We start from the raw sequence: 57671 nt of genomic DNA on the forward strand, positions 1-57671 counted from the left end.
GGCACGGGCATCGCGTACACCGACGCGCAGTCCGTCCTCAACCTCAGCTCCACCGACGGCGACCAGATCGAGCTCTTCGCGATCTGGGACGAGATTAACAACTTCATCGTTCACTACATCGACTCCGCCGATATGGTTACCACAGTGTCCGTGGATAAGACCGACGCTACCTGGTCGACAACCGATCTCTATCCGGCCACTGATCCCACCAAGACCGGCTATGTCTTCGACAAGTGGATGTACGTGGATGCCACTGGCGCTCTCATTGCCGTGACGCCTGGCACTACCGCCTACTCCACGCTTTCTGACGCCGTCGACCCCAACGTTGTTCAGGCCGAGGTCACCCTGTATGCCGCCTGGCTCAAGCTGGTCGACTACAAGGTCACCTACTGGACTACTGACGACAACGGGGCGACGCTAGTCTACGGCGGCTTTACTGGCCACGGCACCGATGTAGAAGGAACCGTCATCACACCCTCCACGATGGCGGACGCCACGCACAACTGGAGTAACGTCAGCCATATCCCCGGTTACGTCTTCGACGTACCCGCCACCACGAACTATGGCATCGACTCCATCACGCTCGATCCCACGCTCACCGACCAGGAGCTCAAGCTTGTGTTCGTTCGCAGGTCCGACTACATCCTCATCTACGATCCCAACTACGTTGACAATGGCGTTCCTGCCACGACAGACATCCAGAATGCTTTCTGGGCTCAGGACGGCCTCGACGCTCACAGCGCCAGCCGCCGCGGATACACCCTGATTGGCTGGAACACGGCCGCCGATGGCTCCGGCAAGAACGTCGTCGCCACAGACAAGTATGGTCAGCTCGTCCTGCTGGTCGATCCGACGGCTTCTGACACTGATGTCACGACCCTTACGCTCTATGGCCTCTGGCAGGAGAAGAGCGACTTCAAGGTCGTCTACGACAACAACTACATCTCCGTTGGCGCGAAATACCGTCCTGCGAGTACGGTGACAGCCGCTGACAGGGAGCACGTTGCCTGGACTGCCGGCGATCTCGAGCCCGTCGACGCCTCCGTAATCGTTGCTCCTAAGGGTTATCATCTCGGCGGCTGGACCTACATCGCGGACGGCAACGTCTTCGATATCGACTCCACGGATCAGTACAACACGATCTCTGACACCCTGAGCCCCGCTGCAGCCCTCGACCAGATCACGCTGTACGCCAAGTGGATCGAGAACGAGATTGAGCTCAAGTACGTCACTGGTGAGATTGACACGACTACCGGCGCATTCAGTGCGAATGCCTCGGCCGGCACAGTCTCCCGCAGCTCCGAGACCATCACCGTGGTCTCCGGCACTGCGCTTGGCGCGATTGCCGCACCGAACCCCGGCTGGCACTTCGTGAAGTGGATCCGTCTCGATGCATCCCTGCTGACCTCTGCTCTCATGACGGCCTCCACGACCGGGTTCAATGACCTGCCTACAGACATGACGCAGCTCGCCTTTGCCTCCATTCAGAATGTCACCGACGGCCTCTGGTATGGCGAGACGTACATGGCCCTGTTCGAGAAGAACGATCCCGCTACGCTCATCTACGATAAGAACGCTTCTGATGCCACGGGTACCATCGCGGACGTCGTCGAGCCCTTCGGCACCATCCTCACGCTCGACTCCGGCAAGAACGACATCGAGACGCCTTCTGACCTGACTGACGGCTTCAAGCGCGATCACTACACGCTTCTTGGCTGGAACACCAAGGCAGACCTGTCCGGTACGCATTACGACCTCTCGTTCGATGGCTTCGAGCTTCCCGAGGGCACGACGGTTCTCTACGCTGAGTGGGAGATCAACAAGGGCCGTCTGATCTACGACAAGAACGCCCAGGATGCTACGGGCACCATCGCAGACGTCGTGAAGCCGTATGGCACCCACATCACGCTCGACAGCGGTACCGAGGACACTACGGTGACTATTGAGGACGGCTTCCGTCGCCCGCACTACAAGCTGGTGGGCTGGAATACCGAGCCTGACTACAGCGGAATCCACTACGATCTGTCCCAGGGCTGGACGATGCCCGATGGCACTACGGTTCTCTACGCCGAGTGGGAGAAGCTGACCTTCGAGATCGAGGTTTCCAAGCCTACGGAGGGCGGTACCATCATCGGTGGCGACCCTGAGCCCATTCCGTATGGCGAGCCCATCCCCGAGGGTTGGGTGACGGTCATCCCCGATTCCGGCAAGCACATTTCCGGCTGGACCTATGTCATCCTCGACGAGGACGGCGTCATCCACACCGGCACCATCGACGATCCGACCAAGCTCATCGTTACTGGCAAGGTCACGCTCACCCCGATCTTTGAGGATGACGTCGTCGAGTCCGAGGGCGACGTTATCGAGCCGACTCCCGCGTCCGCCAAGAACATTGGCCCGAATGTGGCCGGCAAGGGTGAGAGGATTCCGCAGACTGGAGACCTCTTTGACGGATCCCTCGCTATCGTCCTCATCGGCGCTGCTGTTACGCTTATTCTCCCAGCCATTGTGCTGAGGCGTCGTAACGATGATCGGGAAGAAGCATAGCGGGTAGGGGAGAAGGACATTTTTCCTCTGGCACGGCCCCGTTCGCGGGGCCGTGCCTTTTTTGTCAACGCCATCGACGGCGCCTATTTGGCCTCATGAGCGTTCATATCTGTCTATTGAAGGTTTCTGGCTTGTGGACGTCCTAAGGCGCGATTGGGGGGTAGACGCCGAGAATGGCTTGCGTGGCTCGTGCGTGCATGGTGCTTTTCATCCAGTCCGTGATGCCTGGTGTTCCCTGCATTGTTGTTCTGGGACTGTGACTTATCTACCTGCTGCTACATGCCTGCTAGCATGATAGCTAGCAGGCATGTAGCAGCAGGTAGAACGATGTCATATGATAACGTGCGAGCATAGATATCAATATGTTAATCATTACCACATTTCTTGTCGACCGGGTGGATGAAATTTGCTGATTGATAAACGAATTGTCGATAAATTTGCATATTGTTAAACATATTGATTTTCAGCTTGGTGAATTCGGACATTTGAGGTGGTAGATGGTTATTTATTGAGGGCAATACCGCTCGCCCAAAATCGATTCCGTGAACGGCTGCTAACAATAACAGAAATAGGCATCTACCTGTGAAAATCACCTTGGCTGTTGTCCTTATGCCACTTTGACAAATACATATGTATTTGAGACTATATTAGTGTCTATATTTAGGTCGATTTCTCTTAGCTTAATGCCAGTTGAAGCTTGCGAGACGTTGAAAGGTACTGCCATGTTCTTCGATCCCACAACACTTCTCGGTATTTCGACTCAGTGCGGAGATGCCACCCCCTTGCACCGAAAGGGACATCCCCTAGTCACTCGTATGGCGTGCGTTGCCGTCGTCGCGGGTGCGCTCTCGCTTGCGACGGCTCTTTTTGCGGCCCCAACTATGTCGTACGCCAACGAACCTCCTGGCGATTCTATCGCAGGCGACCAAATTGCTTCCAATTATCCTGCTGTCGTTGATTACGATCGCATCGCGCTCGACACAAGTGAGGATTATTCCGCGCGGCCTACTGTGTCGGATGGATCTTCCATCGGTGCCGACCTTTACGTTGTGACTGATACGGGTTCATCTTCTGCTGGTGAATCGGATACCGAAGCGTTGTCAGATGAAAACCCGTTGGCATATTCGTGCCAGAGTGAAATCGATGCGACTCAGGTGTCTAGCTGCGCAAACCTCATTCCTTCTTCAGACTCAGATTTGAACAATTCCGCACTTGATCCTTCTTACGTCATCACCTATGTGAAGTGTGATCCTAACGGCAATCTATTGAATGGCCCTGACGACATGGATTCCGTGCAGAAATCCGCTCCAATCGGCACGACAGTTAATATTCGCGACGTTGATCCCGATTTTATGAACCATTTTGATGGCTATGTCTTTGCGTCTAGGACATCTGCAGGCTATGCGAGCACTGATTCCGTAACGGTCACCGGCTCTGGCTTTGACCGCATGCGGTTGTTGTTCGTTCCTGGTTTCTATTCCTATGTTATTAGCGTCGTGGACGATGACGGAAGCTTCTACGACGGTGGTGCAGTTAATTATCGCTCTAACGTTACCTGGGATTCTATTGTTGCCTTTGAGGAGAATGGCGTTAATTCCGATACTTTCAACACTACCTATAAGCCCAAGCCTGGTTATAAGGTCGGCAAGTTTTTCTATAAGCTTGAGCGCAACATGGACAATTCACTCAGCACCGACTTCCTTTGCCCCGACTCAATGAAGTTCGGTGATATTGTGAATGAGCTGCGTAAAGAGCTTCGGAAGACGGGTGAGTTCTTTAATGCCGACGCACCCCTTCAGCTCTACGGCACCTTTGTCATGCGCAATGACTATCAAGTAGAGTTTGACGTCTCCGGTCTAAGTGCTGGCGACAATGGGCAGCCCAACAATCGAGTCGGCGTCAGCTGGGATTCGCGGGACCTTTCTCCCGTCTACGATGCCCTTGTTGCCGCTCCCGTCAACGAAGTGGTTTGGACGTATCGTAGCGGTTCGGGAAAGATGCTTGCCGTGTCGGACGATACGTCTTTTGCGGATGTGTATACCTCTTGGTATGGTGACGACGCTTCTTATGGATCCGTCACCCTGAAGGCCGTTTACGCCTCAGAGTTTTCTTCTGACGATGGTCAGGAGAATCCTGGGCAGCATCAGGACCAAACAGGCTCGAACGAGACGGGCGGCCAAGAATCATCCGATAACCAGAATGTGGCCGAAGACGGGGGTGGTCAGTCTGTGCCTCCGGCATCGGGGAGCTCTTCTGGTACGAATCTCTTTTCTCCGTCCCAGGCTGATCTTTCATCTGAGGTGGGCGTTGGAGATAACGCCGCCAGTAATTCCAATAGTTCAATTTTGATTGATAAGGCCGGTTCAAAGTCTAGTAATGCGACTCGAACTGATTCCTCAATTTTTGAGCCGGCTTCTTCACCTGATGCTGCCGCTTTGGCGGCTGCCGAAGAGCCGACGGCAATCGAGCCGCCTGCTCCTGCGGTTGTGGGTGACTCAAACGTCTCGCAATCCGCTTCCGGGGACATCTTTAATCCGCTTGCCCCCGTGGGCGTGGTTCTTGTTGCGTCCGCATTTGGCGTCTATGCATTGAGGCGAAAGCGGTTGGTTGACTAGCGCTGCGCCATAACGATCCACATGGCGCAGCGGAAGCGCAAAACCTAGTGACTTTGAGGTTTGAGATGAAAAACGTAATGACATACACGGCTCAGGAGGAAAGGGGAGTGTGGCGCGCCCTCGTCGGCGGCGTCATGGTTGCCTGTGCGGCGACGCTCCTCTCCGTCTTCGTGGCCGCTCCCTCGTTCGCGTTTGCGGATGAGGCGGGGGCGGATGGGGCCGATTCTGTCATTGCGGAGCCAAGCGAACAGGACAACTATGCCGATTTTCAGAGTTCAACTTTTGTAAATCAGCAGGTAGACAGTGTGGTCTCGCAATCCGCACCAGTTTCGGAGGTCAGCTCCGCCACAGAGCCTCCCGTGTCTGCTGGGGACGTTTGTGCAGAGGGGGACCCCTCTGCGGACGGGACTGAAGCTCAGGGGACAGTGGTTGCTGGGTCCAGGGAGAGTGACGATACACGGCAGAGCGAAGACAACAGTTCCGAACCCGGTGCCGTGGCGACTTCTCCGACTGACGCATCTAATATATATGTATCGGACTCTTCGGAGGATGATCTCCATGAGGTTGATGCTGTCACTGAGGATGGACTCGAGCCCGCTCTGACCGAGAGCAATCCCAGCTCTTGCGTTTATCTGAGCGCCTCTTCTGAAGGGACCTACACGCTTGCCTATGTCCTGACCGATGGTGGCACATGGACCGTCGATACCTCAAGAATGCAGACGGAGTTCGCGCCGAACACGGGCGTGCTTCTGCCTTCTGCGGGCTATGTCTACCGCGAGGGCTACCACCTCATCGGGTGGTCGGACACGCTCGGTGGTGCAGTTCTGTATGCGCCTGGCTACACGCGCTTCCGCATCAACGCAGATACAACCTTCTATACCGTTTGGGCTATTGATTCGTACGACGTTACGTACGTCTCGAATACGCTCGATGGGTCAACTTGGTCGGGTTCCATTGCCCAACGTGCGGATTACAACACTTCGGTCTCGGTTCAGACGTGTCCCATGGCCACGTATTCGTATAACACCGCGACCATGAGCTTCGACCATTGGAGTACCGACCCCAATGACGTCGGCGTCTCCTATGGGGCTGGCGATACCCTGCTGGTCAAGGCTCCGGTTGCTCTGTATGCCATCTGGAAGACGGATATTCTGGAGTCTGGTACCGTCGGGGATAACCCCAACGTCTACTGGGAGCTCTATGCTGACGGCACGCTTGAGATGGGGCTCGTGAGCTCCTCTGGAAGTGCAAGTGTGTATGCGCCCGATTTCATGCGTGGCTCCACCAAGATCAACAAGGTCGTGACCAACGGACGCAAGAGCCAGGGCAAGATCAAGCCGACCACGCTGTTCAACTGGTTCCGCGATTGCCCCAACATGTCTTCGTTTGACGGTTCTGGTATCGACACCACGGACACGACCGTCTTCGCCGGGTGGCTTGAGTACACGCTCCAGACCTGCAACGTCGAGAGCCTCGCCGTCACGGGCACGGGCGACTGGGTCACTACGGGAATGGTCGCGACGGGCTCGGAGGAGATCCTCGAGATGGGTCGTGTTTTCCACGACCAGTATGCCGTGCGCCCCCTCTCGGGAGACCTTGACATCCACAGCTGGACGATGCTTGGCGATGGCATCCTCACGCCTTATCCAACGTTCACGTTTGGTTCCGCCGGCAAGCTTTCGTCCATTACACTCGGCGACGACTGCCGTCTTTCCGGCACGCAGTTCTCTCACGAGGGCGTTGGCGTCTGGCTCGGCAGCGATGGCTGGCATGGATCGAGCCAGGACCTCATGAACCGCTATCAGGACGGCACTACGGTTACGAAGGACTACGGGGTGGTCACCTATGTGTGGTTCCCTGGCGGCCCTGATGGAAATGACGTCATCTACAGCTATGACTTCGACCCCGACACGAAGACCGTCTACAACGTCAGATGGAGTGCCGCAGGCTTCCTCAATCCCTCCAAGAATGTCTGGTGGAGGCTCGTGTCTGGTACGCTCGAGATGGGTATTGAGGACCCTGACGGGGACGTGACGGTTAGCGTCTACGGCGGCATAAACGATGACTGGTACGGCGCCACGACCCCCTGGGCAAAGCTGCGCGAGTACATCGTTCGCGTCAACACGATGGGTTCAGGATCGAACGGAAAGATCAAGCCCACCACTCTCCGCGGGTGGTTCGAGGGTTGCGTGACGCTCGAGTACTTCGACGGGGCTGGGCTTGACACTTCTGCTTGCACTTCTTTTGCTCAGCTGTTCGATGACGCGCACCCGGCGCTCACTGTCGTCAACGTCGGCGACTGGGATACTTCGAAGGTAACCTCCTTCCTGGAGGCGTTTGATGCCGACAGCACCTCAAACGCGCTGACTGGCGAGCTTGACATCCATGGATGGGACATGACAAGGGGCAATGTCTCCGGCATGTTCCTGGGCTCGGGCGACAATGCTAGCTGGATGGACTCTATCACTACGCTTATCTTGGGCGACAAGGTCGTCCTCACCGGCTCCGGCTTCAGCCGCACCAATGATGGCGCGTGGCTTGCGTCTGGCGGCCTGTTTGACGGTCGTCACCTTCGCACTGCGGAGCTCGTCTCGCTCTACGGGACGACGGGGGCAAGGTTCGCAATCGGCCAGACCACTTGGATCTGGGTGCCCGGATACCTTGGCGGCACCTTTGCTTCCAACCCCAACGTCTGGTGGACGTTTGACACCGCTACGGGAACCCTCGAGATGGGCGTCTTCACCAACGCGTCCACGGTGGGGGAGAATAGCATCATTACCGAGAATTACAGCAACCTTCCCTTCGTGACCCACGCGGCGGACATCACCTCCATCGTGACGGACGGCACCTCGTCCGCGGCAAAGATTAAGCCTCGTACGCTGGACTGGCGTCTTGGTCTTGCGTACGCGAGCCTTGCCTCATTCGACGGAAGTGGCTTCGACACCTCCCTCGCGACGAGCTTCGCGAACATGTTCCTTGACCATGCGGGTCCTCTTGCAGTCACCAATGTGGGCAGCTGGGACACCTCAAACGTCACGTCCTTCTCGTCTGTGTTTGATTCGAACGCAGCTGGCTCTCAAGCCCTTGGGGAGGCATCTACGCTCGACATTCATTCCTGGAACATGGTCGGGAAGGGTTATGCGAACGCGTTCCGAAACGCCACGTCCGTGATCGACTTTCTGGTCTTGGGCGATGGCTGCGTGCTTACCGGCGCCAGCTTCAACCATGCCGACGACGGCGCGTGGTATGCGACGAACGGCGGGTACGCCGGCCGCTTCCTGCGCACTCCGCAGCTTGTCGCGTTCTACGGCGCGAATGGCGCAAAGCTTGCCATTGGCGACACCGTCTGGCAGTGGTACGACGGCTACATGGGAGGAACCTTCGCCTCGAACGACAACGTCTGGTGGAAGTTTGAGGTCGACACCGGCAAGGTGCTGATTGGTACCTATGACGACGGCACGGCATTTGGCGAGACCGGCGTCGTCACAGAGTCTGGGGGCGACAGAGGCAACCTTCCCTTCGAGGGCTACTACCGTGATTCCATCAAGTCCTTCTCGTCCGTAGCAACGGATCTCGCGGGCAATGCGACCATCAAGGTAAAGCCCACGAGTCTGCGCTGCTGGCTGCGCTACTACCCGCTTCTCGAGTCCTTTGACGGTTCCGGCATGGATGTCTCTGCGGTTACGGACATGTTTGGATTCCTGCAGCACATCGAAACCGCGACCGCCACCTCTGCTCGCACGCTCACGGTTTCCGGCGTGGCGGATTGGGACGTCTCCTCGGTGACCGACATGAACGCGCTCCTGCGCGACGGTTCGGGCTCGCGACTTGTGTCCGGGACCCTGGACATTGGCGGCTGGGACATGAGGGGTGCCTCCTGGTCAACCTGGCCCATCTTCAACACCGGAGGGCAGGGGACTACCTCTGGCTCCTCGGTTCGCGGCCTTAGCAAAATCATCTTGAGCAACAACACGGTTCTTATCGGCACGGCCTTCGCACACGGGGGAACGGGCTACTGGAAGGCCGTCTCTGGAACACTTTCTGGTACGCTCCTCTCGAGCCAGGCGCTCGTTGCATACTATCCTAGGGTCGGAAACACCAATGGCGTAATCGAGTGGGAATGGATTGACGCTGCCGATCTTCCCGCCTCCGACATTGCCGTTCCCGATGGCAAATCGGGCGTGCTCGCTTCCAACCCCAACATCTGGTGGAAGCTCGACGAGACCCTTGGCGCCCTCAGCATGGGCGTCATCGACCCCGCGAAGTCTCGCTTCTTCACGGAGTATGGCGCGAGTCTCCCGTGGTACGGAAAGGTCGTTCGCTCGTTCTACGCGGATGCTACCAACGGAAAGATCCAGCCCTACTCGCTCGAGGGCGCCGGCAACAACAGCGGGCGCTACATGGAGAGCTTCGACGGTTCGGGCATCGACACCTCCCTCGCCATCAGCCTGTATTCCTTCCTCGATTCTGGCTCCAACAACACCTTCGAGCTCAAGGGGACCGAGGCCTGGGACACCTCTCGCGTGACGACCTACACGTACTTCGCTGACGGTTCGCAGGGGTCGCGCATCACCGGTGGCCTCGACATCTCCAGCTGGAACATGGTCGGCGCCGACGTCTCGAACTTCCTGTCCGGTAACGCCGCCGCCTCCCTCAAGTGGATTCGCCTTGGCGACGGCAGCGTTCTTGTCGGCACCGGCTTCAGCCACGATTACGCGGCTGATGGCGTTTGGCTGCGCGACGACCGCAACTGGCATGGCTCGACCGCCGACCTCATCGCACTGTACGCCGCTGGCGGTAACATGCTTGGCAAGCACGTCTATGTCTGGTTCCAGGGCAACGAGGACGCGAACGGGGATGGCATTCCCGACGGTGCCCCCTCGGATGCCAGCGTGACTTACACGTATGGTTACAGCGATGTGCGTCGCACCGTTTCGGTCGTCAGCTGGACCGCCGCGGGAACCTTTGATTCGAATCCCAACGTCGAGTGGCACGCTAAGGACGGCGCTGTCACGATGAACGTAGTCGCTTCTCCTGTGGACGTCACGGGTGACGGCATCGTCAACTCCCTCGACTTCCGGATTAGCGAGGGCGGAAGCTCGGATGCCACCAATGCTACGGGTCGCGGCAACCTTCCGTTCGACTTCCTTTACAAGTACATTCGCAGTGTGGCCACTGTTAGCTCCGTTTCCACCGAGAAGATCGTGCCCCTGACCATGAACAGGTGGTTCCGCCTGTATCCCGCGCTCTACAAGTTCGATGGCGCGGGACTCGACGTCTCCCTTGTGTCTGACATGTACGCCTTCCTCGCGAGCTCTTCTGGCAGTTCCATTGCCCAGAATCTGATGGTTACTGGCGTCGAGGACTGGAACACCTCGAGCCTTCGCGACGCCCGCTGGATGTTTGCCGACATCACTAGCTCCGCCACGCGCTCCCTGCTGGGCATTCTTGACCTGAGCGGATGGGACCTCACTCGCGCTAACGTCCAGAACATGTTCTACGGCCCCAACGTCGGGGGAGTGGCGAGCTCCGCCCGCAATCTCCAGGTGATTGTCCTTGGTAGCAACGGCGCGCTTGAGGGAAGCATGTTCGCCAAGGCGGGCACCGGACTCTGGCAGGCCGAGTCCGGAACCTATCGCGGCGGCCAGCTTCCCACCTCCACCCTGTACTACTTGTATCAGAGGGGTGGCAACGGCATGGGCCTTGGGTCCATCACCTGGACGTTCGTCGAGGGGCTCACGGTCTCCGGCGTGACCATTCCCGGCAAGAGGGGAGTGTTCGCGTCCAATCCCAACGTGTGGTGGGATTTCGACAACGACTCCGGAACCCTCACCATCGGAGTGTACGACGCCGGCAGACCCACTATCGTTACCGAGGGACTTGCCCATACCGGGCAGGGGAGCGACCTGCTGCCCTGGCTGTACGGTTCCAACGCCCTTGCCAGTGGCGCCATCAAGCGCATCGTTACGGCTCCCGAGTCGGGCAAGCCCCAGGTCATGCCTTGGGACATGTATGCCTGGTTCTGCAATTCTCGCTATCGCTACGACGGCTACTACAGCAATCTCGTCTACTTTGACGGTTCCGGCCTCGATACCTCTCACACGCGCACGATGGTCGCGCTCTTCCGCGACTGCGCGAAGCTCGAGACCATCGACGGCGTCGCCGGGTGGGACACAGGTTCGACCACGGACTTCCGCGAGATGTTCATGGGTTGCAGCGCCCTCAAGAGCCTGGACATCTCCAACTGGGACGACAAGGCCTATGGTGACGCTAACCCCGACCGTTCCTCGGCGCCGCTGATTGATTCGATGTTCACATACATGTCGAACCTCGACACGCTCACCGTAGGCGAGAAGGTCGTACTTACCGGTACCGGACTTACCCACAGCGGCGTTGGCGTCTGGCTTGGGCAGGACTCCGCCAATCCCTGGCACGGCAATACGGCGGAGCTGCAGGCTCTCTATCCTGCGGCGACTGATGCTGCTCTGGGCGGCGGGCGCACCTTTGTCTGGGTCAAGGACCTCCCCGACTCTCGGACCGTCACATACCGCTATGACTACGACCCGGATACGAGGACGGTTTCCGGCGTCAGCTGGTGGGTCGGTGGCACCTTTGCCAATCCGAATGTCTGGTGGTTCCTGAAGGATGGCAAGCTTAACCTTGGCGTGACCGACGCCAGCGCATCGGCAAGTCGCGAGGTGACCGAACATGGCTCGCGCGACAACACCGGTGGCTCGACGCTTCCCTGGTTCTACCTGCGTGACTTTATCTCTTCTGTTGCGACCTCCGGCGTTGACGGCAGCGGCAATGCCTCTGCCGGCGCCATCCAGCCGCTTAACCTTGAGAGCTGGTTCGAGGGATACAAGATTCTCGGCCTGTTTGACGGGTCGGGCTTCGACACCTCCAAGACAACCACCATGGCGCAGCTGTTCGACGATGGCCCGAAGAACCTCGAGCTGCGCAACATCGGCAACTGGAACACCTCGAGCGTCACGAGCTTCTACGGCACCTTTGAGTCCGATCTTACGGTTGCCTTCGATGGCTCGTCCGATGACAACCATGTCATCGTCGGGGCGCTTGACCTGCACGACTGGGACATGACCCACGGCAGCGTCGCCTATGCGTTCAGCTACGATAACAAGGACAACATGGACGGCGTCACTACCCTCATCTTGGGCAATGGTGTCGTGCTCCAAGGATCTGGCTTTGCCCGTCTCTCTCCCGGCGTGTGGGCGTGCACGAGCGGCACGTACCTCAACGTACGCGTGACGACCGAGCAGCTCCTTGCGATGTACCGTGCCGGCGGCAATGATCTTGGCATTCAGACCTGGACTTGGATTGCCAACGGCACTGCGACCGTCCCTGCGGGTGCCAACGGCGTATTCATGAGCAATCCCAACATCTGGTGGAAGATTGATGGAAGCACGCTCGTGATTGGTGCCGAGAGTGCATCTCGCTCGCTCACTGTTGCTGAGTACGGTACCTCCGTCCCCTGGAATTCGCTAAGGAACAACTTCATCAGTTTTGCCCCCAACGTTACCAACGGCAAGGTTGCTCCCATCAATCTCTCTGGCTGGTTCTCTGGCTGCTCTGTCCTGGAGACCGCGAAGTTCGAAGATCTCAATCTCTCCGGCATATCGAGCCTCGCGAACGCGCTCTCCGGAACCGTTCTTGAAGGCACTCTGCCGATGAGTTCTTGGAACGTCGATACCACGAGCATTCCTGTGAGCGGGCTCTTTGCCGGGACTGCGACGAGCAACCTGTCCAGGATTGTTCTGGATAACGACTCGGTTCTTGAGGGGACTGGATTCACGCACGTTGACGGTGGCTATTGGGTTGCCTCCGGTGGCACCTATAACGGTCGTTCCGTCACCACCGCTCAGCTCATCAGGCTGTATCCTGCCGCCGGTAATGACCTTGGCGCCACGATATGGAATTGGGCAACGGCTCCCCAGGAGGGCGTCTTTGCTTCCAACGACAACATCTGGTGGAAGTACGATGCGACTACCGGCGCTCTTACCATCGGCGCCCACGACGCCTCGAAGTCCCATGAGGTTACCGAGTACGGTGACAAGCTTCCTTGGAACATCTGGAACAAGAAGATCACGTCCTTCTCGGTCGTTGATGCCGCGACGAAAGGTAAGATTCAGCCCGCATCGCTCCAGGACTGGTTCCACACCGCCGTCTGCCTCACGAGCTTCGACGGTTCTGGACTTGACGTTCAGAACGTCACCAACATGCGCAACTTCCTCTTTAACGAGGCTGCTGACGGATACGCCGCGGTGACCCTGAACATCACCGGCGTCTCCAATTGGGAGACCTCCAAGGTGACGGATATGACCAACATCATCTCCATTGCCTCTAACGGTAGGAGCTACCTCGCCGGGGACTTCAACATTTCTGGTTGGGATATGTCAAAGGCCCTGCTGACGGGAGCCTTTGGCGGCGGCATTATGGATAGCGTTGGCCGGCTCGTTCTGGGCTCCAAGACCGTTCTTGCCGGCAGTTCCTTCTATCACTCCGCGACCGAGGCTGGAACGGGTACGACGAGTGGCGTTGGCGTCTGGCGTCGTACCGCGGGCACGATGATTGCCTCGTCTGATGGTCTGAGGCAGCTGTATCCGAAGGCTGGCAACCCCTACGGAGAGCAAATTTGGGTCTGGGATGCTGACGTGAACACCCCCAACGTCTTCGCTTCCAACCCAAATGTCAGGTGGGACTTCAATGCGGGAACCGGCAAAATTACCCTGAGCATCATCGACCCCGAGCTTTCTCGCGTGGTTACCGAGACGGGCGAGAGGCTTCCTTGGTACGTTGAGCGCGAGAGTGTGAGGGACTTTGGCGTCAACATGACGAACGGAAAGGTCGAGCCCACGACGCTCTATCATTGGTTCCTCGGCAACTCGTTCCTGTCGCACTTCGACGGCAAAGGCCTCGATGTCAGTGGCGTTACGGACTTTTCTGGCATGTTTACCGACACCAACCTGACGGGCGCCCTTGACGTTGCGTCGTGGGGCTGGGATCTCAGGGGCAAGACTGTCGACAACATGTTCTCCGGCACCGCCCTCAAGAACGTCACCAACCTCACCGTTAACGACAACACCGTTCTGGCCGGTACGGGCATCGCCAATGCCGACGAGGATGGTGCATGGAGGCGTGTGAGCGGCACGTTGATAGTCTCGAGCCCGAGGCTCATGCAGATTTATCCCTCGGCTGGAAACGACTACGGCGTGCAGACCTGGTACTGGGATACCGCCGCCACGGCTCCCACCAACCTGTTTGCCTCTAACCCCAACATCTGGTGGACGATGGACGACTATGGCAACCTGACGATCGGTGCCTTCGATACCGCCATCAGCCACGTCGTCACCGAGGACGGGCAGTCGGTGCCTTGGGCTGGCAAGCGCACGCAGATTACCTCGTTCGCGTCTGACCCGACCTACGGCAAGGTTGAGCCGACCACGATGTCTCTTTGGTTCGAGGACCGCAACGCCATCGTGGACGGCGTATACAGGATTCACTTCAACTACTATGGCGTGCGCTGGTACCTGGGCGCGCGCAGCAACAACACGCTTGTCCTGGTCTCCCAGGACAACGTTCCCTCCGACGTCAAGGTTGACTGGACGGTCACCAACATCGGCGGTGCCTACACGCTTCTTAGCGGATACGGCACCTACATGCGTTACACGGGAGCAAGCACCGATGCGGGGTACCACGGCGGCGCCCTTGACGGAAACGCCAAGTGGCAGCTGGTTAACCTGAGCACCTCGCCCTACAACAGGATTGTCATTACCTCGACGCAGAACCTCAACCAATCCGTAGACCTAAAGGGAGGTACGGCCGAGCAGTACAATCCCGTTCGCTACTGGACCAATGGCGGCTGGGATGGCATGAGGAACACGCGCATCGCCGACAACGGAGCGCGTACGCCCAGCAACGGCACCTTCACCTACGCCGAGGTCTGGCACTTCGAGCGCATGTCCACGGAGCTGACGGCCATCGATTTCACGGGAGTTAAGGTAACCGGAGCCGTTGTCTCCAACATCTTGGAGCATGCGGCCAAGCTCGAGTACATTACGGTTGACGACACGTCGGTCCTCGCCGGTACGGGTCTTTCTCGCTCTGGCGTTGGTTCCTGGGTTGCGAGCAATGGCCCGCTCAGTGGTCGCGGAGTCTACAACTCGACCCTGCAGAAGATCTACTCCGCTAGCGGCAACTCTCTTGGTGCCAACACTTGGACCTGGACGAACAACCGCCCGAACACCTTTGAGTCCAACTACAACGTCTGGTGGAAGCTCGAGAATGGCGCCCTCACCATTGGCGCCTACGACGAGAACCAGTCTCTCGAGGTCTCCGAGTACGGCGATTCCCTGCCGTGGGCGCATCGCATGGGTGAGGTCACGTCCTTCTCGGCGAACACTGATCATGGCATGGTTCAGCCCCTCAAGCTCGACAGCTGGTTTGCGACGCGCAAGACCTTCTCGGCGGTTTCGAGTTTCAGCAACTGGAGCAAGGCCGGAATGGACTTCACCTCCGATGGTGACACCTACGGGATGCGCGACTGGAACTCTGGCGAGCAATCCGAGATGTACATTGCCGTTGTTCTTGACGCCAACGTCACTTATCGCCTTCGCTTCCAGTATGCCTTCGTGAGGGGCGAGAAGACCAACCTTCCCATCTGGATTGGACCTAATACCTCGAACAACAGCGGCAACATCATGTCCGACTATCTGTATCCGGGCAACACCTCACTTGTGACCTTCGACCGTACGCTGAGGCCCTCTTACACTGGAACGTTCTACATCGCTATTGATCTTGACCCCAACAATGGAGCCTATGAGTACTTCACGATTAAGGACATCCTCTTCTGTGAGGCGGGCTCCGAGGGCGGCTCGCAGCTCTCGTCCGTCGACCTCACGGGACTCGACTGCTCCAAGACCACCTCGGTAACGAATGAGTTCAGGCTGACTCCTGCGACCACCCTCAAGCTCAAGTCTGACTCTGTCCTCACAGGCGCCGCTCTTTCGAAGTCCGGCGGTGCATGGGCTGCCCAGGACGGTAAGCTTGCTGGAGCAAAGCTGACGAACGCTCAGCTTGTCGCGTTCTATGGTGTCGGAGGCAACGAGTATGGTCCCATCACTTGGAATTGGGCAGCGGGTGAGCTGAGCAATGTCTTCGGCTCCAACGCGAACGTCTGGTGGAACGTTGACGCCAGCGGCAACCTCACCATCGGCGCCTTTGACTCCTCGCTCTCGCGTGTGGTGACAGAAAACGGCGCGCATCTTCCTTGGGCTGACATTGCGGGTAGCGTCCTGACGTTTGACGTCGACGAGTCTAACGGGCGAATCCTTCCGAAGACGCTCGATGGCTGGTTCAGCGGTAATATGCTCACCGGTGACCAGGCCCTTCCCGGCACCTGGAGCCGTAGCGCAATGGGCCTGCAGTCCTATACGGACAGCACCATCACCATGAATGGCGCGAATGGTATTGCCGTACTCTACACTCGCATATACCTTCCTGCTACGGACTACTTCCTCTCGCTTGACTACACTGCCCCCTTCGGCGGCATGTGGCTTGAGGTCGACTCTGGCGTACATGCTGTTGGCTACGGCGGGCATAGCGGTTCCGCCATCGGAGCGATCCAGATGACCGGCTCCGGCGTAAGACATGGTTCCACGACCTTCACCGTGACAAACGCTGGGTACTACTACCTTATCTTCCAGCTTGATGGCCTAACGGATGGGCATACCGCTACCGTTACCATGGCCAATCTCACTCTGACGAGCGGTGCCAGCGCGAAGCTCACTGCGTTTGACGGTCATGGTCTCGATCTCTCGCAGTGCAGCTCTGCGGTCAGCGCTCTGACGGGTGTCTCGTTCACCGGCAACGTTAACATGGCTAGCTGGGATTGGGACACCAGGGCCATAAACGTTACCAACATGCTTGCAATCTCGACCGGAAACGTCGACTCCATCACTCTGGACAACGACGACGTTCTCCTGGGAACCAACATCCGCCATAATGGTTCGGGCGCCTGGGTCGCTCAGTCTGGCATCTTTGCTGGTAAGGCACTCACCAGCGCTCAGCTCATGAGTCTCTATCCTCAGGTGGGCAACTCGCTTGGCACGGTTACCTGGAAGTGGGATTCCACCGCGACGCCCGACATTGGCACCTTCGCCTCGAACGCCAACGTTTGGTGGACGCTCGACGCGAGCGGCAATCTCATCGTGGGTGCCTTCGATCCCAACTCTCCGCTTACGGTCACTGAGACTGGTACCAGCGTTCCCTGGTACTCTCGCAGGGCCGAGGTCAAGTCCTTCTCCGCGAACTCCGCGAACGGGAAGGTTGCCCCCATGTCTATGGCTAGCTGGTTTGCTGGGGCGAGCAACCTGGCTACGGTCGATCTCTCCAAACTCGATCTGTCTGCGACGACTTCGCTCAATGCTACGTTCTCGGGGACTGGCCTGACCGGAACGCTCGACCTCACGAACTCCAACTTCGACTTCACCAAAGTCGACCTCACGAACATGCTTGCGGGCACTGCCGGTGCCAAACTCACTGGAATCAAGGCGAACGGCAATGTGATCCTGGCTGGAACTGGACTTACGAAGGCGGCCGGCTCTGACGGCAAGGGTGCATGGAAGGCCACCAACTCCGTGCTTTCCAGCGGGTTCACGACCTCTACCGCGGGCCTTGTAACGCTCTACCTGCCCACGTCCGCTGCGATCGGAAACAATGGCTCCGTCATTGGTGACGTCACCTGGATCTGGGACGCGACGGCGACGGCTCCGAGCATCTTCGCCTCCAATGCCAACGTCTGGTGGAGCATTGATGCAGACGGCAAGATGACGCTCGGCTCGTTCTACACGGCCCTGTCCCGCATCGTCACCGAGACTGGCTTCGCAAGCAGCAACGGAAGCATAAGGAGCATCATCTCGCAGACGTCTGATGACGGTCGGGGCGGAAAGATTCAGCCGCTCACGATGGAGAACTGGTTCTATCTGGCATCGATGTACTCGCTGTTCGACGGCAAGGGCATTGACACGTCGCTCACCACGAGCATGCACTGGTTTCTGTGCATGGGCGGCCAGGGCCAGGGCAGCATCATAAACGTTCATGATTGGGATACCACCAAGGTCACCGATATGACTTGGCTTTTCAGCGCGGAGAACGGACGTCAGGGATCTTACGTTAGGGGAGACCTCGACCTCTCCGGGTGGGACATGACGGCGGCTAATCGCTCGCGCGCCTTTGCCAACCTAGAGGTTTCGAAGCTCGACTCCATCACGCTCGGCAACAAGAGCGTTCTTGCGGGTACGGACTTCGCTCACGCACAGGTCGGCGTCTGGCTGCGCGACGACGGACAGTGGTTCTCCAACGCTGAACTCGTGGCTCTCTATCCTGCGGCTGGCAACAGCCTTGGCGTCCACACCTACGTTTGGTTCCAGGGCTTCTACGACGAGAACGGCGACGGCGAGCTTGACGGCGCGCCAACCGGATCACGTGTCAACTATACGTACGCCTATGATCCTACGACTCGGACGGTCTCCAACGTGCACTGGACGGCTGATGGCGTCTTTGGCTCCAACTCGAACGTCTGGTGGCGCGCAAAGGACGGCGCTCTTGAACTCGGCGTCACGCTTGCTACCGGCAACCGCATCGTTACGGAGGGCTCTGGTGAGTATGGCGACCTGCCCTTCGAGTACCTGCGCTACTACATCCACACCGTCGACACGCTCGGCCAGGGTGCCGCGGGCGACACCTGGGGCGCCGCCTCGACTGCTAAGATCGTCGCGAACACCCTGTATCACTGGTTCAGGCTATACCCCGAGATCGTGAGCTTCGACGGTCGTGGCCTCGAGCTCGTACCGACTCTCACCAATATGTCCCAGTTCCTCGAGAGCGCGGCTTCGACCGAGCAGCTTGCGCGCACGTTACTGGTCAAGAACGTCTCGGACTGGGATGTCTCGAGCGTCACGAACTTCTACGCGGTGTTCTACAACCACCTCAACCGCACGCTTGTCACCGAGCTTGACATCAGCGGCTGGGACATGACCAAGGCGACCAACATCAGTCTCTTCCTCGGAGGGGATGACTCCAAGTCTGCTGCGTTCAACCTCCCGAAGATCATCCTGGGTCAGAAGACCCTGCTCGCGGGGTCCTCGATCGCCCACAACGGCTCTGGCTACTGGAGGCTTGACAATGGGCCCATGGCCGGCACGCTCCTCTCGAACCTCGGCCTTGCGGACTACTATCCCATCCAGGGTAACCAGAGCGGTGTGCTTACTTGGATTTGGGTCGCTCGCGACGACGCTTCCATCGTGGCCGATCTCTCGTGGGCGGCGGCTAACGGCAAGAACGGCCTCATGCCATCCAACCCCAACATCTGGTGGAACTGCGACGCGGATGGTAACCTTACCCTGGGCGTTGTCGATGTGGCCAAGTCCCACTTCTTCATCGAGAATGGCTCCACGCTTCCGTGGTACGGATCTCGCGGCAACGTGAAGACTTTCTCGGTCGACCAGAGCAACGGCAAGGTGCAGCCTTACAGCCTTGCCTCCTGGCTGACTAACACGAACCTTTACTCCTTCGATGGCTCTGGTGTCGACACGAGCCTTACGGTCTCGATGAGCCAGCTTGCCAACACCGAGGGCAATGCCCCCATCACCATTACGGGCCTCGATGCCTGGGACACCTCACGCATCGGCGACTTCACGAATGTCTTCGAGGGCTATGAGGGCTCCATCATCACCAGTGGCTTCGACATTTCCAGCTGGGATATGGTCGGAGGAAACGTTGGGGCGTTCCTCGCCGGCTCTGCCGGCTACGACGTCAAGTACCTTACCCTCGGCAATGGCGTCGTCCTTGTGGGCGCCGGCTTCCAGCATCGCAATGCCGACATTGGCGTATGGCTGAGCGATGAGGGCAAGTGGTTCAGTACGGCTGAGCTCATCGCTCTGTATCCTGCTGATGGTAACGCTTTGGGCAAGCGCACCTACGTCTGGTACCAGGGCGACTTCGACGTTACGGGTGACGGCGTCATGGATGGCGCTCCCGCCTTCAACGATAACGACCCGATTCCCGTTACCTACACCTACACCTACGATTCCTCGACGCGTACGGTCTCCAACGTCCACTGGAGCGCTGACGGTATCTGGGCATCCAACCCCAACGTCTGGTGGTACGTGCACGATGGTATCGTCGAGACGGGCGTATTCGACGCGAGTGCGGACCGTAGAGTCACTGAGTACGGCACCAGCGGCGACAACAACGCAAACGGCCGCGGAAGCCTGCCCTTCGACTTCCTGGTCAACTTCGTCTACAAGGTCAACACCCTTGGCACCCAGGCTGACGGCACCGCCTCGGCGGGGCTCATCCAACCTACCAACATGAGTCACTGGCTCCGCTTCTACCCGCTGCTCACTGAGTTCGACGGATCGGGCCTTGACGTCTCGGGGACCACGAGCATGCGCGCACTTCTCGCCGCGGTGCCGGGCAACTGGTACACGCGCAGGACCGTCAACCTCTACGTTGCAGGCGTCGAGGGGTGGGACGTCAGCTCCGTTACCGATATGGACTACCTGTTCTATCGCGAGGGCACGCGCTACGTGCGCGGCACGCTTGACCTGTCCAGTTGGGATACGAGAGGCGCAACGCATTCGTACATGTTCGGCAGCGACGCGCTCGCAACGCTCGAGACCCTTCGTCTGGGCCAGAATACGGTCCTGATTGACACCGACCTCAGCCACGCGAACGCCGGCTATTGGATGGCCGGTACCGACGGCAGGTTCGTCGGCACGCTGCTGCGCACCGCCACCCTGAAGTACTTCTATCCCAAGGTCGGCACCGACAACGGAACCATCTCCTGGACCTGGGTTGCGGACGACTCGACTGAGGTTACGGACGCCAAGGCGCTCGTGGCTTCGCAAGGCAAGAGCGGCTGCTTCGACTCGAACCCCAACGTCTGGTGGAAGCTTGATGACGACGGCAACCTGACCATTGGCGCTTTCGACGCGGCCAAGTCGACGTTCGTGACGGACGCCGGCGGCGCACGTCCCTGGAACGCCAAGATTGCGAACGTCAAGACGTTCTCTGTCGACTACAGCGCCTCCGACTCCTGGAGCATGATTCGTCCCTACACGATGAACTCCTGGCTCAGTGGCGCTTCCAACCTGACCACATTCGACGGCTCCGGTATCGACACAACGCTCGCGATCGACCTCTCTGGCATGTTCTACAACGACGCCAAGCTCGTCGACTTCGTGAACACGGGTCACTGGAACACCGAACGCGTCACGAACTTCTCGAACATGTTCTATGGCTGCACGGGCCTTTCGACCATCGACCTCGCCCAGTGGGACATGATCGACTCGACCGTGACCAACATGTTCTCGGGTGCCAGCAACCTCAAGACGATCACGGTAGGCGAGAAGAACATCCTCGCCTCGACTGCGATGACCCATACAGGCGTGGGCACTTGGCTCATCGACGGGACTTACACCTGGAACGATCCGTTCCACGGTCTGTCGCATGCGAACCTCATGGCCATGTATCCCGCCAGCGGCGCGACGATTAGCGGTACCCGAACGTTCATCTGGAACGCTGGGACTCCTGACGCCGCTGCCGTCAACTATGCATACGACTACGACCCCGACACCAGGACGGTCTCGGGCGTCACCTGGTGGGTTGGCGGCACCTTTGCCAACCCGAACGTCTGGTGGCGCCTGAAGGACGGCCACCTCGAGATGGGCGTTACGGACGCGGCGGGCAATCGCATGGTCACCGAGGCCGGTACCGGCGATTCCGGCAAGAGCGGCCGTGGCAACCTTCCGTTTGATGACTACTACTACTTCATTACCGACGTTCAGACTGACGGACAGGGCGCGGCTGGCCAGACGTGGGGGAGTGCGAGCACTGCTCAGATTCAGGTCGCCAGCCTTGATCGCTGGTTCCGCTTCTATCCAGCGCTTGCCGCCTTTGACGGATCTGGTCTGGATACGACTGGCATCACGGACATGTATGCCCTTCTCGCCTCTGTCAACAGCCACGCCAGCCTGCCTGACTGCAATATCGCCACGACGCTTACGGTGAGCGGCGTCTCCGCCTGGAACACCGCCAGCGTGACCGACATGCGCTACCTGTTCTTCAACGATCACGACTTGCGTCCTCTTACGGGCACGCTTGACCTGTGCGGTTGGAACATGGGTGCCGCCAACCTGCAGTATGCCTTTGGCGGGTCCAACGCCTCTGGCTCCATTGTGGCGGCGGCTTCCAGTACGAAGAACCTTGATGTTGTCATTCTTGGCGGTCGCTCGGTACTGTTTGGCTCGAGCTTCGACCACGCCAACTCCGACCTGGGCACCTGGCGTGCATCCGGCGGATCACATGACGGTTCGACCACGAGCACGACTGGCCTTGTCTGGATGTACGCCAAGGCCGGAAACGATGTCGACGTTACCACGTGGACCTGGGACGGCGCCTCGGCCTTCGTCCAGGGCTACTTCCCGTCAAACCCCAACGTCTGGTGGAGGATTGACGAGTATGGCAACCTGGTCATCGGCGTTGTTGACTCGACACGCTCGGTTGTTGTCCAGGAGTACGGCACGGCTGTCCCCTGGTACTCCCGCAGGAGCGAGGTCAAGAGCTTCCAGGCCGATGACTCCCAGGGTATCAAGGTGGCTCCTGCCAACCTGTCCTCCTGGTTCGAGGGCTACACGAACATGACCGCCTTCGATGGTGACGCGCTCGACACGTCCAACACGACCAGCATCCAGAAGATGCTGTACAACACCAATCTCACTGCGACGCTTGACGTCAACAGTTGGGGCTGGGACATGTCGCACATGGTTACCGAGAACTGGCTCGGTGGCACTGCGGCTGCGAACCTGCCCGTTATTATCATGGGCGTAGGCGGCAGTCTTTCCGATTCCGGCATCAACCACACCGGTGCCGGCGCATGGGTTTACACTGGCGGCATCGGTGACGGCATGCCGGCTACCAACAACTCGCTCAAGCTGATCTACCCTGGCCTTCAGAGCAACTGGGAGTCCAAGATCTCCTGGTCCTGGGATACGTCGGCCGTAGCGACGGACAACATCTTCAAGTCGACTCCCAACGTCTGGTGGAGCTTTGACAGCTCTACGGGAACCCTGACCATCGGCTCCTACCAAAGCGACCTCGACCTCGTGGTCACCGAGTATGGTCCTAGGAACTGGGATGGCCATGGCGACAGCGCCAGCAAGGGCTACCTCGAGAACAACCTTCCCTTCTACGGCTACGCTGAGTCTGTCACCAGGGTCATTACGCGCAAGAGTGATGACGGCAAGGGCGGCCGCGTCGCTCCGAGGGACCTTTCCGGATGGTTCGCCGGGTCGAACGACCATTGGTGGAGCGGTTACAATCCGCGTCCTTCTGGCACCAATCCCTACGGCTTCTACAACCTGCAGTACTTTGACGGCACTGGATTCGACACGACCAACACCTTGGGATTCAGGCACATGTTCCGTATGTACAACGACAGCGGCCTTTCGACGATGGTTCAGCTGCGCGTTGTCGGTATGGACGACTGGAACACCGGCAACGTGACCGACGCGTCGAACATGTTCCTCGATCGTTACCTGATTGGCGACCTCGACATCTCGTCCTGGACCATGACGGCTCCGTATGACTACTCGCTTGGTCTCAACGTTGCCAACCTTGATTCGATTACTGTCTCCGACAACTCTGCCCTCGTCGGCTGCCGCCTGACGCACGCGGGCGTTGGCATGTGGTATGCATCGAGTGGCGCCTATCAGGGTGACTACTTTGACAGTAATCAGCTGATGAGCATCTATCCCAAGCGTGGCAACGACATCTCGAAGACCACGTACGTTTGGAAGTACGGTACGCTCGTTACCTTCAGTGCGAACGGCGGCGAGGGTCAGGACTTCAACGTCTTCTTCGAGCAGGGACTTACCAAGCTCGTGCCTAACCCCAAGACCACCCACTTTGTCCGAGAGGGCTACGTCATCTACTGGTGGAATACCACCCAGGGCGCAACTTCCGTCGACACGCCGGCCGTCGAGTACAATACCGGCTCGGTGTACGTTGGCGGCGTCAAGCAGTACGAGACGCTCTACGCGATTTGGGTCCGGGACGTCAACGCGACCATCCAGTTTACCGCTGGCTCTCCCGAGGCCTCCGGGCACGTTGCCGCAATCACCTCACATGCCGGCGACGACATCACGCTTCCCGGCAACGGTTATACGCGTCCGGGCTACGACTTCATCGGTTGGTCCTATGGTGGAAAGACCTATGCGGTCGGAAGCAAGCTCCGCCTTCACGACGTCCCTGCGGGTAAGTACGGCGATACCGTTGACGCTAACGGCCTGCCTGTCATGACGGTTACCGCTGTCTGGAGGGTGAAGACCGGCTATGTCGTGAACTATGACCTTGAGGGCGGCGTCGCCAAGGGCGGTGGCAGCTCCCTTGTCTCCAAGGAGGGGCTAAGCTGGGAGTCTCCGGGCTCGACGTTCCTTCCCAAGTCGAGTCCTGAAACGTTCTATCTGCCGGGCTATGATTTCCTCGGCTGGACCGCTGTTCAGGGTGACCTGTCCACGCTCGTGACGTCCTCAACTACGTATGGTGAGGCCATGTGGATGGCCAATGGCGGTGTCATGCCCACCGATCCCGCTCTTACTCCCTCGAGTGCCTCGCTTCGCTGCGCGTCTCTTTCGGTTGCCTCTGGCGGGACTTCTCCGTCCGGCAGCTTGGGCACCGCTCTCACGCTCTATGCGGCGTGGACGCCGTATTCGCTTACGGTCGGCTATGCCGTCTCCGACAGCAACGGTGGCACCCTTAGCAAGTACAGCGAGTTCCTCGCTGACTGCACGACAGACCATGCCACTGGCACTACCGCCACCGCCAGCGCGGGATGGCACTTCTCGCATTGGACTGTCAATACTAATGACAGCTGGACGTCTACTGGCGCTGTTTCTGGCAGCGAGATCTCGACGCTCTCCACCAGCGATATCGAAGGTCCAAACATCGGGGGCATCAATCCCAACGTTTACATTCTCTATACGCCCCCCTCTGGCCCCGCGTTCTACTATTACGTGAAGCCCGTTACATTTACGGCGGTCTTCGTGCGCAATGACTATAACCTGCACTTTTATGATGGTTTGCCGTTGGGAGAGACGCTTGAGCCCTCCAGCGACGCCGTTCCCACTGCGCCGACGAAGGTGACGTACGGCACATATGTTCAGCTCCCTGCTTACAATCTCGTCCGAAAGGGCTATACCTTCACGGGATGGAGGGCCGATGCGAACATGGTCCTCAGTGGTGTGACCTATGACGTCGCTAACGGGGCCGTCCTCAATGTGAGCGACCTTGTTACGCTAACCGCCTGGGCCAGGACGCACAACGCCGACATTAACCTTTACGCCCAGTGGAGCGAGAACGAGGCAGAGTTTACCTATAAGGCCGATACGGGCGGAACCGTATCCTCTAACTCCGGGGTTTTGGGCGGCTTCACTCAGTGGACTGAACCGAAGTTTGGCGTCGTCAGTGGGACCCCCTTCGGTTCCATCGCGGTTCCCGATGACGGCTACGAGTTCTTCCGTTGGGTTTTTGATGCTACCGGCGATCAGATTCCCGATTCTCCCTCAATTTATCCCGCGGATACCGTTTACCCTGGTGCTTACACTACCGTTTACTCGACTGGTGGAAAGACGGTTGGACAGCTTTTCTTCCCAAACAAGACCACGCTTGGTATCTGGCCCAGCTCGATGACGTTCCGCGCGGAGTTCAGACCCATCAGCTACACGGTGGAATTTGATCCCAATGGCGGCTCGGGCTCCATCGGCTTCGTTTCGACCCCTGGGGCGAACGGAAAGCAGAACTTCACGTACGACGAGGTTATGCAGCTCGTTCCTAATTCGATTACGGGGAGTGGCAAGACTGGAATCTACCGCGACGGCTACAAGTTCACGGGATGGAACACCGATCCGGCCGGAACGGGAACCCATTACGATGACATGCAGTCGGTAAGGAATCTCACTACGGTTCCTAATGGCAATGTTGTCCTGTATGCGCAGTGGACTGCGGAGGAGTACACGATCGTGTTCTCTGGCGCCTCGGTCGACGCTACCGGCACCATGCCGGATCAGACGTTCACTTTCGACGTTACGCAAGCTCTTACGTTGAACCAGTTCAGGCGCAATGGCTACGATTTCGGATACTGGACACGCACGCCCAATGGCAGCCTTGCCTACAACGATGGCGATACCCTGGGAGACGTTACGGGCGGCGCCTTGCACCCGTCCCCCGTCTTCTCGGGCAAGATTACCCTGTATGCGTATTGGATTCCTAGGAGCTATACGGTTACCTTTGACGCCGGCGATGACACTTACTCCGGCGCTCAGGCCTCCGGTCTTCTGAAACTTCCGAGTGGCTTGACCGCAACAACGTATACGCTCCCGGGCACTGTCACTTATGGCTCTAATCTCGCTTCGTCCAGCTCGTCAATTCCCGGCGTCGTGCCGACGCCGGGTGCGGGCTTGGCGGCAGCCTACTTCAAAGGCTGGGAGGTTTGGACAACTAAGGATGATGGCTCCCGTGTCAAAGAGGAGGGCGTTACCTTCTCTGCGACGGATGTGACCATTAAGGGCGACACGCAGTTCGTTGCGACCTGGGGCTATGGTCAGCTCTCCATCACGTATCGCCCTGGCGCCCATGGTACGTTTGCTTCGGTTCAGGGCAGCACCATCTGGTCTGGCTCGGCGGCGTTCATGGCGTACAACCAGCAAATCTACGTTTCCGGTCGTGCGAGGAACTACCACTATCAGGGCAGCGTCGACACAGCCCTTACCAACGTAAAGAACCTCGACAAGCCTTCTGGCGAGGTCGGCTGGACCTTTGCTGGCTGGAAGTGGTTCGACCTTGCCGGCAACGAGTGGACTTCGGTGGTGGGCGCTCCTAACTATATGGACTACCTGACTGTCGTTGCCGACCACACGCTCATCTTCGAGGCCGTCTGGACTCCCAGCTACCAGGTACTTACTTACGACAAGAACGGTGGAAAATTTGCATCCGGCTTTACCGCTGCCGTTGTTGCTCGCACGGGCGAGTCCGTAACTCTGCCCAGCGCCTCCTCCGTCTCGCGTCAGGGCTCTGACCTTGACGGCTGGTCGCTCACCCCGGACGGCCCGCTTGCTTATACCCCCGGCCAGGTTATCAAGATGTTCGGTGCGGACACGACGCTTTATGCGCACTGGTCCAACCGTCACTACGTGCTTCACTTCGACAGCCTTGGTGGTGACCCGCGTCCTGACAAGAACGTCGAGTGGGATCAGACCAACCTCATCACTGATGTGCCCGACCCCTCGAAGCCTGGTTACGTGTTCCAAGGCTGGTATCGCAACCTTGACGGCGGCACTTCCGTCGCGAAGTACGACAACGGCATTCCGTTCGAAGCCCTTGCAATGTCTGACGCCGAGGGAACCTCTGCTACCCTCTATGCCAAGTGGGTCGAGGATGTCGCACAGATCAACTACGTTACCGGCATCTACTCCGGTGGCGTCCTCGTTCAGGGTGGTCACGGCACCACCAATCCCACCTACGAGTACGTTGATGCCGTCACTGGCATTCCCCAGGGGTCTACGGTTACCCCCGCGGCTGGCTATCGCTTCCTGTACTGGGTTGACGAGAATGGCAACCACGTCGGCGCCGACTATACCCTCAAGCCCGTTAAGGGGCGCTATGACGCTTCGATAGGCGCCTACAACATCTGGGGCAAGTACGTCACCACGATCACTCCTGATGGCAAGACAATTACCAGGTTCGAGTCCGTCACCTTTACTGCGGTTCTTGCCCCCGTCAACTACGTCATTCACTTCGATGCCCAGGGTGGTTCGGGCTCGATGGCTGATCAGGCGTTCGTTTACGACCAGGGTGATACTGCTCTCAACAAGAATCTCTTCTCCAAGACCGGATACCGCTTCGCCGGGTGGAATACCGCTGCGGATGGAATCGGAACGGCGGTCGAGCCGAATGTCCGCTATGCCGACATGGCTCTCGTCAACAATCTCGCGGTCACTGAGGGCAAGACCATTACGCTCTATGCTGTGTGGGAGGCCGCGCCGTTCTTCATCAAGTACCACGGCAATGGCGGCACTCCCACCCAGGCGATGTATGACACCAGCAATGGTGGTTACGATATGCCGCCCGACACCTACGTGCGCCAGTACGATACGAACGAGGCCTTCAGGTTGATGGGGGCCAAGGTGTTCACGCGCGTTGGCTATAAGATGGACGGCTGGTCCCTTACTGAGGGCGGTCCGGTCGAATACCAGACCAACCAGCTCCTCAAGATGCCTCCGAACGACCTCGATCTGTACGCGCACTGGGTGCCCACGACGTACACCATCGTCTTCTATCCCGACTTCCCCAGCTGGGGCAACCATCGTGGCGCCTCGTGGGGATCCACGGCTAGCATGACCATGCGCTACGATCAGGCCCGAGCGCTCACGGCAAACGGCTACCACATGATTGGCGGTACGTTCGACCACTGGTACTGCTCGTATAACGGCCAGACCTACGACGACATGGAGGTCGTGTCCAACCTCAACAATGGGCAGGACGGCGCCATCATCTACATGTTCGCGCGTTGGGAGCACACGCTCTATACGATTGACTTCATCTCGACCGAGCCCGAAAAGGGCACGGTTGACACGCCGACCATGAGGCGCATCTACGGATCGACGGTTTCCAACAACGACGCCAAGAACGTTGTCCCCAAGGACGGCTGGATGATCTGGCAGTGGGAGGCGACGATTACCTACGACAATGGCACCCAGAGTCATGCCGTCTACGGATCGGGTACCCTTGGCAACCGTGACTACTTCCTCAACATCCTCTGGCTGCCCGGAAACGTCGTCTTCAAGGCGCGTTGGATGGCTACGAGTCATGTCGTCAGCTTTGCTAACACGGATGACAAGAAGGGCTTGGTGACTGGCAACGATACGGTCGTTCTCACGGGCGACAGGGTTCCGTCCTCGAAGTACGGTTACAACACGGTTGACCCCGACCCCAGCGTTGACCCGCACCACTACGTGTTTGACCACTGGAAGTACGTCACGACCTACGACTGGACTAACTGGGATGGTACTGCTGCCACGTCTGAGGGCATAACCGACAACCCGTCGTCCATCGACATCTACGGCAACACCGTGTTCACCGCCGTGTGGCGTCGTATGGACTTTGACGTCACCTTCGAGACGAGTGACGCGTCCAAGGGTATTGTCACCGCGTCGCCGTCGCCTCAGACCGTTATCTATGGTCGCTGTGTCGACTTCGATTCCTCCTTCGTTCAGGCCATTCCTGCCAGCAACCGCCTCGAGCTCCTTGGGTGGAACTACGTTATGACCATGGAGGATCCCGTTACGGGGGCCATAACCACCAAGACGGGCTATGTTGACTACAAGCGGGCGGGAGAGCTTCAGATCTTTGGCGATACCGTCATGACTGCCGTTTGGGGTCGTACGCCGCGCATCGTTCACTTCGAGACAGAAAACGACAAGCGCGGCACCATCACCGCTGGTGACCAGCAGGTCAAGAACGGCCAGTATGCCAGGACCGATTCCTCGGCAATCAACTACACTGCCGTTAATGGTTGGGAGCCCTACGCCTTCAACTACACCATGGTTGACGATAGCGGCAAGACAACGAGGGGCAGGGTTGCCATGCCCGGCGTGACTGCCGCCGAAATCGCGGCCAACCGCTGGTACGAGCGACAGGGTATCACGGTCTCCATCGACAATCTCGAGATTTGGGGCGACACCACCTTCACCCTGCTGTGGAGGCCGACCTCCTATAGCGTCATCTACACAACGACCGACACGGTTCACGGCGAGGCTTCGGGCAACGAGGTTCTGAGCTTCCAGGAGCAGCCGACCATGTCCAACGTTCGCGTCCGTGCTGCAGCTGGCTATGAGCTTGCTGCGTGGAATTACAAGATGACTATGGCTGACGGCACCGTCTTCAATGGGGTCGTGCGTGACCCGAAGACCGTCGTGGTCGAGGGTGACGTCGTCTTTGACGCCGTTTGGGCGCTCCAATACACCGTCATGTACTTCCCGGGTGAGCATGGTCTGTTCATGGCGGGGGAGAGGGACGTCACCTTCTTTGAGGATGTCGACGAGGGAGATACGTTCCCGCTCTACGCCGGTGACATTGATGATGCCACCACTAATCCGAACAATATCGGCAACCCCAAGGGCAGCCTCGGCTGGACCTTCATCGGCTGGATCGACCAGTACGGCCACATGTGGTCGACCGAGTCCCTTCCCTGGTACATGGGCCAGGGTCCGCGCGAGGGCGCAAGGGACTGGACCCTCACTGCCGTTTGGGCCGCTACGACCAATACCGAGAGGTTCTTCTATCTCTCCACGAACGGTGGCTGGTGGACCGGCACCGACTATAGCGGCATGAACAAGGATGGTGCGGGCAACCTCGTCGTCAAGCCCTATGCGGTCGGCGAGCAGGCCCCCGTTGACGGGCTGCCCTCCGCGGATGCCGTGCGACGCTATGGCTATACATTCCAGGGGTGGGCCACCGATCCGGTCAACCCGCTCGCCATCGTCTACAATCCGGGCGACACCATTACCATGGCGGGTGAGACTATCACGCTGTACGCCATGTGGCTGCCCGTTCCCTACATCGTCTCGTACGACACCACGCACCAGGGCGATCCCATCGCCGCCGACATTGTCGACAAGGCGGGCGTCGTCTGGGAAGACACCAACCTTCTTCCCTCGCCTGACCCCTCGACCGATGGCTACATCTACGGTGGCTGGTTCTATGACGTCGACAACGACGGGAAGTACAATCCCGATGTCGACTTCCTCGTAACCGACTCCATGTCCTTCGGCGACATCGTTGAGACATATGCCGCCAAGGCGGGCCGTGCGGTTGACGACTCCATCAGCGGCATAACCCTCCATGTCTGGTGGAAGCCCGTTACGGTTCGTATTACCTACGTCGCCGTCGGAAACGGCGGGCTGACTGTCTACTATGAGGACGTCAACGTCACAAAGAGCGTCGCCGTCGGCTCCACGGCGCAGCCTAGGACGGGCTACCACCTGCTCAAGTGGACCGATAAGAACGGCCGTACGGTCGGGGCCGCGGACCTCTACCAGCCCTCCAAGTCCCTGGTCGAGGCATGGGCTACTGACCTCGTCTTCTACGCCTACTTCGAGCCTGACGCCTACCGCGTCCGCTTCGATGCTAATGGTGGCATCGGAACCATTCCCGAGCAGGCCTTCGTCTATGACGTCTGGCAGAACCTCACCAAGAACACCTCGATGTACTATCCTGGTTATCGCTTCGCTGGTTGGAACACCGCGCCCGATGGGTCCGGCACGCACTATGACAACTACCAGCGTGTCCGCAACCTCATCGCGGGACACAACGCGGTCGTCACCCTCTACGCTCAGTGGGCCGTAGACCTGTATGACGTCATCTATGACGGTAACGGAGCAACCAAGGGCTCCATCCCGCGTTCCACCTATGGCGTGGGTCAGACCATCAGCCTTCCTCGTGAGGGCTACGAGCGCACGGGTTACGACCTCGACGGCTGGGCCGACGCCTCTCACAAGGACCTCGACACTCCGCAGTACGCGCTTGGCGGGACGGCCGTCATGCCCGCGCGTGACCTCACGCTCTACGCGCACTGGAAGGCTCACAAGTACACGATCATCTTCGAGAAGAACGCGATGGACGCCACCTACTTCGTTGGCGGATCCATGCTTCCCATCGAGACTAGCTACGACACCCCCACTGTCCTTCCGGACAACCAGTACACCCTCCAGCACAGGCACTTCCTCGGCTGGGGCCTCTCGCCGGCCGACAAGGCGGCGACCTTCCTGGATGGCGACGTCGTCAATAACCTCGCCTCCGGAGACGGTGACGTCGTGAAGCTCTATGCGCTCTGGGTTCCCGAGGACATCCAGGTAATCTTCACCTCGAAGACGTCGGATTCCGACAAGGGCTCCGTAACCATGCCCTATGGTCCTGAGATTGTCTCCTGGGGCCACAATCCTACCGGTGACACCGCGACAATCGTCGAGAAGGACGGCTACTACCTCTCCGGCTGGGACTACACCATGACAAAGGACGGGACTACGGTCACCGGTACCCTCACCACTGACCTCTCTGAGTTCCTCGTCTACGGACCCACGACGCTTGTGGCCCGTTGGAGCGCTGCACGTACCGTCGAGTACCTGCCTGGCGAGCACGGCAATTGGACCGCCGATCAGCCGAGCGATCAGGGCGTTACCATTTACCCGCACGCCAATCCCACGGGTTCCGTGAGCGATTACGCGTTTGGCGGACCCCTTGACGCCTGGGGCCGTCCGAAGTCGACCGACGTCAACCAGTGGGTGTTCATTGGCTGGAAGGAGGGCGGAGTCTACTACCAGCCTTCCGAGGTGATTGGACTGACGGTTGGCGAGGGCCACACGTTCATCGCACAGTGGGGCGAGATTCACTACTACGTCCACTTTGACGGTAACGTTCCGCGCGTCGATGGTTCAATTCCGACCATTACCGAGACGCTCCGCTATCCCGACTCCATGCCTGACCAGCCCATGAGCTTCGACGGTCGCTCTCAGCTCAAGAAAAACACCTATGCGGTCACCGGCTTCGTGTTCAAGGGCTGGTCGACGGTGCGCCAGCTTTGGAGCGACGCCAATGGCGACGGATACGTCGATACCCACACCTCGACTCCCGTCGAGTGGGCTGACGCCGCCATATTCGATCGTGCTCAGGACCCGGATCCGTCCAAGTGGAACGTCACGCTCTATGCGGTCTGGGAGCTTGCCTCCTACACGGTGAACTTCGTGAGCGAGGACGACAGCCTTGGCACTGTGAGCGGGCCCTCATCGCTTATTACGCAGGGCGTCACCTATCGTGAGGGTCCCGTCATCACTGATGGGTCCGGCTCCATTGGTGTCGTTCCCAACAAGGCTCGCTTCCTTGGCTGGGATTGGGTCATGGTTAACGACGAGGGCAGGACGTTCAAGAGCGATAAGCCCGTCTCGACCTCCGACCTCATCAACGTCTCAATTCTCGGCAAGACGACGTTTACGGCTCGCTGGATGCCGCTGTACGACGTCGTGTTCATGAACGGCGCCCATGGCGACTTCATTGAGGCCAGCGAGGGGACTACCAAGTTCTCGAACCTTGACGCCGGAAGCGCCTTCCCCGTGTACGCGGGCGCATTCGGAACGAGCCCCCTTGTGCTCACTCGCTATCCTGCCTCTACGGGCGACGCCTACATGTTCGCCGGGTGGCTTCGTACCGAGGATGGCATCGTCTATGGTGGGCCTGATGGAGCGGGCAACCCCAAGCTTCCCAACGCCCTTGACGGCAACTACACGCTTGTGGCTCAGTGGGCTCCTCTCAAGACGCTCCTGCACTTCAACCCGAACGGTGGCTCTCCCGCCTCGCCCAACATCCTCGACGACGTCGAGGGGTACACCTTCACCCAGGTCTCGACACCTGGACCTCTCTCCGTCTCGCGTCCTGGACGCGTGCTCGACGGCTGGTCGCTTTCCGCTAACGGAGACGCCGTGGTCGGCGCGGGTGAGCTCTACTATCTCCCCGGTGTCGAGACCACGCTTTACGCGCACTGGAAGGAGGAGGTCATCACCATCTCGTATGTCTCCTCCAACCCCGGCGCCTACAACTACGTCACGGTCGACGCTGAGACCATCGGCGCCGTTACGGGCAAGCATGTCAACGACGACAGCCTTATCACCGGTTCCCAGGCCATTGCGACGTATGGGTATCACTTCGTGCATTGGGTTGACGAGAACGGCGATATCGTTGGCACTTCTCCGCTGTTCGTTCCGACCGTCGGGCCTGACGGCGTGTACGTTCCCATGGAGTACACGGCGGTGTTTGCCGAGAACGACGACGTTACGCTCACGTATCAGCCGGACAACTCCTCTTGGGGTTGGGTCTCGCGCTCGAGCGAGAAGGTCGCCCCCGCAACCGGCATCTCGACGGGCTCGATCGCCTACGCTCGACCCGGCTACAAGTTCCTCTACTGGGAGGACGAGAACGGCGAGAAGTTCTACGATGCCTACTTCATTCCCAAGAAGTCCGGCATGGATGACGCCGCCGGAGCGGTTCTGTTCGGAGACGGTCGCAGGTACATCTACGTCAGCGCTAACTACATCGCCCACTTCGGCCTCGCGGATGACGTGAAGTACACCGTCAAGCACTTCCTCGAGAATACGACCGGTGGCTTCGAGGAGTACGAGGCGATTCGCGAGACCCACCAGGGAACCAACGGAGACACCGTCACGGCTACTCCCAGGACGGACATCCAGGGCTTCACCTACAACGAGGCGTACTCCACGATGTCTGGAACCATCGCCCCCGACGGCAGCCTAGTGCTTTCCGTCTTCTACAAGCGCAACGTCTGGAAGATTACCTACAGGTACACCAACGATATTCCTGGTGCGCCCATGGCCGACCCCTACCAGTCCATGGGTGGACAGGACGGGGCCTATGGACTCACATATAACGTTCAGCCCAAGCCGACCATGAGGGGCTACAAGTTCGTTGGCTGGACCACAAGAAGCGTCTCCCTCACTGACGACGGTGCGGGCGGTTACACGTTCATAATGCCCAACGCAGACGTCGCCTTCACGGGAACGTGGGAGAAGGCCGACTTCGACGTGCTCTTTACGGAGTCCCCGTATGCTGAGGATAACCTCAGCAGTACCGCTCCTGCTGGTACGGTCACGGGCACCGGTGTCAGCTACTCTGGCAAGTATGGTGACCCCATTGTCATGAACGACGTCGTCACGACTCCGTCAAGCGGCATGGTCGAGCTCAAGGGTTGGCGCTACGAGGTCACGGATGCCTCCGGGACGGTCATCAGGAAGGGCTTTACCCTTCCTCAAGGCCCCAAGTCCATGACTCTAACCGGCAACACTACCTTCTATGCTCGTTGGGGTTTGACTGACGTAGATGAAGTCGTTTGGGGTTCGGGCTTGCATGGCGATCCGGCCGTCTGGGACCCGCTCAATGAGGTGGCTTTTGGGCCCGTGGGTCCGTATAGCTACTACAATGTCATTAGATCAAACGCCGCGAGTCCTACCGCCCTTGCCATGATCTCCTCTGGCGCCTTCTTCCGTGGTGGTACTCCCGATGGCTCTAACCCCTCAACGGCTGCCTATGCAACCCTTCCTGCTTCCGGGGCCTCGTTTGGCGCTAATGACATGTGGGTTGCGGGCAACCCCATGCCGGGCAATTTGTATTTCCATGGAGCATCGACAAACATTCCTACCGGGATTGAGCCTGGTTGGCGCTTTGCCGGCTGGACCTGGACGGAATACATCAACGATGGTTTCGGTGGGCAGATTGCCGTCGATCGCACGGCGACTTACAGCGCTGCCGGCGTATGGGGTGGCGATCCTCTGCCCACACTCCTGCAAGATCGCTCCTGGTACTTCGAGGCTATCTACGAGGCACAAACGCTCACGCTACTCTTTGATAAGAGCGGGGGATCTTGGTCAACTAACCCCGTGACGGTTAGTCCCGCTGACGGCATCAGCCCGTACTTTACCGATGCCGGGCTCACCGTGACGACCGGTGACAACGTCACCGTTCCCAAGCTCGGTGATATTGCCAAAACTGGATACATCCTACTTGGGTGGTCTGACAACCCCGCCGACGTCATCACCAGGACGCCGCAGTTCGCTCCTGGCGGAACATATGTCGTCCCCGGTAGCGCTTCGGGTACCATTACGCTCTACGCGATTTGGGGTGACGAGGGTAACGCTACCATCTCGTATGTCACGTACTGCAAGAGCACTGCGGGCGACACTTCGGGTGGACAGATTATCAGGGACCTTACCAAGACATCTGGCGTTCCCGCGCCTTGGCCTGCTGAGACGGTTGCCACCATGTCCGGTAATCCCGAGGGAGCCCTTGTCATCCCCAATGACGGCAGGCCTCTCAAGAGCGGCGGCGGCTACGAGTCGGCCAACTACGGCTATCACTTCGTGGGATGGTACGAGGGTCCGACGCGTTCGACGCTCATTACTACAAACGCCCAGATAACTGCGGCTGACATGCGCGCGAAGGGCTATGGCTCTCCATGGACCAACCTTACCTTCTATGCCGTGTTCGAGCCTGACGCCCCCAACCTTGTTATCAAATACGAGGTCATGAATACTACTGGCGGCACCGTTGCCCTCAACCGCACTGGCGCCTCGAAGGCTAATGCGGTTGATGAGATGATTGCCCCCGTCACGCATAAGCACTCGGATGGCTCCAACATCTACGGTGCCGTTGCCACACCTCTTGCTGGCTACAAGTTCAAGGGTTGGAAGTATCGTGATGCAACCGGCGCCTACGTCGACTACACCTTCTCCTCGGGGACGATTGCGGACTCCGGCTACTCGACCTTCATGCCTGAACCCAACGCAAGGGGCATCTACGACATCTACGATGCCACTGGCGGTCATATCTTCTATGGCGATGACTACAAGCTGTACGCCGTATTTGAGGCTGACCCCAACACGCCCTACTTTATCGAGATCTACGTTGTCGATAAGGTCGACAAGGTTGGCGGAGGGTACAACTTCGTCGTGAATGGCACTGGTCCGAGGGAGGTTCGAATTCTCACTGGGCCTACTGGCTCGACGGGTAACGTCCCCAGCGCCCTTACATCTGGGTCTGACGCATCTTTCACGGGCTACCACTTGGATACCGCCGATACCGACTGGGTTTCTGGAACGACGTATCCCGGCCTGTACAAGTACGTCACCTACTCTTACACCGGCAACCCTGCCGCGGGTACGGCTACTGCCGTCGTCAACAACACCGGTGCGACGATTTCGCCGCTCTCTTCCGTCACCAGCGGCACGATCGTGGGAGACCCGACTCAGTATCTGATCCTTCGCGTGTTCCTGGTACAGGACAAGACCTATAGCATCAAGTACTACGCGAATGACGGCACGTCCACGGGTAATGTCACGCCCATCCTAACCCAGTCCATTATCCTTAACACCTCCGTAACCATCGGCGTTCCCGTGTCTCCCACCCGCGCTGGATACAGTTTCCAGGGATGGAACACCAAGGATGACGGCTCGGGCACGGCCTATGCCGACGGTGCCTCTTGGACGACCACCGGCGATCTGACGCTGTATGCGGTCTGGAAGGCCGAGGACACCTCGTACAAGGTCACCTACCACTTCATCGATGGTGACGGCAATGACGTCAAGACCGACGTCTGGATCTACGGACGAACGGGCTATGTTGCAGGCGGTGCCCTTGACGGCAGTGCTAAGACGGCCAGCCATCCCTCGATTGCCCAGCTTACCGGCTCGAGCTCGACCGGATACACCTTCGTCGACGGAAGCACTGGAAACTATAAGGGCTATTCATTCTCGGCCAGCGGAAACTATCCCAAGACTGGTACGCCTTATACGAGCGCCACGACCGTGGGCGGCGTTGGCCTTGCGGCCGACGGAAGCTCCTCGTTTGACGTGTACTACATTGCCGATGAGTTCAAGCTTACGGTTGTCCCCGCCAATGTTGATCCTCCGTTTGTCGAGAAGACCGGCCACTGGGCTCCTGGCTATACCACGTTTGGCGATGATTCCGCGGTCAGCGAGTATCCGTTCCCGCACACTCCTACGACACCCGGTCCTCGCACGGGCGAGTCGATTGTGCTTCCGACCTCGGCTCAGGTTATCCGTAAGGGATATGACCTTGACGGTTGGAGCGAGACGAAGGGGTCGACTACCGTTGACACCATAGATGGCGTCCTCCTCAACGCTGGTGCCACCCTGAAGATGCCTGCACGTAACCTGAACCTCTATCCCGTCTGGAAGCCTGGTGACACCACGCTTACCATCAACGCGCATCCCAATGACGAGAATGGTGTGGCCATCACTGACGGTAATATCCTTTCGCCTTACATTACGGCGCATCTTACGTCAACGCCCGCCGACACGTATCGCGCGACGATTGAGTACAAGGACACTTCTAGCACATCGGCCGCCAACCACCTCAAGACGGATGACGACGTTGTCCTCCCCACGGCGTCGGAGCTTACGCGTAACGGATATACGCTCGTCGGCTTCACGAAGAACGTCGATTACTTCCTGAACTACTTCCCGTCCAAGACCTCGTATGACTTTGGCGCGTTTGGCACGCTTTCTGATGAGCAGGACGACTATGGAACGGCCATGACTCCCGGGGCGACCATCAAGGCTTTCGCCGATGCCGAAACGATTTACGCCGTCTGGAAGCCAAACCCGATCAAGCTCATTTACTACAGCACCGAGGACCTTCCGGGTCTCAACCCTGGTGATCCCACCGTTCCTACTCAGAAGCTTGAGTACGAGGACTCGGATTGGGTTGTCGGTGAAAAGGCCAACCCCCTGTATGGTGACGGTACAACGACAAATCCCATACCCACGCGCTCTGGCTATCGCTTCCTTGGCTGGACGTCCGACTCGAGCATGACGCCGCCCGAGATGCAGTATGACTACGGAACCAATGCATTCATCATCACGTTTGCATCGGGTACCAAAGCCTTCTACTACTACGATGCGACGTCAGGCACGTTTACGATGACCAATGTCGATGCTTCTGGGAATGTCCGGTCGTTCGATGGCACTAACACTGCCGTGTTCGTCCAGGGTACGGCAGTCCCCGATCCCGACGGTGGCTCCGCCTGGGATTATTGGAAGATGCTTGCGCCCGAGGGCACGACCAAGACGGATTGGGAGGCTGGTACTACCATCCCTGCGGCCATCACTGACATTCCGGATCTTGATAATCCTAACAAGCTGTATGCGGTCTGGGTTGAGATCAAGGTTAAGGTGAACTACTACTCCGTTACTGACTGGACTGCCTCGACTGGATATACGACAACAATTAACGTCGGTGGAACACCCACTTCGTACTCTGGCGAGCGCGTTCATAGCGAGATTCTTAGCTGGAATGATTTCTTTATCGACTACACCGACAGCGACCCCACGGGTCTTGATTTCCGTGAATTCCAGGATAACGACGAATATGTTGCAAACGGTGTGGGTCCGAAGCGCGTTGGCCAGTATGTCAAGGGCTGGTTTAACACTAAAAATGTCTTAGGAGGCACGCAGTGGACTGCCACTGATACCATCGCAACGCTTTGCGGCGGGGATACCACTAAGACTGAGGTAGACGTTTTCGCTAGGTTTGCAAAGCGCAACTACTATATCGAGTACGTTGTTGGCTACGGGACGGATATCGCTGCGACTGATTCAACTGGCCGGGGAGTTAACGTAAAACTGTTCACTTCTGGTTGGACAAAGGCCTTTACCTCTCCCATTACTCTTCGAAAGGGCTATGGATTCTCCAAGTGGGCTACGAAAAAGGCGCTTGGCCAAACAATTAATACTTCGATGACTATCGGCGACATCATCACTAAGCTAGCCACTACCCTTACGGGCGCCAATCTTACTGCCCTTGATACTAACGGTGATGGAGTGGTGGACGACCGCGATGAGGGTCCGTTCCCCGTTTATGCCATTTGGACAAACTACAAGTACACCATTAAGTATGAGGTTGGTGCGGTCGGCTCATCGGTTCCTGACAGGACTAATTTGTATTGGGATACATCCTATACGGCCCCGATGGCAGTTTCGAGCAACTCGGACTATGTCTTCCGGGGTTGGTATTCCGAGAGGGATGGTGCAGGAACCCTGCTTTGCCCGGCGACTGGAGGAACGCTTATGTATGGCGATATTCCTCTCGCCAACGAGAACAATGGATCGACGATGACCGTTTACGCTCTCTGGGAGTATATCCCCTCAGGTGCGTTGAGTACTACAAGCTTGAGTGCTTCTTCGCTTGCGGTTGCGTCTCTTTCGATGTCTGAGATAGATGGTGGCCTTCCGTTAACATTTGCCCTCACTGCTTCAACAAGTCAGGGCGATGAGCTCTCGGATTACGAAGGCGCGTGCGTTGATTTTGAATCTGGTGCATCTGGTTCATCGATGGCTTCTGGCGACGAGATCATTCATTCCGTGAGCGACGTGGGCGGCGACAGTGAATCGAATGACGTTGGAGGGAGTCTTACGGTTCAATCCGAGGCGGAAACCGTAGCTTCGAGGTTGGATTTGGTCGAAGTGTCCGATGAACTGTCTTGTGGTGGTTTTGACTCGTTTGCATGGCACGAATCAATATCTTATGAGACGGGAGTTGGTTGCTCTACCTCGAAATGTTTGGAAGCCCGTCTCGATAACTCCGAGTCTCTTGCGGAACGGACTACAGATTATGAGCCTGACAGTGGCTATGATTTGCGCCCTGTCGTCGTTTCTCGCCGCAATGGCTCAGATGATTTGCGGCTGTTAAGCACTTGAGATGGGGTATGACGTTGTTGTTTGAACCCAACATAGCAACGGGGGAGGGAAGCGTCGATAGATTTCGACGCTTCCTCCTCACACTCTGCCTCTTCGTCACCCTGTTTCTCGTCCGCATTCTCATAATGCCCACCTGCGCTTTCGGTGTCGAGGTGGCTGCGGATAATACAGCGCAAGGTGATGCTGCCGATGCCGTCTCGGAACGAGATCGTCTTCCATCCGACTGCGGAGACTATTCAGTTGACTGCCTAGCTGGGACCGACGGCATCGCGACTATTGTGGCCAATGACTCTTGCGGGCCTTGGCTTTTCGGGGCGTCCTCTGTGACGGATGGCGTAGTTTCCGATAAGCCTGGTCTTGGCCAAGGGGCTCCTGAGGGGCGGCTCGGTATCGGTGACTCCGCATTGGATTCGTCCCGTTCGAGCGATATCGCTGCTGACGACGATGAATCAATAATGGACTCAATCACCGACTCCGCGTCGATCGTTGAAGTCACGGGAGCTGATGACGGACTGCATCAAACTACTGCTAGCAGCAATAATTCCCAGCTAATCGTGCTAGCTAGCAATGGTGGTGTGCCAGATGAAAATGCTGATAGCAATTTGAGTGCCAATTCTGCTAGCAACTTGTTGCAAGTTGCTAGCATCGTCAGCTCTCATCCCTCAACGATTTCGTATTCCGTTCGCACTGGTGGCCAACTCAGGTCTAATAACTCGTCAACATGGTCCAGTAGCTCGACTGAATTCTTCAGCTCAAATCTTGGTGGCACGGCCGTTGGCGTTACGGCTCGCCCCAGTGCCGGATATCGGTTTGACGGATGGTATGACGAATCGTCAGGCAATCTCGTCTCCAGTGAGCTGGGCTTTACGCCGGCTAGACCTGCCGACGGTTGGCCAACGACCTGCTCTTTTGTTGCCCGTTTTAGTCCTGATTCGTTTGCTGTTCAGACTGCCGCCAACGGGGGCTCTGGTATCGACTATTCTGCAGTCTCTTCCTTTGGCGTCTCGGTAGTCGTTCCTTCTAATCCTTATGTCCGGCATGGCTATTCCTTTACCGGCTGGGACGTGGCTTTGGATCCGGCGAGTGACCCCTTTGGAGGGATGCACTTCGACGAGGGAGGGAGCATCTCTCCCCAGGTCCTTTCCCAACTCCTTTCGCGAGGGGCCTTCACTACGACAGGCGCGACCCTCTCGCTCGTACTTCACGCACAGTGGAAGGAGTCTTCCGTCTCTCTTCTATTTCAGGGCGGCGATAACGGCATCCTTACGGTGAGCCCGGGTATCTCTTCTTCTACCAGCTCTTTTTCCCAGAAGATCGGCGCAGTTTCTGGCTCTGACATGAGTGGCTACGGCAACGGCTACGACGTTGCTGCCGTCGCAAACACGGGGTTCCACTTCGCTGGCTGGACGGTGCGGGCGGGGGAGAAGGACGTATCCTCTCTTCTTGGGGGCGGATCTTCCCGCTCCATCATAAGCTCGCTTGATGCTCGCTCAGTTTCAAACGCTGCAATGGGGTCTTCTTCAATTCGGTCCGACCTGCTGTTTATTGCGAGTTTTTCCTCAAACGTGTATGGCGTGAACTATCATTCGGGTTCTTCCGGAATTGGCTCGAGTTCACTTTCTTACGAATCGGGTGGGTCCTTCTCTTCTTCCGGCCCTTCTTCTGGTTCAATGCGGTTCATTGGTTGGAATACTTCTCCGGATGGTTCCGGTGTATATCTCGCCCCTGGTTCCTCTGCTTCTCGAGACCTGATTAATGGCCTGATCTCACGGGGCGCTCTTGTTGACAGTGACGGCGGGGTGCTTAACCTCTACGCGATGTATGAGGCAGTCAGCCCTGTTACTCCTATCGTTCCCAATAGTCCTGTCGAGCCTGCTTCTCCTGTTGTGGAGGACGATTCTGTCACTCCAGCTATTCCTGGCAAGATTATTGAAACGATTGAGAGCGTTCTGACGCCTGTTGTCGAGCCTCTGTCTGAGGTTGTTTTTCCCGAGCTTGAGAGCCCCATCGTTACGCAGCCTCTGAGCAGCGCCTCTGAGGACCAGAGCTTGTTCTCTTCTCTCAACAACATGACCTCGGCGCAGGCAGTCGCCGCCACGGGCTCGGTCGTTACGGCTGTGACTGCCGTCGGAACTATTGCTGCGCTGGCTGGCGTCGGCGCCTCTGCACTCGGCGCCGCCGTCGCCGGTGCGGCTGGAGCTACGGGAGCCAGTGGTTTCGCTGACATTTTTGCCGAAATTGCGGCAGAAGCGAAGGCGGCCGGTCGGGGACCGGTTGACCGTCTGACCAGCATCTTTGGTCGTAAACGTCGTCGCGCGGCCTCCTCTGGGGACGATAATACTAATGACGAGCAAGATTAGCCCCTCTCACGTGCATCATCGCGAGTGGCTATTGATGGCGGGAGGGTAGTCATGACTGCCGAAATGAACAACTCGGAGTTCGTCGAATCGTCCGCTGATTCCTCGAAGTACGAGAATAAGCGTAGCGTGGGCTATCACATCCTGCGCATCTCGCTCTTTTTGACGGCTGCGGTTTGCGCCGTTATCGGCATGTTCCTCTTAAACCAAAACACTAACCATCAGGTTGAGGTTGAGACCGTTGCGAATGGGGTAATCCGATCGGAGAGCCAGGCGCGCGTCCTTCTTATCATGAGCTACGACGATTCCCACGCTACCGTACCGTACGAGCGCAAGGGCGTTCTCGACTACATGAAGCGCAGTGGGGTTGAGGTCGACGTCGAGTATATGGACACCAAGGCTTATCCGGTTGGCTCGCCGGCATATGATGCCTGGAAAAGAACGATGGCCGAGAAGATCTCGTCGTCCGATTCCTATAACGCCATTATCTGCGCCGATGACGACGCCCTTACCTTCGTCGAGCAGAACCACGACACTTTGTTTAGGGGCCTTCCCGTCGTATTCTTTGGCGTCAACGATTTTGACCATGCCACCCGGGCGACCCAGTCGGGCTACGAGACCGGAATATATGAGAACAGCTCGCTTGCCGATACTATGCGCGCGGCATCGGTTCTTCTTCCAGGCGCAAACAAGTTCCTCGCCATTGTGGACAACACCTCAACCGGCAGGGGCTCTTGTTCAACTTTTGAATCTCTCAAGTCCGAGTTCAGCGGGTTTGAGTTCAACATCGTGAATACGTCAGAGCTTACGCACGACGAGCTTGGAGAGCGTCTTTCCAACGTTGGTGACGACACCATCGTCATTCACCTTGCTTCTTACGAGGATGCTGACGGCAACGCCTACTCGCTCGACGAGAGCTCTCACTATGTCGCCGAGAAGTGCTCGCGCCCCGTGTTTCGCGACAGCATCGGTGGCGTAGGCGAGGGAATTTGTGGCTCAGGTTTTGTCGATTACGAAAGGCAAGGTGCACAAGCTGCAGAAATGTGCATTCAGATTCTAAACGGGGAGCTTCCTGGTAACCTGCCCCTCGTAACGGATGCCACCCCATCATATATATATGATGCGAAGGTCTTGGATCGCTTCGGGTTGGATAAGTCTGACGTGCCCGTAGACGCAATCATGATTAACGAGCATGGCATAAGCTGGCAGTCCGTCAGGCCGATTCTGTTCCCGGTGTTCCTCCTGCTGCTTGCGGTAACTTTCATTTTGGCCTTTGCGTACATCGGCTATGCTCGCAGCCTTCGTGATTCTCTTGAGATTCTTGAGTCTCGCAACAACCTCAGGTACCGTCTCTTTCACGACATCCTTACTGATCTTCCCAACAGGCAGGCTCTCATGCAGTTTCTGCATGACGAGAAGAACGGTTCAATTCAGTCGATTGTGAGTATTGACCTTAACGACTTCGGTGACATCAACGACTCGTACGGGCATGACTGCGGCGACTATGTTCTGAAAGAGATCGGTAGGCGCCTGAGTGAAATTGACTCCAAGCTTCTTGTGCGCTCTGCTGGCGACGAGTTCATCCTTGTTCTGGGTGAACGCGTCGAACCGGAATCAGCTCTTCTCGCTCAGATAATGAATGTGTTTGCCGAGAAGGTTGCCTTTGGCGATTCCGTTCTCGACATTGAGGCAAGCTACGGCGTTGCCAATTGGGATGAGTCGATGGACGAGAGTTCTATTGTCCAGTGCGTCGACCTCGCCATTCGTAATGCCAAGGTGGTCGGTGGTGGCGACTCGGTATTCTTCTACGACGAACAGATGAAACGTGACATGGAGAGAAAGCTTGAGATTACGGACTATCTTAAGCTTGCGATTGCGGAGGAGAGTCCCGTCGTTTTGTTCCAGCCCCAGGTGAACACCTACGACAAGTCCGTCTACGGTTATGAGGCTCTTGTTCGACTAAAGGACAACGCGTATTTTCCCGATCAATTCATTCCGGTTGCTGAGGCTGCTGGTCTTGTCTCGAGTATCGATCGCATCGTTACCAAGAAAGTGATCCAGCAGCAGGCTGCCTGGCGTGCCGAGGGTCGCGAAATGAAGGTCGTTTCAATTAACTATTCGGCTGCTCAGCTTCGCGACGAAACCTATTGCGATTTCGTTGAGTCCCTGCTTCGCGAGTATGACGTTGAACCGCGCTATCTCAAGATTGAAATTACGGAATCGATGATGCTCGAGAACGAAGGTCTTGCTGAAGAACTGTTTTCCAGACTTGAACAAATGGGCATTTCTCTTGCGCTCGATGACTTTGGAACCGGTTATTCTTCTCTCTATAGAATGGCGACCACTCCAGCTGAGTACGTTAAGCTCGATAAGTCTCTGGTTGATACTTACATGGTCCCTGGTAAGGAAGACTTCATCGATCACCTTACCCAACTAATCCACGGCATAGATAAGAAGATCATCGTGGAGGGCGTTGAGACTGCGGAGCAATACGCGATTTGCAAACGAATGGGCTGCGACATTATCCAAGGCTACTTTTTTGCCCGACCGCTTCCTTCTGCAGAGGCTGGCGCATTCGATCCCAAGACTGTCGCGTAGATTCTTCTTACATATATATAGTTGGCCGGCCTCAGTATGATTCTTGGGGCCGGCCAATTGTTATTTGCTGTAGGTCGTATTACCCATTCTAAAAATTCTAGAGCCTTAAAACGCCTTATAATGGCTCGATTGTCGTGCCTCATAACCGCCTTTTCCGGCATTCTGGCTCTCTGGCTTTTTGGCGGCTTGGCCATTCTCTCTGGGGGGGCGAATCCGCTGTCGATTAGAATCGTCTGTCGATACACTCTTTTCTTCGATTGACCTCTGGTTCTCTTGCATGCGATTCGTCAAGTGACATTTTCTATGCGTTGTGTTCCTATGCGTTGCGTGCTTGTATTGCGTGCTCGTTGCAGGTGGATGGGCGGTGGTCGATACGGTGTCGGGGAGGTGGGCCTGAGGGACTGCTTCAACGCGGCCGCTCGTATAGCCTCGCAATATTCTCTTGCGGTGCCTGATCCACCGCAAGAGACCGGCGGGGGAGAGAAGCCTCGGGGTCAGGTCGAGAGTTTCTTCTCAGCATCCTGATTGCAATTTGAAGGTCGCGAAGCTTCGCCGACACTCGTTTGGCTCTTGTATCGCGGATGTACATTCTGAGTTGTGTTCCTACGTTCGCCTTGAGTTGCATGCCGTTCGTCGGCTGTCCAAGGCGTTGCTCCTCGGCATCGCAATTGGGCTCTGGTAAATGTGACTAATTTAGTGTTAGTATGATAAATAATACTACTCTTGTGTCTTTTGTCCCTTTGGGTAGTTACCGACTTCATACTCCAAATGCGCCCGTCGGTTGCATCCTATTTATATGTTGGCGTGTTTTGCCAACCTGCAAGGATTGTGTTTGGAGGTGAGCATGGACGCACCCACCCCCTATAAGAGTTTTCTCCGCCGCCTTGTCGCCGTATTTGCCATGGCGCTGGCGATGACTATGCTTGCGTCCATGTTTGCCGCGCATCCGGCGCTCGCCGATGACGTCTTCGCCTCTGATGCGTCCGTCGCGACTGCTCCCGCGACTGCGCCTGATACGGATGCTGCGGGATCCACGCAGCAGGCGACCGCTCCTTCCGGTGCCGCAATATTTGCTCCGTCCTCCGAGGGCAACCAGGCCGCGACTGCTCCCGCGACCTCAGTTACCGGCGTATCTGACGACGCGCTTCCTTCGACCGACCAGGCGGCTTTGCCTTCCGATACCACGACCGATGCTGCTGGCTCCACCATTGGTGACGCTACCGAGACTGCTCCCTCGGTCGCCTCGCCTGACGTGCAGCTTCAGGAAGAGGGGGATACCGATGACGACGTCACCATTGACCAACCTGCAGGTTCTGCGCGGTCCGTAGCGGGGGAGAAGAGCTTCTTTTCTGAGGGCGTAGAGGTTCCGGCTGGTTCGGGGGAGGGTTCCAATGGCCTTCGCTCCACTCCCACGCTCAGCGTTGCCGCCGAGAACTACTCGGACCCCCAGACGTTTACGGGGGAGGACGGTGTAACCGGGTATTGGACCTTCGTTAACGGTACACTCACTATCGGCTCCAATACCGCCCAAAAGCTGAGGCTTTCCGCCTCCAGCTCAGAGCGTGGCGCCCTTCCGTGGATGTCTGCCATCACGCCCTCCGATGTTATCGAGATTCGCTTTGTCGGGAAGGTCAATCCTGCCTCTCTTGCTTCGTGGTTTGCAAACTTCAGCTCCCTCGTCAGCTTTGATGGCGAGGGGCTTCTTGTTACGGGCATCTCCAACTTCTCGAAGATGTTCCAGGGATGCTCCAATCTCGTCAACGTTACGAACTTCGTTGGGACGGGCGCTGCCAGTGGGGCGAACCTCTCGGAGATGTTCGACCGTTGCGAGTCTCTAGTCGCCATCGATCTTTCATCCTGGGATTTGTTTGGGGCCAATAATCGCGTCAACATGCTTAGCGGTCTCAATTCAATCGAGAGCTTTACCGTCGCGAACGATGTAATCCTGAGCGACACAAACTTCGGTGATTCAGTAAGTCGCGGTAATACGGCTGGTACTTGGTTTAACAATTCCAACGTTCCTTTTACCACTGGCGAGATTATTGCTAGGTACGCTCAGAAAGTAACCGAGGCTACTCCCGTTACTTACACATTTAAATATCAGTCACACTTCGTTTCGGATGCAACCATCAGTTGGAGTTATGACACCGAGTCAAAGACCCTTACAATCGCAGGCGATTCAAACGCTAGCAATATTATCCTGAACGAGAATTATAACTCTCTGCCTTGGCTTCCCTCCGTCGCGCGCGATACGATTGCTCACATTATTGTTCAGGGTTCAGTTAAGGCAAGTTCACTTGCTAGTTGGTTTGCCAATTATTCAATCCTCGCATCTTTTGACGGTTCAGGTTTTGTTGTTAACGACGTTTCGAACTTCACTAGCCTTCTTGAGAATGACTCTGCACTCGTTGAACTGAACCTTACCGGTTGGGTTATGAATTCAGTTTCGAATCTGAACCTTGCTGATATGTTCAAGGGTGTTTCGAACCTCAATTCAATTACTCTTTCGAAGAATGCAGTTCTTACTAGTTCAGGTTTTGCGAACGATGGATTCAATTTGAATCGTGAAGCTACTGACGGAACTTGGGATGCTAGCATTGCCGATTGGTTTGGAACTTCAAGCAATGTTGCGAGTCGCTACACGGGTTCAAACGTTCTTCTCCCCAACGATTCAATTACTTACACGTGGCATGCGGGACAGCGCGGCGGTCGTTTCTCCGACAATGACAATGCATGGTGGAAATATGATTCAAATAAACTTACCCTCGGCGCCGACGGCGGAGCCAACAAGTCCGTAACTCTTTCCAGTCGTGAGAGCGCGCCCTGGCTTGTTGAAGGAAAGGTTACCGTCAAGCAGGTTCGTGAAGTTCTTTCCACTGGCAATCTTGCGCCTACGTCTCTTGCGTCTTGGTTCAGCTCCTACACCAATCTTGAGTCCTTCGACGGACGCGGTCTCGATGTTTCTGGCACAACTGATTTCTCGGAACTCTTTAGGGGTTCTTCGGTTAAGGTAATCAACCTTGATGGCTGGGACATGTCTTCGGCCACCTCCGATGCAGATATGTTTACCGGGACCACCAACCTCTCGACGCTAACGCTTGGTCCCGATGTCCGACTTGGTGCCACTTCTGGCCTTGGCATTACTCTTGCGAGCCATACTCCCGCTGATGGCTCCTGGGTTACCGATGACAAGGCTTGGTTTGGGTCTGGTGACAACCTGATTAGCCGTTATGCTTCGGGGTCGCAGGATGCTACTTATATATATGTGTGGTCTCGTGGCATGTTCTCCGGACGATTCGTCTCCAATGACAACGTCTACTGGCTCTTCGATCCCGGTGAGTCGAACATTGGCACTCTGACTATTGGCGTTGGCGACGTCAATTCCCCTCTGGGCAAGAATGTTTCTGAGCCCTATGATCAGCTCCCCTGGCTCAGCGTTCTGGCTGATCTTCGCCAGATTCGCATCGTCGAATTCCTCGACGGTGTCACTCCCGAGAATCCTGTCGCCTGGTTTAACTCGACTAACAGCGACGGCTATTCCGCTCATCTGTATACCGGCATCATGTCTTTTAACGGTTCTGGCCTCGACGCGAGCGCGGCTACGAGCTTCGCATACTTCCTTCGTGGTTGCCACACGCTCTCGACGCTCTCCGGACTCGAGAATTGGGATATGTCGGGCGTTACCTCCATCTCGGGAATGCTTGACGGCTGCGGATCCCTCACGTCGGTTGAGGGTCTGGCTAATTGGGACGTCTCTCAGGTGAGCGATTTCTCGTATCTTCTCCGTAACGATAAGGACCTCGTCTCGATTACCGCCCTTTCGGGTTGGGATGTTAGGGCTGCCCTCGACTTCACGGAACTCTTTAGGGATGCTAAGGCTGCCACGACGATTGATCTATCAGGCTGGCAGATGCCCGATGTGATGCGTACCAATATGTTTAGTGGTGTCGACAACCTGGTCTCTTTTATCATCAATGACACCGTCAAGCTTGATGGAACCGGATTCGACTCCAATGCCTCTCGTGCGAACGACGTGGGAAGTTGGGAGCGCGATGACGCCGCATCGGCCGCTGGGACCGATCCGTGGTTCGGCAATACCTCCGACCTCGCCAAGCGCTACGACTCCACACGCCTTTCGAGCCCCAACTACTCTGGCATCGCGACGTATACCTGGAAGCCTGGAAATATTCGCGGGCGCTTTGCCTCGAATGACAACGCATGGTGGAAGTGGGATTCCGAAGGCAAGGTCCTTACGCTCGGCACGACATTCCAGAGCGCAGGATATGATGGCCAGGTCGAGGAGGTCTACACTGCGCAGCCTTGGAAGACCGTCCTTGGACGTGAGTTTGTCAACAACAATGTCCACCAGATTGTCATCGAGGCCGGTGCCGACCTTGAGCCCACCCACCTCGACCGTTGGTTTATGGAGTATTGGGCTTTGGAGAAGATCGAGGCCCATGGCCTGAAGATTCATTCCAACTCAACCTTTGAGAAGCTCTTCTACGATGATGGCTATCTCTCTTCCGTGCTAGGCCTCGGCACCTGGGACGTCTCCACTGTCTCCTCCATGAAGTCCATGTTTGAGGACAATGATTCACTGACGACACTAGGTGGGGTTAGTGGGTGGAATACGGCTTCGCTCACTGATGTCTCCAACATGTTTAAGGGTGACGGTGAGCTCTACACGCTCACTGACATCTACTCCTGGGACGTCTCGGGGGTTACGACCTTTGACAGCTTCCTTTCCGGGGCCGCCAAGCTCGAGACGCTTAACATCTCCGGTTGGAATATGGACTCTGGCGCGAGTCGAGACGACATGTTCCTGGGGTGCAAGTCGCTTAAGACCGTCACGCTTGGCGATGGTGTCGGTCTCGAGGGCTCGGGCTTCTCGGATTACGAACTCGACAATACGCGTGAGCCTTCCGACGGCTCGTGGTCTACGACCGGCAATGCCTGGTTTGGTAGCACATCTAATATAGTTGCCCGTTACCAGAACGACCATTCCGGGCGAGGTTCGGGCCTAGGCGAGCAGATCTACAGCTGGAACGCCAATGTCCTGTCCGGTCGCTTCGAGAACGACTATACCTGGTGGACTTTCTCTGGCGGCAGGCTTGCCATTGGTGCCGAGTCCACGATTCCCGCCGGAGAGACTAACGTCATCGCCGAGGTCCATACGGCTCAGACGCCCATGCCATGGCTGGCCGCAATCGGCTCGACGGACCGCGTCACCGCCGTCTCGTCCAATAGTGCCAATATGTTCCAAGCCACGGATCCCACAAGCTGGTTCGCGGGCTATAAGAGTCTCGCGAGCTTCGACGGGCAGGGCTTCGATGTGTCTGCCAACACAACGCTCGCGAATATGTTCTCCGGCTGCTCGGCGCTCTCGACCGTGACCGGCCTTGGCGGCTGGGACGTGAGCGGCGTTACGAGCCTCGCCGGCATGTTCGATGGGGCGAGCTCCCTCAGGACTATATCTGGCCTTGACCAGTGGACCACGTCCTCGCTTGAGACGGTCGCCAACATGTTCCGCAACGCCTCGTCGCTCACCAGTCTTGTTGACGTTGCGGTTTGGGACGTCTCTGGTGTCACCACATTCGAAGGCTTCCTGTCGGGGGCGACCTCCCTGCAGACGCTAGACATCTCCGGCTGGGTGATGGATGCCGGCTCGACCCGCACCAACATGTTCCTCAACTGTCGCTCGCTTTCGCTAGTGACGCTCGGAAATGGTGTCATCCTTGAGGGAACGGGGCTCGATAACGTCAATCTCGGCAAGGTTGCTGGCCAGAACAAGTACTCCCGCGATCCCAACGCGGGGTCATGGCTTACGACTGACGAGACTTGGTTCGGCTCTTCGACCAACCTCAACGCGCGCTATGGGACATCATCAGCAACCAACGGCCACAAAGTGGGGGAGAAGACCTATCGTTGGGTTGGCGGCCGCTACTCCGGCAGGTTCCCCAGCAACGACAACGCATGGTGGATATATGACTACAATTCCGGGCTCCTGACCATTGGAGCGGGCAAGACGGCCGACAACGAGGATCTCACGGTCTCCGAGCTCTCAAACGAGCTCCCATGGACTACGGTCACGGTCTTCAACATAGTCAGCCGCATCTACTCCGTCTCGAGTACGGGCGGTATTGCCCCAGACAACCTATACTCTTGGTTTGCAGGCTATTCGAACCTGGCGACGTTTAGCGGCTCAGGCATGGACGTCTCTGGCACGACATCGTTTGCCAATATGTTCCAGAATGACGGAAAGCTCACCACGGTCTCCCTTGAGAATTGGCAAAACCAGGAGGGCGCAAGCCGCAGCGGCATGTTTTCCGGGTGCGGCATCCTCGCGACCATTACGCTCTCCGATGACTCGATTATCTATGGGTCCGGAATCAACGGACTCTCGTCTCGCGCAAATACGCTTGGCATCTGGGTGCTCTCGGATGGTGCCACAGAGGTCTGGTTTGACTGTTCTGCCGAGCTCGAGAAGCGCTATGGAACCTCGGCAGTCCTGAATGAGCGCTTCGGTGTCGGCGCAACGCGCCCGACGGGAGTGCTTACCTATCACTGGGACGGCAACAGGCTTGGCGGAAGGTTCCCCTCCAACCAGAACGCCTGGTGGGTCTTCTATCGCGAGGTCCAGGCCAACGGAAGCAAGGCTGGAACCCTTACGGTCGGTGCGGTCAGCACGGCCGACAACCGTGTCGTCAACGAGTATAGTGACGGCACCTCACGCCATGTCATGCCGTGGGCGAGTGCCATTTCCACGCTCACTCGCATCACTAAGGTCACCTCTGAAGGCGGTATTTCACCTCTCTCCATGGAGGGATGGTTCCAGGGCCTCACCAAGCTGACATCGTTCGACGCCATCGGCATCAACTCGAGTCGCACCGAGAGCATGAAGAACCTCTTCTACGGGGACAGCTCCCTGACGACCTTCCTAAATCTCTCCAATTGGAACGGCGTCAATCGCGTCCAGACGTTCGAGAATGCGTTTGCCGGACTCACCTCGCTTGTCAGCCTGACTGACGTCTCGGGTTGGCAGGTCGACGGCGCTACCTGCTATGACGGCATGTTTATGGGAGATAACAAGCTCGAGACGCTCGACATTCGTAATTGGGACATGGACCTTTCTCCGACGCGTCTTGCCATCACGTATAAGGATATGTTTACGGGCCTCGAGTCCCTCCTTCACATCACGGTGAGTGACGGGGTCGTTCTGGATGCTGATGACGAGGGCTTCGGAAACGAGCTCGTAAAGCACGGAGCAAAATGGGGAACCTGGTCACGTAGCGGCGAGTCCCTTGGCAACACCGACAGCCTCGCCGCTCGCTATCAGCAGAACACGCGCACTTCTCCCACGTACTACACCGCAACGTACGATTGGAACGAGGGCGTTCTACTGGGCACCTTCCTCTCTAACGACAACGTCTGGTGGCACTACGACAACGGCAAACTCTCTGTGGGCATCTCCGACCCGACGCGTGACGGGATCGTGACCGAATATGATGACGGCACCGAGGACCATATGCTGCCGTGGCGCGTCCTCCTTGATGACGTTAACGACCCCAATGGCGTTACCGAGGTTTCGTCGTTCTGGTACGATTCTGCGTCAAGGGGCAAGGTCGTGCCCGTCAATTTCCAGCGTTGGTTCTATGATTACCGCCTGCTCGAGACCTTTGACGGGACCGTCTTCGACTTCTCGTCCGTCACTTCGATGGAGTCCATGTTCCAGGGCGACACCAGACTTACGAGCATTACGGGCATCTCGGGATGGAACACGAGCAACCTCACTACGATCAAGAATGTCTTCTACGGGACGACCAGCCTCAGCACGCTCTCGGATCTCTCGGGCTGGAACACCTCGGGCGTTACTGACTTCAGCGGCGCGTTCTACAACGATTCCCTTCTGACCGAGCTCGACCTGCACAGCTGGTCGATGGACGACGCCGATTCGAGGACCAACATGCTTGCGGGCTGTTCTGGAATTCGCAGGCTGATCCTGAGCGAGAGCGTCCTGATGGATGACGCGGGCTTCGAAGATACACTCGTCGGACTCGGCAACACCAACGGCATGTGGCTGCTCGAGAGCTCTGCTGGTGACTGGATCTGGTTCGATACGACTAGCCGTCTCTCTGACCGCTATGCTTCGACAGCGACTAACCCCACGGGCAAGCTTACCTATAACTGGGACGGAAACCATCTGGGCGGCAGGTTCCTCTCCAACGGAAACGCGTGGTGGATCTACACCAAGTCTGGTGCCGGAACGGGGCTGCTCCAGATTGGCGTGGACGGCGGAGACCTTGGAGCCAACGGAACCCACGTGACCGAGACGGCGCTGGGGATGGGTGACTCCGCGCTTCCCTGGACTAAGCCCAGCTCCGGCAACGTCAACGTTGCCATCGTTCCCGCCGTGAGCGTGACGTCCGTCACCACTAAGACTGCCACGAGCGGCTACCTCAAGATGGACGACCTTTCGAGCTGGTTTAAGAATTACACCAGCCTCGTGTCCTTCGACGGAGAGGGTTTCGACACGAGCGTCTGCCTCGGCATGGCGTCCGTCTTCGAGAATGATCTTAGGCTCCAAAGCGTCACGGGCATCTCCGACTGGGACACCTCCGAGATGACAAGCTTTGCCTCTGCATTTAAGGGAACTTCGGCCCTGTCCGCTCTCGATTCCCTCTCGGGCTTCTCGACCGGAAATGTTGAGGACTTCTCCTCGATGTTCCAAGGAGCTTCGTCTCTGCGATACGTGACCGGTATCTCTCAATGGGATACTACCAAGGCGACTACCTTTAACAACATGTTTAGGGGCATGTCCTCCGTTCTTGCGCTCGACTTCAGCGGGTGGGACATGACCGCGAGTAACGGTCGCGCGACCGCCCCCACGGTTTCGGGCTTCCTGACGGGGTGCGTCTCCCTCACCAAGATGACACTTGGCGACAAGTTTAACCCCGACGCCGACGGTCCCACCTACGCGCTCGTGGTCGAGAGTGCCCACAACTATACGCGCTATGCTACGGGCCTCGGCGTGAACACCTGGTACGTCTACTCACCTGGGGCCACCAGCCTCACGGTGACCTTTAGCTCGGATCCCTACTACAAGATGGGCTACAGGACCTGGTACTACAACGGTTACCATGCCGATACGGTCACCATCTATAACAGGAACGGCGTTTCACAGGGCAGCTGGAGTCGAAGCACCATGACCGGCGTCACACTGACCGTCCAGGGTGACACGCTTTATATCGTCATGACCGTCGAGGATAACGTCGAGGCCGTCGGCTTTAACCTGACCGTTACGTCCGATCACAACATCTACCAGCTCCTCGGCTCCTCGGCCACCCAGGGCAAGACCCAGGGCGTTACTTCGCGAGGCGTCTGGAAGCGCGGGGAAGACGGTTGGATGGGATCCTGGCAGGAGCTCATGACTTCGTATGCCGGCCACGGTGGAGCTGCATCGCAGGGCATATACGAGCTCTCTATCGGGGAGATTGCGGGTCGCTTCGGGTCCAATGACGATACCTGGTGGCATTATGCCAACGGCGAGCTTGCGCTTCATGGCACAGGCGTCGCCGCCGACAGCCAGGTGAATGAGGTCGCATCTGGCGTCACCGTTGAGGGGGCCTCCACCATCCCCTGGGACTTCCTGCGCTCCTGGAACACCACGAGGACCAGTCACGGCTTGCAGTCTTACATTTATTCGGTCGTCTCTGACGGCAGCCTAGCGCCCACCAACATTCAGTCCTGGTTCTCCACCTACAGCAACGTGGTCACCATCGATATGAGCGGCGTCGTGACGGGGTATGCGACGAACTTCTCCAACCTGTTCTCGAACAACCCCGCCCTCACAACGGTCAGTGGGCTTGGCGACTGGGATACCTCTGGCGTCACAACCATGGCTTCGATGTTCCAAAGCGACGGCGTGCTCTCGTCTGTCGGAGACATGTCCGATTGGGATGTCTCCGGAGTTGTCGACTTCTCGTCCATGTTCCGCGATGACGCGTCCTTCTACGACCTGTTGGGCTTGGCCTCTTGGCAGATCAACCAGTCCGAGGACGTCATCATGGCATCCATGTTCCGCAACACCGCGATTGAGGCGGTCGATAACCTTGCCACCTGGAACACTACCCGCGTGACCTCGATGGAGTCCATGTTCCGCAACGCAATCCACCTTGCGAATGCGGTTGGTCTCGTAAATTGGAACGTCGTCGGCACAGACCTTTCGAACATGTTTAACATGCTTAACTCGTTGACGGGTGCCGACAACGCCGTCACCGTCCTGGACACTGTCGACCTCTCCAAGTGGCGCATGGACCAGGCGACAAGCGTCTCTAACATGCTTGCTGGCGCTCACGCTCTCTCGACGGTCAAGGTCTCTGACAACTTTACTATTCTTGCCGGAACCGGATTTACGGACAGTCTCCTGGGTCGCGGGGTTGTCGACGGCGCCTGGGAAAGGAACGACGCCAAGTGGTTTGACAGCACCTCCGCTCTTGCCGCGCTATACACGGCGGACGGTGCCGCCTTCGCGGGGACCTACGAGTACGTCTGGTCCAATGAGCCCGGCGGCCGCTTCAGGTACGGCTCGGGCATTACCAACACCTGGTGGCGTTATCACGAGAGCAACCAGACCCTGACCATCGGCACTACCGAGGTCGTCGGGGCTGACTTTACCGTCGACGACAAGGCGATCAACGGGACCACCGAGATCCCGGCCGGACTCCCGTGGAACGCGCTCATTTCCAACATTCGCCACATCGTCGTCCGCGGCGGCATCAAGCTCACGAACCCCGAGGGTTGGTTTAAGGATTACGCAAACCTGATTGACTTCGACGGCACGGGCCTGCGTTTCTCCGACCAGTTCGACGGATCCATCGCGAGCCTGTTCGAGAATGACCCCAACCTTACGACCATCACGGGCATTGGCGCCTGGCCCACCGAGCGCTTCACCTCCCTCGCCAACCTCTTCAAGGATGACGCGAGTCTCTCTACCATCGATGGTATCGAGCTGTGGACCAACACCTCCAACGTCGAGAGTCTGGCAAGCACCTTCCGGGGTACTTCTTCGCTCACGGATCTCTCTTACCTCCGCAACTGGGACGTCAGCAAGGTCGAGTCCTTCTCCCACACCTTCGACGGCTGCCGTGCGCTCAACTCCGTCGAGTACATCAACGGCTGGAATACCTCCTCCGCCCTCGACATGAGCTATATGTTTGCGAATGACACGTCTCTCTCTGAGGTCGTGCTGACCTCTCCCACGTGGGACACCTCCAACGTGACCACGTTCGCCTACATGTTCAGCGGTGACACCCTGCTCACCAACCTCAACATCTCGAGCTGGGACATGCGTGCGAGCATTCCCACGAGCGGCGGACGAACCGGCTTCCTCAACAACTGCTCCGGCCTCTCGACGGTGACGTTCGGGCAGAACGTCGTTCTTTCCGAGAGCGGCTCCACCTCCACTTCCACCAACAGCACGGGGTTCGGACAGGCCCTCTCCGGGCATGCGGCGGCGAACGGCCGCTGGCAGCTGCGCGGTGGCTATTGGTTCGACGGCACCGCCAACCTCGCGGACCGCTATGCCGCAGACGTGACGCGCCCTGCCGAGACCATGACGTACGACTGGCAGAACGGGCAGCCTGGAGGCCACTTCCTGGCCAACAGTGGAGCTACGACCACAAATAGCTCCGCGTGGTGGACCTATGATCCGTTCACAAGGACGCTCACCTTCGGCGTTGACGCGAACAGCACGAACCTGGACGTCTACGAGACACGCGACCAGCTTCCGTGGCTCAAGTACAGTGTTGCCGTTGCCGGCAATACCAACAACGTCGTCGCCCGCAGCAACATCGCGCCCCACAATCCCGCCAGCTGGTTCTACGGGTACGGAAACCTCGTCACGTTCGACGGTGGCGCGATGGATCCCTCCAAGGCCACGAGCTTCTATCGCATGTTCCGCGACTGCACCGGCCTCACGACGCTCACGGGCATTTCCAACTGGGACCTTGCCGACGCCACGGACCTCACCGAGATGTTCTGCAACGCGCGCTCCCTCGCCAACCTCTCCGGAATCGCCAATTGGGACGTCTCAAACGTCATCAACATGACCTCGTTCCTCTACGATGCCAACGCGCTCACTGATG

General features: G+C 57.7%; 6 protein-coding genes (1 of these 6 running past the window's edge). All 6 read left to right on the plus strand.

Annotated elements, in window-relative coordinates; genetic code table 11:
- The coding region (locus BMY31_RS08590) for an InlB B-repeat-containing protein (protein WP_180371397.1) at positions 1–2547 on the plus strand (2547 nt) is incomplete at its 5' end.
- 722 nt (positions 2548–3269) lie between these two features.
- Complete coding sequence (locus tag BMY31_RS08595; RefSeq protein ID WP_143327770.1) at positions 3270–5162, plus strand: hypothetical protein; 1893 nt, start codon at positions 3270–3272, stop codon at positions 5160–5162.
- A 713-nt stretch (positions 5163–5875) separates the two neighbouring features.
- A complete protein-coding gene (locus BMY31_RS08600) occupies positions 5876–40573 on the plus strand; it encodes an InlB B-repeat-containing protein (RefSeq protein WP_180371398.1) in 34698 nt (11565 codons plus the stop codon).
- A gap of 455 nt (positions 40574–41028) precedes the next feature.
- Positions 41029–42933, plus strand: a complete 1905-nt coding sequence (locus BMY31_RS08800) for an InlB B-repeat-containing protein (RefSeq protein ID WP_180371399.1) — start codon at positions 41029–41031, stop codon at positions 42931–42933.
- A 51-nt stretch (positions 42934–42984) separates the two neighbouring features.
- A complete protein-coding gene (locus tag BMY31_RS08610; protein ID WP_091009905.1) occupies positions 42985–45528 on the plus strand; it encodes an ABC transporter substrate binding protein in 2544 nt (847 codons plus the stop codon).
- 844 nt (positions 45529–46372) lie between these two features.
- On the plus strand, positions 46373–57671 hold part of the coding region annotated (locus tag BMY31_RS08620; RefSeq protein WP_180371400.1) for a BspA family leucine-rich repeat surface protein (this coding region is incomplete at its 3' end). 28126 nt of the annotated region lie beyond the right edge of the window; 11299 of 39425 annotated nt are visible.

This window comes from Parafannyhessea umbonata (genome assembly GCF_900111255.1).
GTDB classification, from domain to species: domain Bacteria; phylum Actinomycetota; class Coriobacteriia; order Coriobacteriales; family Atopobiaceae; genus Olsenella_J; species Olsenella_J umbonata_A.

Bases quoted from the DNA above. Each gene is read 5' to 3' on its own strand.
- BMY31_RS08595 (WP_143327770.1), top strand. From the start codon at position 3,270: ATGTTCTTCGATCCCACAACACTTCTCGGTATTTCGACTCAGTGCGGA.
- BMY31_RS08600 (WP_180371398.1), top strand. From the start codon at position 5,876: ATGCAGACGGAGTTCGCGCCGAACACGGGCGTGCTTCTGCCTTCTGCG.
- BMY31_RS08800 (WP_180371399.1), top strand. From the start codon at position 41,029: ATGGACTCAATCACCGACTCCGCGTCGATCGTTGAAGTCACGGGAGCT.
- BMY31_RS08610 (WP_091009905.1), top strand. From the start codon at position 42,985: ATGACTGCCGAAATGAACAACTCGGAGTTCGTCGAATCGTCCGCTGAT.